The organism is Erwinia sp., assembly GCF_049696395.1.
Lineage (GTDB): Bacteria > Pseudomonadota > Gammaproteobacteria > Enterobacterales > Enterobacteriaceae > Erwinia.
Genome location: NZ_JBAVTT010000150.1, coordinates 1 through 56,176 on the forward strand (window position 1 = coordinate 1; position 56,176 = coordinate 56,176).

At 55.0% G+C, this 56,176-nt stretch carries 57 protein-coding genes (1 of these 57 cut by a window edge); 42 read left to right on the forward strand and 15 right to left on the reverse strand.

Annotated features, from left to right (window positions below; all coding sequences use genetic code 11):
• Positions 1-842 (reverse strand): formate/nitrite transporter family protein (locus tag WCC56_RS18020; RefSeq protein ID WP_424693699.1); only part of this gene is annotated, 842 nt, incomplete at its 3' end.
• Positions 843-1,082: 240 nt separating this feature from the next.
• Between WCC56_RS18020 and ccmA the strand changes: the two genes are divergently transcribed.
• The 10 genes from ccmA to mlaA are packed head-to-tail and all read left to right on the forward strand — an operon-like array spanning position 1,083 to position 8,840.
• Entirely contained in the window at positions 1,083-1,700 is a 618-nt protein-coding gene (ccmA, locus tag WCC56_RS18025; RefSeq protein WP_424693700.1) for a cytochrome c biogenesis heme-transporting ATPase CcmA, read from the forward strand.
• Positions 1,700-2,359: a heme exporter protein CcmB gene (gene ccmB, locus WCC56_RS18030; RefSeq protein WP_013203166.1), complete on the forward strand. Its 660-nt coding sequence runs from the start codon at positions 1,700-1,702 to the stop codon at positions 2,357-2,359. The genes ccmA and ccmB overlap by 1 nt, the downstream gene beginning before the upstream one ends.
• Positions 2,360-2,416: 57 nt before the next feature.
• The gene (locus WCC56_RS18035) at positions 2,417-3,160 is read left to right on the forward strand and encodes a heme ABC transporter permease (protein ID WP_424693701.1); all 744 of its coding nucleotides are present in this window, start codon (positions 2,417-2,419) and stop codon (positions 3,158-3,160) included.
• Complete coding sequence (ccmD, locus tag WCC56_RS18040) at positions 3,157-3,390, forward strand: heme exporter protein CcmD (RefSeq protein WP_424693702.1); 234 nt, start codon at positions 3,157-3,159, stop codon at positions 3,388-3,390. Before WCC56_RS18035 ends, ccmD begins: the two co-directional genes overlap by 4 nt.
• Positions 3,387-3,878, forward strand: coding sequence for a cytochrome c maturation protein CcmE (gene ccmE / locus WCC56_RS18045; protein WP_424693703.1), 492 nt, complete (start codon positions 3,387-3,389; stop codon positions 3,876-3,878). Before ccmD ends, ccmE begins: the two co-directional genes overlap by 4 nt.
• Positions 3,875-5,830, forward strand: a complete 1,956-nt coding sequence (locus tag WCC56_RS18050; protein WP_424693704.1) for a heme lyase CcmF/NrfE family subunit — start codon at positions 3,875-3,877, stop codon at positions 5,828-5,830. Before ccmE ends, WCC56_RS18050 begins: the two co-directional genes overlap by 4 nt.
• Positions 5,827-6,384, forward strand: coding sequence for a DsbE family thiol:disulfide interchange protein (locus tag WCC56_RS18055; RefSeq protein ID WP_424693705.1), 558 nt, complete (start codon positions 5,827-5,829; stop codon positions 6,382-6,384). The genes WCC56_RS18050 and WCC56_RS18055 overlap by 4 nt, the downstream gene beginning before the upstream one ends.
• Positions 6,381-6,836 carry a cytochrome c-type biogenesis protein gene (locus tag WCC56_RS18060; protein ID WP_424693706.1) on the forward strand — a complete coding sequence of 152 codons (456 nt, stop codon included), beginning with the start codon at positions 6,381-6,383 and terminating at the stop codon, positions 6,834-6,836. Before WCC56_RS18055 ends, WCC56_RS18060 begins: the two co-directional genes overlap by 4 nt.
• Positions 6,836-8,047, forward strand: a complete 1,212-nt coding sequence (gene ccmI, locus WCC56_RS18065; protein WP_424693707.1) for a c-type cytochrome biogenesis protein CcmI — start codon at positions 6,836-6,838, stop codon at positions 8,045-8,047. The genes WCC56_RS18060 and ccmI overlap by 1 nt, the downstream gene beginning before the upstream one ends.
• 31 nt (positions 8,048-8,078) lie before the next feature.
• On the forward strand, positions 8,079-8,840 hold the full coding sequence (gene mlaA, locus WCC56_RS18070; RefSeq protein ID WP_424693708.1) for a phospholipid-binding lipoprotein MlaA: 762 nt from the start codon (positions 8,079-8,081) through the stop codon (positions 8,838-8,840).
• A 63-nt stretch (positions 8,841-8,903) separates the two neighbouring features.
• Here the strand turns inward: mlaA and fadL are convergent, their stop codons facing one another.
• A complete protein-coding gene (gene fadL / locus WCC56_RS18075; protein WP_424693709.1) occupies positions 8,904-10,187 on the reverse strand; it encodes a long-chain fatty acid transporter FadL in 1,284 nt (427 codons plus the stop codon).
• A 379-nt stretch (positions 10,188-10,566) separates the two neighbouring features.
• Here fadL and WCC56_RS18080 point away from each other — a divergent pair, with 379 nt between their 5' ends.
• The 4 genes from WCC56_RS18080 (at position 10,567) to sixA (ending at position 15,173) form a co-directional block, all read left to right on the forward strand.
• On the forward strand, positions 10,567-10,863 hold the full coding sequence (locus tag WCC56_RS18080) for a YfcZ/YiiS family protein (RefSeq protein ID WP_424693710.1): 297 nt from the start codon (positions 10,567-10,569) through the stop codon (positions 10,861-10,863).
• 166 nt (positions 10,864-11,029) lie between these two features.
• Entirely contained in the window at positions 11,030-12,340 is a 1,311-nt protein-coding gene (fadI, locus tag WCC56_RS18085; protein WP_424693711.1) for an acetyl-CoA C-acyltransferase FadI, read from the forward strand.
• The gene (gene fadJ / locus WCC56_RS18090) at positions 12,340-14,520 is read left to right on the forward strand and encodes a fatty acid oxidation complex subunit alpha FadJ (protein WP_424693712.1); all 2,181 of its coding nucleotides are present in this window, start codon (positions 12,340-12,342) and stop codon (positions 14,518-14,520) included. Before fadI ends, fadJ begins: the two co-directional genes overlap by 1 nt.
• Positions 14,521-14,690: 170 nt before the next feature.
• Entirely contained in the window at positions 14,691-15,173 is a 483-nt protein-coding gene (gene sixA / locus WCC56_RS18095) for a phosphohistidine phosphatase SixA (protein WP_424693713.1), read from the forward strand.
• Positions 15,174-15,209: 36 nt separating this feature from the next.
• On the opposite strand, the gene smrB is transcribed toward sixA, so the two are convergent.
• A complete protein-coding gene (gene smrB, locus WCC56_RS18100; protein WP_424693714.1) occupies positions 15,210-15,761 on the reverse strand; it encodes an endonuclease SmrB in 552 nt (183 codons plus the stop codon).
• A 188-nt stretch (positions 15,762-15,949) separates the two neighbouring features.
• On the opposite strand from smrB, the gene prmB reads away from it, so the two are divergent.
• From prmB to WCC56_RS18130, 6 genes are read left to right on the forward strand one after another with little or no spacing between them, the layout of a single operon-like run.
• Positions 15,950-16,882: a 50S ribosomal protein L3 N(5)-glutamine methyltransferase gene (prmB, locus tag WCC56_RS18105; protein ID WP_424693715.1), complete on the forward strand. Its 933-nt coding sequence runs from the start codon at positions 15,950-15,952 to the stop codon at positions 16,880-16,882.
• Positions 16,883-16,906: 24 nt separating this feature from the next.
• On the forward strand, positions 16,907-17,992 hold the full coding sequence (gene aroC, locus WCC56_RS18110; protein WP_424693716.1) for a chorismate synthase: 1,086 nt from the start codon (positions 16,907-16,909) through the stop codon (positions 17,990-17,992).
• A 4-nt stretch (positions 17,993-17,996) separates the two neighbouring features.
• On the forward strand, positions 17,997-18,821 hold the full coding sequence (gene mepA, locus WCC56_RS18115; RefSeq protein WP_424693717.1) for a penicillin-insensitive murein endopeptidase: 825 nt from the start codon (positions 17,997-17,999) through the stop codon (positions 18,819-18,821).
• 9 nt (positions 18,822-18,830) lie between these two features.
• Complete coding sequence (locus WCC56_RS18120; protein WP_424693718.1) at positions 18,831-19,634, forward strand: sulfite exporter TauE/SafE family protein; 804 nt, start codon at positions 18,831-18,833, stop codon at positions 19,632-19,634.
• Between the two features lie 7 nt (positions 19,635-19,641).
• On the forward strand, positions 19,642-20,187 hold the full coding sequence (locus WCC56_RS18125) for an elongation factor P hydroxylase (RefSeq protein WP_424693719.1): 546 nt from the start codon (positions 19,642-19,644) through the stop codon (positions 20,185-20,187).
• A gap of 30 nt (positions 20,188-20,217) precedes the next feature.
• Positions 20,218-20,499, forward strand: a complete 282-nt coding sequence (locus tag WCC56_RS18130; protein ID WP_013203145.1) for a YfcL family protein — start codon at positions 20,218-20,220, stop codon at positions 20,497-20,499.
• A gap of 47 nt (positions 20,500-20,546) precedes the next feature.
• Here WCC56_RS18130 and mnmC read toward each other — a convergent pair whose 3' ends face one another.
• Positions 20,547-22,556, reverse strand: a complete 2,010-nt coding sequence (gene mnmC / locus WCC56_RS18135; RefSeq protein WP_424693720.1) for a bifunctional tRNA (5-methylaminomethyl-2-thiouridine)(34)-methyltransferase MnmD/FAD-dependent 5-carboxymethylaminomethyl-2-thiouridine(34) oxidoreductase MnmC — start codon at positions 22,554-22,556, stop codon at positions 20,547-20,549.
• Between the two features lie 157 nt (positions 22,557-22,713).
• On the opposite strand from mnmC, the gene fabB reads away from it, so the two are divergent.
• The gene (gene fabB, locus WCC56_RS18140; protein WP_424693721.1) at positions 22,714-23,937 is read left to right on the forward strand and encodes a beta-ketoacyl-ACP synthase I; all 1,224 of its coding nucleotides are present in this window, start codon (positions 22,714-22,716) and stop codon (positions 23,935-23,937) included.
• A gap of 44 nt (positions 23,938-23,981) precedes the next feature.
• On the opposite strand, the gene WCC56_RS18145 is transcribed toward fabB, so the two are convergent.
• Positions 23,982-24,353: an MmcQ/YjbR family DNA-binding protein gene (locus WCC56_RS18145; RefSeq protein WP_424693722.1), complete on the reverse strand. Its 372-nt coding sequence runs from the start codon at positions 24,351-24,353 to the stop codon at positions 23,982-23,984.
• Between the two features lie 275 nt (positions 24,354-24,628).
• Between WCC56_RS18145 and WCC56_RS18150 the strand changes: the two genes are divergently transcribed.
• On the forward strand, positions 24,629-25,804 hold the full coding sequence (locus tag WCC56_RS18150; RefSeq protein ID WP_424693723.1) for an MFS transporter: 1,176 nt from the start codon (positions 24,629-24,631) through the stop codon (positions 25,802-25,804).
• Here WCC56_RS18150 and WCC56_RS18155 read toward each other — a convergent pair.
• Positions 25,798-27,231 carry a PLP-dependent aminotransferase family protein gene (locus WCC56_RS18155; RefSeq protein ID WP_424693724.1) on the reverse strand — a complete coding sequence of 478 codons (1,434 nt, stop codon included), beginning with the start codon at positions 27,229-27,231 and terminating at the stop codon, positions 25,798-25,800. The genes WCC56_RS18150 and WCC56_RS18155 overlap by 7 nt on opposite strands.
• 88 nt (positions 27,232-27,319) lie before the next feature.
• Here WCC56_RS18155 and WCC56_RS18160 point away from each other — a divergent pair, with 88 nt between their 5' ends.
• Entirely contained in the window at positions 27,320-27,769 is a 450-nt protein-coding gene (locus WCC56_RS18160) for a rhodanese-like domain-containing protein (protein ID WP_424693725.1), read from the forward strand.
• 3 nt (positions 27,770-27,772) lie between these two features.
• Here WCC56_RS18160 and flk read toward each other — a convergent pair whose 3' ends face one another.
• From flk to WCC56_RS18180, 4 genes are all read right to left on the reverse strand, one after another.
• The gene (gene flk / locus WCC56_RS18165) at positions 27,773-28,810 is read right to left on the reverse strand and encodes a flagella biosynthesis regulator Flk (RefSeq protein ID WP_424693726.1); all 1,038 of its coding nucleotides are present in this window, start codon (positions 28,808-28,810) and stop codon (positions 27,773-27,775) included.
• Between the two features lie 166 nt (positions 28,811-28,976).
• A complete protein-coding gene (locus tag WCC56_RS18170) occupies positions 28,977-30,482 on the reverse strand; it encodes a tripartite tricarboxylate transporter permease (protein WP_206403888.1) in 1,506 nt (501 codons plus the stop codon).
• Positions 30,483-30,492: 10 nt separating this feature from the next.
• Positions 30,493-30,924, reverse strand: coding sequence for a tripartite tricarboxylate transporter TctB family protein (locus WCC56_RS18175; protein ID WP_424693727.1), 432 nt, complete (start codon positions 30,922-30,924; stop codon positions 30,493-30,495).
• A gap of 12 nt (positions 30,925-30,936) precedes the next feature.
• Entirely contained in the window at positions 30,937-31,920 is a 984-nt protein-coding gene (locus WCC56_RS18180; RefSeq protein ID WP_424693728.1) for a Bug family tripartite tricarboxylate transporter substrate binding protein, read from the reverse strand.
• 118 nt (positions 31,921-32,038) lie between these two features.
• On the opposite strand from WCC56_RS18180, the gene tctD reads away from it, so the two are divergent.
• Both tctD and WCC56_RS18190 read left to right on the forward strand, forming a co-directional pair.
• Entirely contained in the window at positions 32,039-32,704 is a 666-nt protein-coding gene (gene tctD / locus WCC56_RS18185) for a transcriptional regulator TctD (protein ID WP_206403891.1), read from the forward strand.
• On the forward strand, positions 32,701-34,170 hold the full coding sequence (locus WCC56_RS18190; RefSeq protein ID WP_424693729.1) for a sensor histidine kinase N-terminal domain-containing protein: 1,470 nt from the start codon (positions 32,701-32,703) through the stop codon (positions 34,168-34,170). Before tctD ends, WCC56_RS18190 begins: the two co-directional genes overlap by 4 nt.
• Here WCC56_RS18190 and WCC56_RS18195 read toward each other — a convergent pair.
• The gene (locus WCC56_RS18195) at positions 34,058-34,972 is read right to left on the reverse strand and encodes a DMT family transporter (protein ID WP_424693730.1); all 915 of its coding nucleotides are present in this window, start codon (positions 34,970-34,972) and stop codon (positions 34,058-34,060) included. The genes WCC56_RS18190 and WCC56_RS18195 overlap by 113 nt on opposite strands.
• A gap of 99 nt (positions 34,973-35,071) precedes the next feature.
• Here WCC56_RS18195 and WCC56_RS18200 point away from each other — a divergent pair, with 99 nt between their 5' ends.
• The 15 genes from WCC56_RS18200 (at position 35,072) to hisP (ending at position 49,166) form a co-directional block, all read left to right on the forward strand.
• Positions 35,072-35,875, forward strand: coding sequence for an AraC family transcriptional regulator (locus WCC56_RS18200; RefSeq protein ID WP_424693731.1), 804 nt, complete (start codon positions 35,072-35,074; stop codon positions 35,873-35,875).
• A 78-nt stretch (positions 35,876-35,953) separates the two neighbouring features.
• Positions 35,954-37,090: a 4-phosphoerythronate dehydrogenase PdxB gene (gene pdxB, locus WCC56_RS18205; RefSeq protein ID WP_424693732.1), complete on the forward strand. Its 1,137-nt coding sequence runs from the start codon at positions 35,954-35,956 to the stop codon at positions 37,088-37,090.
• An 89-nt stretch (positions 37,091-37,179) separates the two neighbouring features.
• Positions 37,180-38,190, forward strand: coding sequence for an aspartate-semialdehyde dehydrogenase (locus WCC56_RS18210; RefSeq protein ID WP_424693733.1), 1,011 nt, complete (start codon positions 37,180-37,182; stop codon positions 38,188-38,190).
• Positions 38,190-39,005, forward strand: coding sequence for a tRNA pseudouridine(38-40) synthase TruA (truA, locus tag WCC56_RS18215; RefSeq protein ID WP_424693734.1), 816 nt, complete (start codon positions 38,190-38,192; stop codon positions 39,003-39,005). The genes WCC56_RS18210 and truA overlap by 1 nt, the downstream gene beginning before the upstream one ends.
• 30 nt (positions 39,006-39,035) lie before the next feature.
• The gene (locus tag WCC56_RS18220; protein WP_424693735.1) at positions 39,036-39,698 is read left to right on the forward strand and encodes a DedA family protein; all 663 of its coding nucleotides are present in this window, start codon (positions 39,036-39,038) and stop codon (positions 39,696-39,698) included.
• A gap of 146 nt (positions 39,699-39,844) precedes the next feature.
• A complete protein-coding gene (accD, locus tag WCC56_RS18225; protein ID WP_424693736.1) occupies positions 39,845-40,759 on the forward strand; it encodes an acetyl-CoA carboxylase, carboxyltransferase subunit beta in 915 nt (304 codons plus the stop codon).
• A 64-nt stretch (positions 40,760-40,823) separates the two neighbouring features.
• Entirely contained in the window at positions 40,824-42,086 is a 1,263-nt protein-coding gene (gene folC, locus WCC56_RS18230; protein ID WP_424693737.1) for a bifunctional tetrahydrofolate synthase/dihydrofolate synthase, read from the forward strand.
• Positions 42,076-42,804: a cell division protein DedD gene (gene dedD, locus WCC56_RS18235; RefSeq protein WP_424693738.1), complete on the forward strand. Its 729-nt coding sequence runs from the start codon at positions 42,076-42,078 to the stop codon at positions 42,802-42,804. The genes folC and dedD overlap by 11 nt, the downstream gene beginning before the upstream one ends.
• Positions 42,805-43,097: 293 nt before the next feature.
• Positions 43,098-43,583 carry a colicin V production protein gene (gene cvpA / locus WCC56_RS18240; protein ID WP_424693739.1) on the forward strand — a complete coding sequence of 162 codons (486 nt, stop codon included), beginning with the start codon at positions 43,098-43,100 and terminating at the stop codon, positions 43,581-43,583.
• 36 nt (positions 43,584-43,619) lie between these two features.
• Entirely contained in the window at positions 43,620-45,137 is a 1,518-nt protein-coding gene (purF, locus tag WCC56_RS18245) for an amidophosphoribosyltransferase (RefSeq protein ID WP_424693740.1), read from the forward strand.
• Positions 45,138-45,244: 107 nt separating this feature from the next.
• On the forward strand, positions 45,245-45,814 hold the full coding sequence (locus WCC56_RS18250) for a UbiX family flavin prenyltransferase (protein WP_424693741.1): 570 nt from the start codon (positions 45,245-45,247) through the stop codon (positions 45,812-45,814).
• A 285-nt stretch (positions 45,815-46,099) separates the two neighbouring features.
• On the forward strand, positions 46,100-46,882 hold the full coding sequence (gene argT / locus WCC56_RS18255) for a lysine/arginine/ornithine ABC transporter substrate-binding protein ArgT (protein ID WP_424693742.1): 783 nt from the start codon (positions 46,100-46,102) through the stop codon (positions 46,880-46,882).
• Positions 46,883-46,984: 102 nt separating this feature from the next.
• Entirely contained in the window at positions 46,985-47,671 is a 687-nt protein-coding gene (locus WCC56_RS18260; RefSeq protein WP_424693743.1) for a histidine ABC transporter permease HisQ, read from the forward strand.
• The gene (locus WCC56_RS18265; RefSeq protein WP_424693744.1) at positions 47,668-48,384 is read left to right on the forward strand and encodes an ABC transporter permease; all 717 of its coding nucleotides are present in this window, start codon (positions 47,668-47,670) and stop codon (positions 48,382-48,384) included. Before WCC56_RS18260 ends, WCC56_RS18265 begins: the two co-directional genes overlap by 4 nt.
• Positions 48,385-48,392: 8 nt before the next feature.
• Positions 48,393-49,166: a histidine ABC transporter ATP-binding protein HisP gene (gene hisP / locus WCC56_RS18270; RefSeq protein ID WP_424693745.1), complete on the forward strand. Its 774-nt coding sequence runs from the start codon at positions 48,393-48,395 to the stop codon at positions 49,164-49,166.
• An 89-nt stretch (positions 49,167-49,255) separates the two neighbouring features.
• Here the strand turns inward: hisP and WCC56_RS18275 are convergent, their stop codons facing one another.
• Entirely contained in the window at positions 49,256-50,149 is an 894-nt protein-coding gene (locus WCC56_RS18275; RefSeq protein WP_424693746.1) for a TIGR01777 family oxidoreductase, read from the reverse strand.
• Between the two features lie 130 nt (positions 50,150-50,279).
• Between WCC56_RS18275 and yfcF the strand changes: the two genes are divergently transcribed.
• A complete protein-coding gene (gene yfcF, locus WCC56_RS18280; RefSeq protein WP_424693747.1) occupies positions 50,280-50,924 on the forward strand; it encodes a glutathione transferase in 645 nt (214 codons plus the stop codon).
• Between the two features lie 96 nt (positions 50,925-51,020).
• Complete coding sequence (yfcD, locus tag WCC56_RS18285; RefSeq protein ID WP_424693748.1) at positions 51,021-51,566, forward strand: NUDIX hydrolase YfcD; 546 nt, start codon at positions 51,021-51,023, stop codon at positions 51,564-51,566.
• A gap of 143 nt (positions 51,567-51,709) precedes the next feature.
• Here yfcD and WCC56_RS18290 read toward each other — a convergent pair whose 3' ends face one another.
• The 3 genes from WCC56_RS18290 to ackA all read right to left on the reverse strand — a co-directional run.
• Positions 51,710-52,702 (reverse strand): TIGR04086 family membrane protein, encoded by a 993-nt coding sequence (locus tag WCC56_RS18290; protein WP_424693749.1) that lies wholly within the window; start codon positions 52,700-52,702, stop codon positions 51,710-51,712.
• Positions 52,703-53,050: 348 nt separating this feature from the next.
• Positions 53,051-55,195 (reverse strand): phosphate acetyltransferase, encoded by a 2,145-nt coding sequence (pta, locus tag WCC56_RS18295; protein ID WP_424693750.1) that lies wholly within the window; start codon positions 55,193-55,195, stop codon positions 53,051-53,053.
• Between the two features lie 108 nt (positions 55,196-55,303).
• Positions 55,304-56,176, reverse strand: the 3' portion of a protein-coding gene (gene ackA / locus WCC56_RS18300; RefSeq protein ID WP_424693751.1) for an acetate kinase. It continues 330 nt past the right edge of the window; only the last 873 of its 1,203 coding nucleotides appear in the window; its start codon lies off the right edge, out of view — the gene reads right to left on this strand; its stop codon occupies positions 55,304-55,306.

Consider the following 56,176-nt stretch of genomic DNA (forward strand, 5'->3'; position numbering starts at 1 on the left):
GTACTCATATCATTGCGGATCTGCGCATGACTGATCACCGCGAAGATAAAGGTGCCGCCGATGATATTGCCTGCAAGGGTCGGCAGGGCAAACGGCCAGAGGAATTCATGCCAGCTGATCACACCGTTGAACACCAGATAGAGCACTTCTACCGAGCCGACAACGATATGCGCAAGGTCGCCCAGCGCGACCAGCCAGGTCATCAGGATAATCACCCAGATTTTAGCCGCACCAGCCGAAGGGAACATCCAGACCATCGTGGCGATAATCCAGCCCGACACTACCGCATTGGAAAACATCTCTAACGGCGTGTTCTCCATCACTTTTTGACTGATGGCAACAAAAGCGCCTCGCGTTGCATCATCAAAGATGGGCATATGCGTAAACGCCAGTGCCGCCGATCCCGTTCCTATCAGGTTGCCGCCAAGCACAATGCCCCACAGGCGTAACAGCAACAACAAATTGCTGCCAGTGGGTTTGTGCATTATCGGCAATACAGCTGTGACCGTATTTTCGGTAAACAGCTGCTGTCGCGCCATGATCACAATGATAAAGCCAAAGGTGTACCCCAGATTCTCGAGGATAAAAGCACCGGGCACGCCTTCCAGATTGACCTGGAAGATCCCTTTAGCCATCAACGAGGCACCCATCGAAAGTCCCGCCGCAATGGCAGAAAACAGCAGGGCCAGCCCATCACGCTCTAACTCTTTTTCCCCCTCCTGACGGATCTGCTCATGAACCGCCGCAGCGCGAGAGGGCAAAGCTTCTTCATCTACTTCGATCTCTTCGCCTTGTTCACTTTCCTGGCTTTCTACTTCGCCATCATCCTGTTTCTTATTCATTATTATGTTTCCCAGTGGTTATTACTCTGTAAGCGTAGCGGGTTTACCGGGAAGAGGAAATGTAACTTAACCTCAGAAGAAGCGTAACAAACCTTTAACCGCAAGCCTTTTTTAGGCGATTTGTGACGCGTAACAGGCATAATGCCTTACCCGGTGAAATGCAGGGCTACTACAGGCTGCGATGAACTGATTGCCTGTGGTACTATTTCGCCCAATTCTATTAAGCGCGAACTTTTTTTGATGCTGGAAGCCAACAATCTGACCTGCGTACGCGACGAACGCACGCTGTTTAGCGACCTCAGTTTTACCGTTTCAGCGGGCGATATTGTCCAGATTGAAGGGGCCAATGGGGCAGGGAAAACCTCTCTGCTGCGCATTCTGGCCGGACTCAGTCGGGCAGAGCAGGGCGATGTGCTGTGGCAGCAGCACCCAATACGCCAACAGCGTGAAATCTGGCATGCCGCGCTGCTTTATCTCGGGCATCAGCCAGGAGTGAAAGCCGTATTGACCGCGCGTGAGAATTTGCATTTTTACCATGCCAGCCAGTCTGAAGCCTCGCTGATGGCGGCACTGGAAGAAGTGGAGTTAACCGGATTTGAAGACGTTGCCGTTGCTCAGCTTTCCGCCGGCCAGCAGCGTCGTGTTGCGCTAGCCAGACTTTGGTTAAGCCGTTCTCCATTATGGATCCTGGATGAGCCGCTAACCGCCATTGATAAATCTGGCGTGGCAAAGCTGATGGCGCTGTTCAACCATCACGCAGAAAACGGCGGGGCGGTGATTTTGACCACTCACCAGGATTTACCCACGGCATATCGCACAGTTCGCAAAATTCGCCTTACCTCTTCGGAGGTAGTCTGATGTTTTGGCGTGTCCTTAAGCGGGAACTGCGTATTGCGTTTCGCAGTGGCTCGGAAATCATTAATCCGCTGTGGTTCTTCCTGATTGTCATTACCCTGTTCCCGCTGGGAATTGGGCCAGAACCTAAATTGCTGGCGCGTATCGCTCCAGGCATCGTTTGGGTGGCAGCGTTACTTTCCTCGCTGCTGGCGCTGGAGCGCCTGTTTCGTGACGACTTTCTCGATGGGTCGCTGGAACAACTGCTGTTGTTACCTACGCCACTGCCGATAACGGTTCTGGGGAAAGTGGCCGCTCACTGGGTAGTGACCGGATTGCCGTTGCTGTTGCTCTCCCCTCTGGCTGCTTTGCTGCTTTCACTGGATTTTGCCAGCTGGCGAGCTATTGCGTTGACCTTGCTGTTAGGCACGCCAACGTTGAGTTTCCTTGGCGCCATCGGCGTGGGACTGACGGTTGGGCTGCGCCGCGGCGGCGTTTTACTGAGTTTACTGGTCTTGCCGTTGGCAGTACCGGTGTTGATTTTTGCCAGTGCAGCCATAGACGCTGCCGGCATGGGATTACCGATTGACGGCTACCTGGCCATTTTAGGAGCCCTGTTGGTGGGCAGTGCCACGCTGGCACCGTTCGCTACCGCCGCAGCATTGCGGGTCAGCGTGCACTAACTGACTTCTTATAATAAACACCAGAACGCTTTTTCTTTTTATGTGAGCAAAATAATAATGTGGAAATGGTTACATCAACTCGGTAAGCCCGACCGGCTATACCGGTTATGCGGTCGTTTGGTGCCCTGGTTTGCGGTGCTGGGCGTTGCCGCTCTGTTACTGGGCTGGATTTGGGGATTTGGTTTCGCCCCGGCCGATTATCAGCAGGGAAACAGCTACCGCATCATGTATATCCATGTCCCGGCCGCTATGTGGTCAATGGGCATCTATGCATCGATGGCAATTGCCGCCTTTACAGGTCTGGTCTGGCAATGGAAAGCCGCCGATCTGGCCGCTGCCGCCATGGCACCGGTTGGTGCGGTGTTTACCTTTATTGCACTGATTACGGGTGCCGCCTGGGGTAAGCCAATGTGGGGCACCTGGTGGATTTGGGATGCCCGCCTCACGTCTGAACTGGTTCTGTTGTTCCTCTATATGGGCGTTATTGCCCTGTATAACGCCTTTGAAGACCGCCGCATGGCGGGACGAGCAGCCGGGATCCTGATCCTGGTGGGCGTGGTTAACCTGCCCATTATTCACTACTCGGTGCAGTGGTGGAACACCCTGCATCAGGGTTCATCCGGTATGCTCCAGCAGTCCATTGACCCAAGCATGCGTTCGCCGCTGCGCTGGTCAATCCTCGGCTATCTGTTGCTGTTCATTTCACTGACGCTGATGCGCTTGCGTAATCTGCTGCTGTTTACCGAACGTCACCGTCCGTGGGTGGCCGAAGTGGCAGCGAAAGGAGGGCGCAAAGCATGACCCCAGCTTTCACCACCTGGCAGGACTTCTTTGCCATGGGCGGCTACGCCTTCTTCGTCTGGCTGGCGGTTGCCTGCACGCTGATAGCCCTTGCCGGGCTGGTGCTGCACACCGTTTTCCAGCGTCATCGTCTGCTGAAGGAAATTCGTCAGCGTCAGTCCAGAGAAAGTCGCATTCGCGCCGCTAAAAGCAAAAAACTCGCCAGTGAAGCCGCAGGAGAACAACAGTGAATCCGCGCCGTAAAAGTCGCCTGATCATGGTAACAGCAATTCTGGTGGGCCTGGGCCTGGCCACCTCGTTGGTGATGTACGCGTTGCGTTCAAACATCGACCTTTTCTACACCCCCGGCGAAATTCTTAATGGCAAAGGGGAAGCCCACGTCAAGCCCGAACCAGGCCAGCGCCTGCGTGTTGGTGGCATGGTTATGCCGGGCAGCGTGAAGCGCGATCCTCAAACGCTGCAGGTCTCTTTCAAATTGTACGATGCCCGAGGCGTGATCAGCGTCAGCTATCTTGGCATTCTGCCTGACCTGTTCCGTGAAGGGCAGGGTGTGGTAGCGCAAGGCGTGCTCCAGGACGGCAACCTGGTGGAAGCCAAAGAAGTGCTGGCGAAACACGATGAAAAATATACGCCGCCAGAAATTGAGGACGCGATGAAAACCAACCCTAAAGGGCCGCAGTCGGCTTATCAACCTCCTGCACAAGGTGGCCAGTCATGATGCCGGAAATAGGCAGTTTTCTGCTTTGTCTGGCACTGGCCATTTCACTGCTGTTAAGTATCTACCCCCTTTGGGGAGCCGCCCGCCAGGATCGTCGTTTAATGGGGTTGGCTCGTCCGCTTAGCTTTGCGCTGTTTGCCTGTATCCTTGGTGCCTTTGTGGTGCTGGTTCACGCCTTTATCGTCAACGATTTCAGCGTGGCTTACGTAGCAACCAATTCCAATACCCTGCTGCCGGTTTATTACCGCATAGCGGCAACCTGGGGTGCGCATGAAGGCTCGCTGTTGCTCTGGTTGCTGTTGCTCAGCACCTGGACGCTGGCAGTGGCGCTGTTCAGCCGTGGCATGCCGATGGATTCCATCGCCCGTGTGCTGGCCGTGATGGGGATGATTAACCTCGGCTTCCTGCTCTTTATTACGCTGACCTCGAACCCGTTTACGCGAACATTGCCAGACTTCCCGATCGACGGCAGCGATTTGAACCCGATGCTGCAGGATATCGGCCTGATCTTCCACCCGCCGATCCTCTATATGGGTTACGTTGGGTTCTCCGTTGCCTTCGCTTTTGCCATCGCCTCGTTGATGGCTGGCAGGCTGGACACCGCCTGGGCGCGCTGGTCACGTCCATGGACCACGGCGGCCTGGGTATTCCTGACGGTCGGCATCGTGCTGGGCTCGGCCTGGGCATATTACGAGCTTGGCTGGGGCGGCTGGTGGTTCTGGGATCCGGTTGAGAACGCTTCCTTTATGCCCTGGCTGGCAGGCACAGCGCTTATCCACTCGTTAGCGGTGACTGAAAAGCGCGGCACCTTTAAAGCCTGGACGGTTTTACTGGCGATCACCGCTTTCTCATTAAGCCTGCTCGGCACCTTCCTGGTGCGCTCTGGCGTGCTGGTATCTGTGCACTCCTTTGCTTCCGATCCATCTCGTGGAATGTTCATCCTCGCTTTCCTGGTGATCGTTATTGGCAGCTCGTTACTGCTGTATGCGGTGAAGGGCAGCAAGGTACGCAGCCGTGTGCAGAATGAAGTCTGGTCGCGCGAATCATTCCTGCTCGGTAACAATGTGCTGCTGATTGCCGCGATGCTGGTGGTGTTGCTGGGAACCTTGCTGCCGCTGGTGCATAAGCAGCTCGGCCTTGGCAGTATCTCGATTGGCGAGCCCTTCTTTAATACCCTGTTTACCTGGCTGATGGCCCCGTTGGCCCTGATGCTGGGCATTGGTCCGCTGGTCCGCTGGCGCCGTGATGAACCACAGAAACTGTGGAAGCGTCTGGGCGTGGCTTTAGTTGGCACGCTGGTGCTGTCGATTCTCCTGCCGTGGCTGATGCAGGATCGCATCGAAGCGATGGCGGTTGTTGGCCTGCTGATGTCGATCTGGGTCATTTTCCTGACGCTGATGGAGCTGCATGAACGTGCCACGCACCGTCACAGCTTCTTCAAAGGCTTAACCCATCTTTCCCGCAGCCACTGGGGAATGGTGCTGGGTCACCTTGGCGTGGCGGTTACCGTTATCGGCATTGCCTTCAGTCAGAACTACAGCGTGGAGCGCGATGTGCGTATGCGCGCGGGCGACACGGTAGATATTCAAAACTACCACTTCACGTTCCGTGATGTGCATACCCTGCAAGGCCCGAACTATACCGGCGGCGTAGGCATCATCGACGTCACCCGTAACGGCAAGCACGAAGCGACGCTGCACGCGGAAAAACGCTACTACAGCGTGGCGCACACCATGATGACGGAAGCGGCGATCAATGGTGGCTTCACCCGTGACCTTTACGCCGCGTTGGGTGAAGAGTTGGGCGATAACTCGTGGGCCGTGCGCATTTACTACAAACCTTTCGTTCGCTGGATCTGGTTCGGCGGTCTGTTTATGGCCGTTGGCGGCATCTTCTGCCTGTGTGACCCGCGTTACCGTTCACGCAAGAAAGCAGAGAAGGAACTGGCATGAGCAAGAAGATTCTGTATATCCCGCTAGTGCTGTTTCTGCTGCTGGCGGCGGCCTTGATGTGGCAGCTCAACCGCAATGCGAACGGGGATGACCCTACGTTGCTGGAGTCGGCATTAGTGGGCAAGCCGGTGCCGGTATTTACACTGGAATCTCTGGATCAACCGGGAAAAACCTACGATCAGTCGGTGCTAACTGACGGCAAACCAATTCTGCTGAACGTTTGGGCAACCTGGTGTCCGACCTGTCGGGCTGAGCACCAGTACCTCAATAAACTGGCGTCAACAGGCGTGCGCGTGGTCGGGTTGAATTATAAGGACAATCGCAGCAAGGCAATCAACTGGCTGAACACGCTGGGCAATCCTTATGCGCTGAGCCTGTATGACGGTGACGGTATGCTGGGATTGGATCTGGGCGTGTATGGCGCGCCAGAAACCTTCCTGATCGATGGCAAAGGGATCATTCGCTATCGCCACGCCGGGGATCTGAACGATGACGTCTGGAACCGCGAAGTGAAGCCCTTATGGGATAAATACAGCAAGGAGGCAGGCGCATGAGAGGGATAGTCCTGTTTCTGGCGCTGTTGCTCAGTGGCAACGTGCTGGCAGATAACATTGATACGTATAAATTCTCCTCGGTCGATCAGGAGCAGCAGTATCGCCACCTGACCGAATCCCTGCGCTGTCCAAAATGTCAGAACAACAGCATTGCCGATTCCAACGCGATGATCGCCAGCGACATGCGGCTGAAAGTCTATGAACTGCTGCAGAAGGGTCAGACGCCAGATCAGGTTAAGCATTACATGGTGGCGCGCTACGGCAATTTCGTCACCTATGAGCCACCGGTGATGCCTTCCACGATCATTCTGTGGGCCGGCCCGGCGCTGTTTGTGATTATCGGCGCGTTGGTGATCGTGCTGCGCAGCAAGAAACGCAGGCTTGATGACGATATGGATGCGGAACAGCAACAGCGCCTGAATGCGCTCTTAAAGAATAACAGGAAGCAATAATGGGTGGATTCTGGTTAACCATTCTGGCGCTGTTAATAGCGTCCTGTGCGCTTTTGCTGATTGCTGGCGGGCGTAAACATCGTCCGGTATCAATTGAACGCGATGCGCTGAACAAAGCTTTTTATCATCAGCGTCTGAAAGAGCTGGAAGAGGATGAAGATCAGGGCGTAGTAGCTGAGCGGCCAGAAATGGTGCGTGAGTTGCAACAAACTCTGCTGCACGACATTCCGCAAGACGAAGAGATCGTGGAACGCAGCGTGGGACGTTGGGTGCTGTTGCCGGGCGTGCTGGTGCTGATCCTGGTCAGCCTTGGCTTCTATTTCAAAACCGGGGGCTTTGCGCAGGTCATGTCCTGGCAGCAGGTGAAGAGCGATCTGCCTGCCTTACGTGCTCAGGTGATGGATCCCAATGCCAAACCACTGACTATGGAGGAGCTGGCACGGTTAGGGCTTGGCGTGCGCAGCTCACTGCAAGACGATCCGCAGAACGTCAATGACTGGCTGATGTTGGGACGCATTGGCATGGTGCTGAACAATGCCGATACCGCCACCAAAGCGTTCCAGCGTGCTATGCAGCTGGCACCAAATAATCCTGAGGTGAAGCTCAGCTATGCTGATGTGCTGACGCGTTCACCGGATCCTGAGGATAATCGTCAGGCTGGTGTGATGTTAAATGAGATGATCAAAGCAGACGGCCGCAACCTGCGTGTGCTGAGCCTGTTGGCATTTAATGCTTTTAGTCAGCAGCACTACCCTGACGCCATTGCAGCTTGGGAAAAGATGTTACAATTGTTACCAGCCGACGATAAGCGCGGGGTAATGATCCAGCGCAGCATCGAGCAGGCAAAAACGGAATCCGGTAAGCAAAACAGCCATCTGGCACTTTCCATCACCCTGGCTCCGGGAGCAGAAAAAATGTTACCGAGCGACGGAGTGTTGTATATTTCCGTTGCTGATGGTGTTTCTCCCGTCCCGGTGGCGGTGAAAAAATTACCGTTAAGCCATTTTCCTTTATCGCTGACGTTGGATGACAGCAACGCCATGATGCCGGAGCGACTACTTTCTGCTCAGCATCAGGTTCAGGTGCGCGTGCGCATCTCGCGTGATGGCAGTGCCAACCCGCAGGCTGGGGACTGGTTCGGCACCAGCGCTGTCACGGCATTTGATGGTCATCAGCAACTGTCTGTTGAGATTAATCAGCAGCAGCCGTAGGCGGTATTACACAGAAGACAGGGAGTAAGAGATGAGCTACCGCGTGACGGGTGTAGCACTGGCCAGCGTATTGTTGATTGGCTGTGCCAGTTCGAATACGGCAGATCAGCCTCAAGGACGGTCCGATCCGTTCGAGGGCTTTAACCGCTCGATGTTCAACTTCAACTACAACGTGCTGGACCCGTACGTCGTTCGTCCTGTGGCGGTGGCCTGGCGTGACTATCTGCCGGTGCCAGCGCGCACCGGGCTGAGTAACTTCCTAAGCAACCTTGATGAACCTTCGACGATGGTGAACTACTTTATTGAGGGCAAACCTTATAAAGCGATGATCCACTTTAACCGTTTCTTCCTGAACACGATTCTGGGAATGGGCGGGTTTATCGACGTAGCGAGCATGGCCAATCCTAAGCTGGCGAAAGAAGAGGCTCGCGGGTTTGGCAGCACGTTGGGGAATTACGGTGTGGGTTACGGCCCTTACGTTGAAGTGCCTGGCTACGGCGGCTTCACCCCTCGTGAAGATGTGGGTGGGTTGGTTGACGATCTCTATGCGCCATTAAGCTGGCTGACCTGGTGGATGTCGGCAGGGAAGTGGGCGCTGGAAGGGGTTGAAACCCGTGCGCAGCTGCTGGATTCAGATTCGATGCTGCGTAATTCGCAGGATCCTTACGCCTTTGTTCGTGCGGCGTATTTCCAGCATCATGATTTCCTGGCCAGTGATGGCAAACTTATCCCACAGGAAAACCCGAACGCTTCGGCGATTCAGGGCGACTTGAACGATATCGATTCTAACTGACGTCTTTGACGTAATAAAAAAAGGCCTGTCTTGCGACAGGCCTTTTTTGTGTCTGGTGTGGGATTAGAACTTGTAGTTAAAGCTAGCGCCGTACAGCCAGGCTTTACCGGTAGAGTTGAAGGTGTAAGGGCCTTCTTCTACGGTGACATGCTGGCCGTGCATATAGGAAATACCTGCGTCAACAGAGGCATCTTCGTTAAAGGCGTAGGAAGCACCTGCGCTTAACCACAGACGATCCTGATCCGGGATGGAGATGGAACGGTTATCAGCCGGGACCGGGCTGTCATCAAAGGCAATACCGGTACGGAAGGTCCAGTTTTCATCATAGAAATAAGACGTTCCCAGTGCGATGCGGTAAGCATCTTTAAAGTTCTCTTCTTTATAGAACAGCTCCTGGCCATTGCTGCCAGTGGCTTTCAGCTCCTGGAACTGGCTCCAGCTGGTATACGTCAGGCTATAATGCACTGCCCATTGTGGGGCCACTTTGTGGTAACCAGACAGCTCCCACATTTCAGGCAGATTCAGGGTCAAAGCACCTGGAATCGTTTCACCGCCGGTGCCGTAAGGCAGACCGAAGTTACCAGCCTGATTAATTGGGTTGATATAGGTTGGGATACTGCTCTTATAATCGCCGTCGAAGTCGATTTTTACTTCAGAGCGATACGTGAAGCCGAAGCGGTTATTATCATCCACTTCATAGAGAATACCGGCGTTCCAGCCATAACCCCATTCATCCCCTTTCAGATGGGCAATCTGAGTGTCTGCCGGCAGACCCAGTGCTGCTCCGGATTCACCAGCATAGCGTTCAATCTTCGCTCGGGCATAAACGGCATCAAAACCAATACCAAAACTGAAGTTCTGATTAAGACGGTAAGCCGTACTTAAATTAAAGTTAACGGTTTGCAGATCGGTTTTACCGCCGTAACCGCCAGCGGTGTAGTCGTCATTAAATTCGGTAGCCAGACCATAATTGGAGGTAGCAGAAGCGCCTAACCACCACTGATCGTTAATTGGCTGGACGTAATGAATATTGGGAACCCATTGAGTAGGGGCAATATTATTGGCATCCAGGCTTTGACCGGACTGGCTTTGGCCACTGATATCCACATCCGGGTCAATATATACGGCACCGATAGAAAACATCGGGCGATCCATAAGCGCCATGGTAGCTGGGTTACGGCTGGCTGATGCAGCAGTATCCCCCATTGCGCCTTCGCCTGAATAAGCGCGGCCTAAACCAATGGCCGAAAATTCATTCAATTGAAAGCCGGCTGCGTAAACGTTCGAAGATACAATTGCCACTGCAGCTGCGAGAGCAGACTTCGCAAACAGGTTTTTATGGTTCATGACCACAACCTCATTTATCTGATTTTTATTGAACTTTGCTACCGGTGGTAACAAAGGTTCACGAATTGTAGGGACTGACATACATCTAACAAATCAGACCAGTGGCACCAGTATAGGTCCGACCTGTGTCGATGTTGCAATATTGTTTTATAGATATTTCTAAAATGATCTAAAAAAAGCGATCTGCTTAACAAAAAACTGCGTGTCGCAAATGACAACATCGAGTCTAGCTTGTTTCAGATCAAAATTGCCCCGGATATTCGCCCGTTATTGCTGCCATACCCTCCAATAGCCAGACAGCGCCCTTATCTCAGGGGTAACATAGCGGCCAGTTAATAAACGTTCTGCCGCAGTGAGCGCGGTTAACAGGAGATCACCCATGTCCCATGCCATAAATAAATGCAGCGCGAATGAAACGGCTGCCTGCTGTTGTGTAGATGTTGGAACCATCATGGACAACACGGACTGCACCGCGAGCTGGAGCCAGCTGTATGAAACTCGCCAACAGGCGGAAGCCATGCTCAACCAGCTAACGGAAAAAGCCCGCCAGGTTGAATCCGATCCTTGCGTGATTGAGGCCCGTTTCAATGAACAGCCAGACGGCGTGCTGCTGGAAGCCGATTTCACTTTCTGCTGCCAGGCTGAAACACTGATTTTCCAGCTCGGCCTGCGTTAATCCTCCTTGTTCAACAATGAGTGGGATTTTCCCACTCATTGTTTTCTAAAGCGTGTTTGCTCTCGCAATTTTCTCTCAATCCGCGTGCACATTGTTAAAATCTGGTTAACCTTAGAGGTCAGACCTGTTAGGCAATGATGCCGTTTGACTGTTAAGGGTGATCAGAATGAGCAAAGCGCTTCCTTTGCTGACGCGTCAGGGCGATCGCATCGCCATTACTCACGGACTCCGCACCCCGTTTGCCCGCCAGGCTACGGCATTGCATGGCATTCCCGCTATTGAGCTGGGGCGCATGGTGGTGAGCGAGATACTGGCGCGCAGCGAACTGCCGCCGGAGGTTATTGAACAGCTGGTGTTTGGTCAGGTGGTGCAGATGCCTGAAGCACCGAACATCGCCCGTGAAATTGTGTTGAGCAGCGGCCTGAATGTGCAGACCGATGCTTACAGCGTCAGCCGTGCCTGCGCCACCAGTTTTCAGGCGGTAGCGAACGTGGCAGAAAGTCTGCTGGCTGGCACCATTCAGGCTGGGATTGCGGGCGGCGCTGACTCCTCCTCTGTCCTGCCCATTGGCGTCAGCAAAAAGCTGGGCCGCATCCTTGTCGATCTGAATAAAGCCAAAACCTTCTCACAAAAAATGAAGCTGTTCAGCCAGTTGCGCCCGCGTGATTTGCTGCCTGTGCCGCCCGCCGTGGCGGAATACTCAACCGGGCTAAGAATGGGTGACACCGCGGAGCAAATGGCAAAGAGCCATGGCATCACCCGTGAACAGCAAGACGCCATGGCCCATCGCTCGCATCAGCGGGCGGCCAGAGCCTGGGAAGAGGGCCGTCTGGCAGGAGAGGTGATGACCGCTTTTGTTCCGCCGTGGCACAAAGCCTTTGAGCAGGACAACAACGTGCGGATGGCCTCGACCCTTGAAGACTACGCGCGCCTTCGTCCAGCTTTCGACCGTCAGCACGGGACGGTCACCGCCGCCAACAGCACGCCGTTAACGGATGGGGCAGCGGCTGTGGTGCTAATGACAGAGTCGCGCGCTAAAGAGCTCGGAATTGTTCCTCTGGGCTATTTACGGAGTTACGCCTTCACCGCCATCGATGTCTGGAAGGATATGCTGTTAGGCCCTTCTTATGCCTCGCCGCTGGCGCTGGACAGAGCAGGGATCACCCTCAACGATCTGACGTTGATCGATATGCATGAAGCCTTTGCCGCGCAGACGCTGGCTAACCTGAAAATGTTTGCCGACGAGCGCTTTGCCCGTGAAGTGTTAAAACGCCCACATGCGCTTGGCGAGGTAAACGAAGAGACATTCAACGTGCTGGGCGGCTCCATCGCGTACGGCCATCCTTTTGCGGCGACTGGCGCAAGAATGATTACCCAGACGCTGAATGAACTGCGTCGTCGCGGCGGGGGGCTTGGGCTGGTCACGGCTTGTGCCGCTGGCGGCTTAGGTGCTGCAATGGTTCTGGAGGCCGAATAATGACCACGACGATCGACAACACGCAAAAAGCCTCAGCCTTCAGCCTGGTCATGCGGCTGGATAACGTTGGGGTGATCACTATTGATGTGCCGGGCGAGAAGATGAACACGCTCAAGGCGGAATTCGCCGGGCAGATCCGCGAAGTGATTGCCCAAGCGCGCAGTAATAAGCATCTGGCCGGGCTGGTGCTGATTTCCGGTAAACCAGACTCTTTTATTGCCGGTGCCGATATTTCGATGATCGATCGCTGCAGCACGGCACAGGAAGCCGAAGCGTTGGCGCATGAAGGGCAAAAAGTGATGGCTGAGATTGCCTCGCTGTCCGTTCCGGTCATTGCGGCTATCCACGGTGCCTGTCTGGGCGGTGGCCTTGAATTAGCCCTGGCCTGCAATCAACGCGTTTGCAGTTTAGAGGACAAAACCCGGTTGGGACTTCCTGAGGTCCAGCTGGGGTTGCTGCCGGGGTCTGGCGGCACGCAAAGGCTGCCACGCTTAATTGGCGCTTCCAGGGCGCTGGATCTGATCCTTACCGGTAAAACGCTGCGGGCTAAGCAGGCGCTGAAAATGGGGTTGGTGGAGGAAGCTGTTCCGCACTCGATTCTGCTGGAAACCGCGGTGAAAATGGCGTTGAACGGCCGCAAACCCCGCAAAACATTGCCTCTGCGTGAAAGGTTGCTGAATGCACCGGCCGGTCGCGCATTGCTGTTTGCCATGGCAACTAAACAGACTGAAGCCAAAACGAAAGGCAACTATCCGGCAACCCGGAAAATTTTATCAGTGGTCAAGACCGGTCTGCTTAAGGGCAGCATCATCGGCTATTCCGAGGAAGCTAAAGCCTTTGGCGAGCTGGCAATGACGCCGGAATCAAAAGCCTTACGCGCTCTTTTCTTCGCGACCACTGAGATGAAAAAGGATCGCGGTGCAGATGCCCAGCCGCGTGAACTGAAGACGATTGGTGTGCTTGGCGGAGGCTTGATGGGCGGCGGGATTGCTTATGTCACTGCCACTCGTGGCAAGTTGCCCGTGCGCATAAAAGACATCAAACCTGAAGGCATTAATCATGCGATGAAATACAGCTGGGATTTGCTGAGCAAAAGCGTGCAACGTCGCCACCTTCGCCCGGCAGAACGCCAGCAACAGATGGCCCTGATTGGCGGCGGCACCGATTATCAGGGTTTCCACCATCGTGACGTGATCATTGAAGCGGTGTTCGAAGACCTGACGCTGAAGCAAATTATGGTCGCAGAGGTTGAGGCCAATACGTCTGCACAGGCGATTTTTGCCTCCAACACTTCCTCACTGCCGATTGCGGCTATCGCAGCGAATGCCCAACGGCCAGAAAACGTCATTGGGCTGCACTATTTCAGTCCGGTAGACAAAATGCCGCTGGTCGAAGTCATCCCGCATTCGACTACTGCCGCAGAAACTATTGCCACCGTGGTTGCGCTGGCGAAAAAACAGGGTAAAACGCCGATTGTGGTGGCTGACAGGGCCGGTTTTTATGTGAATCGCATCCTGGCACCTTACATTATTGAAGCCATGCGTTGCCTGCTGGAAGGGGAACCCATTGACAGCATTGACCGGGCATTGGTGAAATTTGGCTTCCCGGTCGGGCCAATACAGCTGCTGGATGAAGTGGGTATTGATGTAGGCACTCACATCATGCCGGTGCTGGAACAAGCCTGGGGCGAACGTTTTAAAACGCCGGAGGCCTTTGCCGCCGTGTTGAATGACAATCGCAAAGGGCGTAAGAATGGCCGGGGTTTCTATCTCTATAACCGCAAAACCTTTAGCAGTAAAAAGTCGGTGGATGAGAGTATTTATAAAGTCCTGAACCTGACGCCCAAATCCCATCTAAGTGCCGGGAGTGTGGCTGAGCGTTGTGTGATGATGATGCTGAACGAAGCAGCCAGAACGCTGGAGGAAGGGGTGATTCATTCAGCCAGAGACGGGGACATAGGTGCGGTGTTTGGCATCGGTTTCCCTCCGTTCCTTGGCGGGCCGTTCCGCTATATGGACCGTTTAGGCGCCGCTGAGGTGGTGAACACATTAGAGCGGCTGATGCAGGCACACGGCGAACGTTTTACCCCTTGTGAAGCGCTGAAGAGACGAGCTGGCGAAGGGGCGCTTTTTTACAAAACGGCGGTAAAAACGAATAGCCACGCGGATTCAGGGGGTTAGATTTTTCGGTAAAAAAGGCGCACTTTGGCACTCTTCTGTAAAGCGCTCATTTAATAAACAATCGGTTGACTATACTCAAGGCATTAGGGTACAACACAGCGTTCATTCACTGAATGAAGAGTCGGGAAGCTGTGTTTTCCGGCGTTTACGTTTAACAACAGCGGTGCATTATGCAAGTTTTCATTATGCGTCACGGCGATGCGGCATTAGATGCGGCTAGTGATTCTGTACGACCTCTGACTCATTGCGGATGTGATGAATCACGCCAGATGGCGAAATGGCTTAATGGCCAGACAGTAGATATTGAACGTGTGCTGGTCAGCCCGTATTTGCGTGCAGAACAGACGCTTTCTACGGTGCGTGAAGCACTGACACTGCCGGAAGGGCAGGAAGTCTTGCCTGAACTGACACCTGGCGGCGATCCCGCGCTGGTGGCCAGTTACCTGCAAGTGCTGGCAAAAGAAGGGGTGAACTCGGTACTGGTGATTTCTCACCTGCCTTTGGTGGGTTACCTGGTGTCTGAACTCTGCCCGCAGGAATCGCCGCCGATGTTTGCCACCTCGGCCATTGCCCGTATCGACTTTGATGCAGACAGCGGCACCGGCAAGCTGGAGTGGCAGGTCAGTCCTTCCAAGCTCGCTAAAGCGATGTGACGCTGCAGGGCCAGTTTCTCTGGCCCTGAAGCCGTCTTAAGGAAGTTCAGGCGGCAGCCACTCCTCTACTTCAATCAGCACCAGCAGCGCGGCATCTCCGCCGAACAGTTTGGGCGCCTGATGAAAGGCCATCACCATCGGATGCTGTGCCAGCCACAGCGGCGATTGCTGTTTCAACACATGCTTGCCGTGGCCGTGCATCACGCTGGCGCAAAAAATGTGCTCACGTCGGCACGCCGCAATCAATGCCCCCAGCTCCTCCTTCGCCTGTCTTTGCGTTAGCCCATGTAAATCCAGAAAAATTTCCGGCGTATAGTCACCTCGTCTCAGCTTTTTCAGCTCGTAATGGCTGACATCACTGCGCACGTAACGCGTAGGGCCTTCGTCTGCCAGCAATGGCTGAAATTCATCGGAAAAATAGTGACTGGCATCCATCTGCTCAGAAATCAGCTTTTTCTGCGGAACAACGCCAGGGGTCTTTTTCGGCGGTTTATGGACAATAGTGTCCTGCGCCAGCTTTCTGGTGCCGGTCATCAATCCGCGAAACAGCGCCTGATCTTCGGCGCTGAGGGGCTGTTTTTTACTCATCAGGTTCTCATTGTCCGGCTTTATAAGGCAAAACGCCGCGGAACGTTGTCTTCAGGAAATGCCCACAGTCTACCCTGAGTTGTGGCGGCAAAAAACAAATGTCAGCTTTTTCACACCGCCGCGCTGAATTATGGCCCGCTTCATGGCAAACTAGCTGCCGAGTTTTAGTGAGGCCTGTGGAGGGCACTTTGGACAAAATTTTCGTCGATGAGGCAGTCAGTGAGCTGCACACCATTCAGGATATGCTGCGCTGGACGGTCAGCCGTTTTTCAGCTGCCGAGCTCTGGTATGGTCACGGCACCGATAATCCCTGGGACGAAGCTGTTCAGCTGGTGATGCCCACTCTGTATCTGCCGCTGGATATCCCGGAAGATATGCGCACCGCACGGCTGACATCCAGCGAGCGTCATCGTATTGTCGAGCGCGTTATTCGCCGCATCAACGAACGTATTCCAGTCTCCTACCTGACCAACAAAGCCTGGTTCTGCGGACACGAGTTCTATGTTGATGAACGTGTGCTGGTTCCCCGTTCGCCGATTGGTGAGCTGATCAACGAGCGCTTTGCTGCGCTGATCCCGCATGAGCCGAAATATATTCTGGATATGTGTACCGGCAGCGGCTGCATCGCCATCGCCTGTGCTTATGCCTTCCCGGAAGCCGAAGTGGACGCGGTAGACATCTCCACTGACGCACTGGCGGTAACCGAGCAGAATATTGCAGCGCATGGACTGGAGCACAACGTCACGCCAATCCGCGCTGACCTGTTCCGCGAACTGCCAAAAACCCCTTATGACCTGATCGTCACCAATCCCCCGTATGTGGATGAAGACGACATGGACGATTTGCCAAACGAGTACCGCCATGAGCCAGAACTGGGCCTGGCCGCGGGACGAGATGGTCTGAAGCTGGCCCGCCGCATCCTTGCCAACGCGCCAGATTACCTGAGCGAGCAGGGCGTGCTGATTTGCGAAGTGGGCAACAGCATGGTGCACATGATTGACCAGTACCCTGATGTGCCGTTCACCTGGCTGGAATTTGCCAACGGCGGCGATGGCGTCTTTATGCTGACGCGTCAGCAGATCGTTGATGCGCAGCACCACTTTGGTATTTTCAAAGATTAATAAAGAACATTAAAAGAGGGCATCATGGCTGGTAACACTATTGGACAACTGTTTCGCGTCACCACCTTCGGTGAGTCTCACGGACTGGCGCTTGGCTGTATTGTTGACGGCGTGCCTCCGGGCATTCCGCTAACCGAAGCCGATCTGCAGCACGATCTTGATCGCCGTCGCCCAGGAACATCGCGTTACACCACCCAGCGTCGGGAACCGGATCAGGTCAAAATCCTCTCTGGCGTGTTCGAAGGGGTCACCACCGGCACCAGCATTGGCCTGTTGATTGAGAACACCGACCAGCGTTCTCAGGACTACAGCGAGATCAAAGACGTGTTCCGTCCTGGCCATGCTGATTACACCTACGAGCAGAAATATGGCCTGCGCGACTACCGTGGCGGTGGCCGTTCTTCTGCGCGTGAAACCGCAATGCGGGTAGCCGCTGGCGCCATCGCCAAAAAGTATCTGGAGCTGAAGCACGGCATTAAAGTTCGTGGCTTCCTGGCGCAGATCGGCGACGTGGCCTGTGAGCTGAAGGACTGGGATCAGGTTGAACAGAACCCGTTCTTCTGCCCGGATCCTTCCAAGCTGGAAGCGCTGGACGAGCTGATGCGCGCACTGAAAAAAGAGGGCGACTCGATCGGTGCGAAAGTGTCGGTGATGGCAGAAAACGTGCCGGTTGGCCTGGGTGAACCTGTATTCGATCGTCTGGACGCGGACCTTGCGCATGCGCTGATGAGCATTAACGCGGTGAAAGGCGTTGAGATTGGTGATGGCTTTGCGGTTGTCAACCAGCGCGGCAGCCAGCACCGTGATGAAATCCGTGCGGATGGCTTCCAGAGCAACCACGCGGGCGGCATTTTGGGCGGCATCAGCAGCGGTCAGGCGATTCTGGCTAACATCGCCATGAAGCCAACCTCCAGCATTACCGTACCGGGCAAAACCATCAACCGCTTTGGTGAAGAAGTAGAGATGATCACTAAAGGCCGTCACGATCCTTGCGTAGGGATCCGCGCGGTGCCGATCGCTGAAGCGATGATGGCGATCGTGCTGATGGATCACTTACTGCGTCAGCGTGCTCAGAACGCTGATGTACACACGGACATTCCTCGCTGGTAACCGAATGAAAAAGACGCTGATGGCGCTTGGTGCGCTGCTGATAAGTGCTTCCACGCTGGCGGCAACGCCCTGGCAGTCTATCCGTCAACCGATTAGCGGCACGCCGCAGTCGATTGGCCAGTTTGCTAACGGCTGCATCGTTGGCGCTGAAGAGCTGCCGCTGAATGCCCCTGACTATCAGGTGATGCGCCAGGACCAGCGTCGCTATTTCGGCCACCCGGACTTGATTCTCTTTATTCAGCGTCTGAGTACGCAAGTGCATAACCTGCAGCTTGGCGAAGTGCTGATTGGCGATATGGGCATGGCGGCCGGTGGGCGCTTCAGCAGCGGTCACGCCAGCCACCAGTCCGGTCTGGATGTGGATATCTGGTTACAGCTCCCTAAATCGCGCTGGTCTTCACAGATGCTGTTGAAGCCTCAGCCGCTGGATTTAGTGGCTGCGGACGGCAAAAACGTGGTAGCGCGTCACTGGCAGCCAGAGATCGACAGCCTGATTAAACTGGCGGCTAAAGATAACGATGTGACGCGTATCTTCGTCAATCCTGCGATTAAAAAGCAGCTTTGTGCTGATGCCGGTGCGGATCGTGACTGGTTGCGTAAAGTGCGACCGTGGTTTGGTCACCGTGCGCATATGCACGTGCGCTTGCGTTGTCCGACGGGCAGCCTGCAATGTCAGGATCAGCCTGCGCCGCCAGCCGGAGATGGGTGTGGGGCCGAGCTGCAAAGCTGGTTCCTGCCGCCAAAACCGGGCACAGGTATACCGGTGAAGCGTGAGCCACCGCCGTTACCGCCTTCTTGCCAGGCATTACTGGATAAACATCTGCTTTAGGGAACGAAGATGGATTGGTTTGTCGTCAGCCCACTGTTGGTTGGGCTGCTGTTCTGTGTGGCCATGCTAGCCGGGTTTATCGATTCCATTGCTGGTGGGGGCGGGCTGCTAACGGTTCCTGCTCTGATGTCTGTTGGCCTTTCTCCGGCCCAGGCAATTGCTACCAATAAATTGCAGTCGGTGGGCGGTTCGTTCTCTGCAAGCCTCTATTTTGTCCGCCGTGGTGCGGTCAATCTGCGTGAGCAAAGGCTGAATATCTGCATGACCTTTATTGGTGCGGTCACCGGTGCCATTCTGATCCAGCATTTGCAGGCCGAGCTGTTGCGGCAGGTTTTGCCAATTTTGCTGATTGCCATCGGGCTCTATTTCCTGCTGCTGCCAAAAATTGGGGAGGAAGATCGTCAGCGCCGTCTGCACGGTTTGCCTTTCGCGCTGGTGGCTGGCGGCTGCGTAGGCTTTTATGACGGTTTCTTTGGTCCTGGCGCGGGCTCATTTTATGCGCTGGCCTTTGTCACCTTGTGCGGCTTTAACCTCGCCAAATCCACGGCTCATGCCAAAGTCCTGAACTTCACCTCCAACTTTGGCGGCCTGCTGTTCTTTATGTTTGGTGGCAAAGTGGTGTGGGGAACCGGACTGGTGATGTTGGTGGGGGCCATTTGCGGTGCCCGGTTAGGGGCACGCATGGTGCTGAGCCGTGGGCAAACGTTGATCCGTCCGATGGTGGTGATCGTGTCTGCGGTGATGAGTGCAAAACTGCTTTATGACAGCCACGGCGCGGCGATAGCGGCCTGGTGTCATCATCTGTTTGGTTGAGAAAAGAATGAACGAGACCCATCACTATTCGCAACTGGTTGAGATCTTTGACCGCTGCTTTTTCCAGGATTTTCAGACGCGCCTGATTAAAGGCGATGACGAACCGATCTATCTTCCTGCTGATGACGAAGTGGATTACCACCGCGTGGTATTTGCTCACGGGTATTATGCCAGCGCGCTGCATGAAATTTCGCACTGGTGCATTGCCGGGGCTGAGCGCCGCAAGCAGGTGGATTTTGGTTACTGGTATTGCCCGGATGGGCGAGATGAGATGACGCAGAACCAGTTCGAAGCCGTTGAAGTGAAGCCGCAATCGCTGGAGTGGATGTTTTGTGTTGCAGCGGGGTTTCCCTTCAATGTAAGTTGTGACAATCTCAATGGAGATTGTGAGCCGGATCGCATCGCGTTTCAGCGCAAAGTCCATGCACAGGTCATGACGCATCTGGAACAGGGCCTTCCTGCTCGTCCAGCCCGTTTGATTGCTGAACTCTGCTCGTATTACTCAACACCCCCGCTGACGGCGGCACAGTTTCCCTGGCCGGAAGACCTGTGATCGCGGCGAAAGTAACGAATAAGGAATTTTATGATCGATGAATTTGAGGCGCGTATTCTGGCCCTGATCGACGACATGGTGGAAAGCGCCAGTGACGACGAGCTGTTTGCCAGTGGTTATCTGCGTGGACACCTGACGCTGGCCGTGGCGGAGATTGAACTGTCCGGTGAGCATACGCCTGAAGCATTACAGATTCAGGTGCAGAGAAGTCTGCAGAACGCCATCCAGGCGGGTGAACTTTCACCGCGCGATCAGGCGCTGGTGATTGGCATGTGGGACAACCTGTTCCTGCAGGCACGCAAACCTTCCTGAAAACCGGGCGGCCATTGTGCCGCCTGGCTTCTTGCTGAGTGATCCCTTCAGAACGCCGTTTTTATCGCTTTCCCTTTCAGTAGTTTCCTTACCCAGTAGCGATTCGGGTGCATAGCTGCCAGCGTATCGGCATCCAATGGGATAGGTTCGCCACAAAGTTCTGCCGCCAGCACTTCTGCGCCCAACGGGCCGCTGCACAACCCGCGTGAGCCTAAAGCTCCCAGCACAAACAAGCCTTTATGTACCGGTGCTGCCTGCGCAGTCTCTTTGTTCTTAGACAGTTCGGCGTACTGCTCCAGCGTTTGCTGATAGTCGGGCAGGGGACCAAACATCGGCAGATGGTCACGAGAGGCACAACGCACGCCGCTGCGTGATTCACCGGCGCTGACATCCACTTCTTTTGGCCAGTCCGCTTCCGGCAGGCAGCGGATCAGCCGCTCACGGTTTTCCAGCTGATCCTCTTCACGGTAGGCCGTTGAGGTATCCGCGCGGTGATAGCTGGCACCAATACAGTGATGCTGATTCTGCGGGTTAGCTGGCGTCAGGTAGCCGTCATAACACAGCACCTGCTTAAGCTGACTTAAGCCGCTGGTGGTGGGAATATGGCTGACCTGCCCGCTGACGGCATAAGCGGGCAGCATTTCGCTTTGCGCAAATGAGGCCAGCGTGTGGCCGGAAGCCAGCACCACGTTGCTGTGCTTCTGCGCAGGCTGCTCACTGAACTGTAATTGCCATTCTCCAGCCTCTTGGGTCATTTCCGTCAGCTGGTGCTGCCAGTGAATCTGCAATCCCTGCTGCGTTGCCAGGTCGAGCAGCGCAAGCGTTAACTGTCCAGGTGAAAGCCAGCCGCCCAGCGGATAGGTTATTCCGCCGCAGCCTGTTTCTACCCCACACAGCGCTTCAGCTTCGGCTTGCGACACTTCGCGTGCAATCTCTTCAGGCAGGCCCATGCCCAGCAGTTTGGTGATTTTTTCACTGCTCTTTTCATCCCACCCCAGCTGAGTGACGCCGCACCAGTCATGATCAAAGGCTACAGGCAAGCTGTCGTAGAGCCTGCGGGCGAAGGTGAAAGCCAGAGGGAAGAAGGTGGCTAAAGCCGGATCGTGTTGATTAAGCAGAGGATAGAGCGCGCCCTGACGATTACCTGAAGCCCCTTCTGCTGCCTGCGCATCCGCGCAATATAAGGTGACTTTTTTACCGCGACGTAGCAGCGCCAGAGCGAGCAGGGCACTGGCAATCCCGCCGCCAATAATGGCGATATCTTCACCTTCCGCTGCCGGACGCGAATACCAGGGCATCAGCGCCGGGGCTTCGGTTAACTCATCCATCGACCCGCACAGCATCTCGCGTTTTGGGCCAAAGCCGGTGCTGCGAATAACGTTAAATCCAGCCTCTTTTAATCCCCTGCGCACAAACCCTGCGGCGGTAAATGTGGCGAACGTGCCACCTTTGCGCGCCAGTTTCGCCATGCAGGCAAACAGTTCAGGCGTCCACATATCGGGATTTTTCGAGGGAGCAAACCCGTCCAGGAACCAGGCATCTACCTGATGCTGCAAGCTGTCATCAAAAGTGTGGATCAGCTGGTTAATATCGCCAAACCACAGATCCAGCGTGATGCGACCGCCGTCCAGCAGCAGTCGATGACAGCCAGGTAATGCCAGCGGCCACTGTTCACGAAGCTCAGCCGCATAGTCAGCCAGCTCCGGCCAGCTGGCCTGGGCGCTGGCTAAATCTGTCACGTTTAACGGATATTTCTCACTGCTGATGAAGTGTAAACGCTGTAATTTAGCCTGTGGATCGCCTTCCCGGAAGCGATCAAACGCCTGCCAAAGGGTCAAAAAGTTCAGACCAGTCCCAAAACCTGTCTCAGCAACAATAAATAATTCGCGCGAATGTTGAGCAAAACGACCCGGTATTTGGTTGCCACCAAGGAATACGTGGCGGGTCTCTTCCAGGCCATTTTCATTGGAGAAGTAGACATCGCCAAACGCTCGGGATACAGGTGTACCCTGTTCATTCCAGCTTAATTCAGCATACTCGATCGGGGTCGTTTTCAAGGGGGAAGCTCAGTTATCAGGCGGTCCCGCGATTGTAACGGTGTGAGCTGGCCCACGCAAATTTACAAAAGTTAAGCGCTGATCGGACTTGTTCGGCGTACAACTGTAAGCTAAAGTGCCTGTCGAATCCTAATATAAGCAGTGAATGAGGTATTGAATGAAACGTGCAGTGATTACTGGCTTGGGTATCGTTTCCAGCATTGGTAATAACCAAGAGGAAGTCCTGGCATCTCTTCGTGAGGGTCGCTCAGGCATCACCTTCGCTCAGGAGCTGAAAGATTCCGGCATGCGTAGTCACGTCTGGGGTAACGTCAAACTGTCCAAAGACGAAATCTCAGCACTCATCGATCGCAAAGTTTTGCGCTTCATGAGCGATGCGTCCATTTATGCTTACATCTCTATGCTGGAAGCGGTAAAAGACTCTGGTCTGACCGTTGAGCAGTACCAGAACAACCCGCGTGTGGGTCTGGTTGCCGGTTCCGGCGGTGGTTCCCCTTACAACCAGGCTGCCAGCGTTGATGGCATGCGTGCGAAAGGCCTGCGCGGCGTAGGTCCTTATATGGTGACCAAAGCTATGGCGTCTGGCGTTTCTGCCTGCCTGGCAACCCCGTTCAAAATTCACGGAGTGAACTACTCCATCAGCTCCGCTTGTGCGACTTCCGCTCACTGTATCGGTAACGCAGTAGAGCAGATCCAGCTGGGCAAACAGGATGTGGTGTTTGCTGGCGGTGGCGAAGAGCTGTGCTGGGAAATGTCCTGTGAGTTTGACGCGATGGGCGCACTGTCCACCAAGTACAACGAAACGCCAGAAAAAGCGTCCCGTACTTACGATACCAGCCGTGACGGCTTTGTTATCGCTGGCGGCGGCGGCATGGTTGTAGTTGAAGAACTGGAACACGCGCTGGCACGTGGTGCACACATCTATGCTGAAGTGGTTGGCTACGGCGCAACTTCTGATGGCGCAGACATGGTTGCACCATCAGGCGAAGGCGCAATGCGCTGTATGCGTCTGGCGATGGCCGGTGTTGATACCCCAATCGACTACCTGAACACCCACGGCACTTCCACGCCAGTAGGCGATGTGAAAGAGCTGGGCGCTATCTGTGAAGTGTTTAGCGAAAACATGCCTGCCATGTCTGCTACCAAAGCGATGACTGGTCACTCTCTGGGTGCCGCAGGCGTGCAGGAAGCTATCTACTCTCTGCTGATGCTGGAGCACGGTTTTATCGCGCCAAGCATTAACATCGATGAGCTGGATCCAGCGGCCAAAGGTCTGAACATCGTGACCAAGCCAACTGAGCAGAAACTGAAGACCGTGATGTCTAACAGCTTCGGCTTCGGCGGCACCAACGCCACGCTGGTGATGCGCAAGCTCGACTAAGCTGGTTCAGAAGGGGGCGATATTTCGCCCCCTTTCTTCTCCCCTCAGCGCGCTCTTTTCTCCATTGGCCGCAACCGCTTCGGCAAGCCGGCAACCACCAAATCGTAAGACTCTTCTACCAGCTGCTGCACCAATCCTTCGCTAATTTGCTCGCCCGGATAAATCGAAATCCAGTGACGTTTATTCATATGGTAAGCCGCATGAATGCTGTCGTAGATCGCCCGTTGTAATAACGAGTTTTCAGGATCGCACTTCAGGTTAACAATCCGTTCACCCCGAACCTGCGCCAGTAAGGCAAACATCTTCCCCCTGACTTTAAACACCTCATACTCCGGGCCGAACGGGTAGCAAAGCTCAGCTAAAGGCTGTTTCTGAGCGATGTCAGCCGCCACTTGCTGTATCTGTTTTCCGTCCATTGCGAGTGCTCCTTAGCGGGATTGAATGTCCAGCAGGCTAGCACATCAAAGGCTTAAGGCTCACGCCGATTTCACTCTTCGTCCCGCAGCACTTTGCAAAGATTGACGGTTGCCGGACTTTCCTCCACACTTTCTTCAGAAAATTTCTCCCCTCAACGTCGCCACGATGTTGCATAAGCGTCTAACGTCAACCAACGCGCCCCTGACATTGCTCCGGCAATGGCACTTTTGGGCGCGTCTGAACCGACGAGCTCTTACGTAAAACAAGGACAAGCATGTCGACAACACTCTCTGAACGTTCAGCCAATCCGACCACCTCGTTGGCGAGCATCTCCTTTGCCGTATTTTTAACTTATCTGACCGCCGGTCTGGCTTTACCCGTTATTCCGCTTTTTGTGCATCAGGAGCTTGGGCTGAATAACGTGATGGTTGGGGTTGCGGTAGGCATCCAGTTTTTTGCCACCTTGCTGACTCGCGGCTACGCCGGAAGGCTGGCGGACCAACGCGGTGCCAGGCGCTCCGTTTTACAGGGGATGCTGGCCTGTACCCTGGTTGGGCTGGCCTATGTGCTGGCTGCGGTGCTGCCGTTGCCGGTTATGGGCAAATTTGCGCTTCTGGTGGTGGGGCGCTTGCTGCTCGGCTTTGGCGAAAGCCAGCTACTGACCGGCAACCTGACCTGGGGAATGGGGCTGGTTGGCCCTAAACGGTCCGGTCAGGTGATGTCGTGGAATGGCATGGCCATTTATGGTGCGCTGGCCGCGGGTGCACCGCTAGGATTGATGCTGCATGACAAAGGGGGCTTTATGGCGATGGGTATTGCCACCATGATCTTGCCTGTTGTCGCGTTGCTCTTTAACTTTTGGGTGAAGCCGGTTCCTACGCACGGTGGCGAGCGTCCTTCGCTGTGGACGGTGGTCGGGCAGATCCTTTCTCCTGGTTTTGGCCTGGCGCTGCAGGGCGTGGGTTTTGCGGTGATCGGCACCTTTACATCGCTTTATTTCGCCGGCCAGCAGTGGGGCAACGCAGGCTTTGCGCTTACCGCCTTTGGTCTCTCTTTCGTGTTGGTACGCATAGTATTTGGCTGGATGCCGGATCGCCTTGGCGGGTTGAAAGTGGCGCTGGTTTCACTGACTGTAGAAGCCATTGGCCTGTTGGTGCTTGGCTTCTCAACCTCGGCGTGGATGGCGCTGGTTGGTGCGGCGCTGACCGGTTGCGGTTGCTCGCTGGTGTTCCCTTCACTGGGCGTTGAAGTGGTGAAGCGTGTCGCTCCGCAGGTTCGTGGAACGGCCCTTGGCGGATTCTCCGCTTTCCAGGATATCGCCTACGGTGCCAGCGGCCCGCTAACCGGTATTCTCGCTACCACGATGGGCTATGGATCGGTCTATGTGGCCGGAGCCGTCTGCGCCGTGCTGGGCATTGCCGTGACGTTTAACTTTGCCCGCAATCAATAGCGCAGCTTCGCCAGCTTCTCTACAGCCTGAATAATCTCTGCCCGCTGCAGGGCAGAGAAGCCGAGTACCCAACCTTCCTGCTGCGCTTTCCCTAGATATAACGGAGACAAGCGCGGCAGAATTATCCCCAGTTGCAACGCTTCCTGAGTCAATCGTTCTTCTCCCCCGTTTGGCAGCGTTACCGCCAGTTGAAGCCCGCTGCTGTGGCTAAGCGGCAAAAGTTTATCTCCCAGCTTGCTGGCTAATTGTTCCAGCAACAGCGCTCTGCGGCTGGCGTAGAGCTTGCGCATCAACCGAAGATGTGCCTGAAAATGGCCGTTGTTAATAAAGTCGGCGGTCACGGCCTGCATCAGTTGAGCGCTGTGGCCGTCCATTACGCTGCGCAATTTACACAGCGGATCTACCAGCGAAGGCGGCACGACCAGATAAGCTAACCGCAGCGAAGGGAACAGCACTTTAGAGAAGGTGCCCAGATAGAGCACGCGGTTACTGTCATCCAGTCCCTGAAGGGCTGGCATCGGTTGATCCTGATAATAAAATTCGCTGTCGTAATCGTCTTCCAGCAACCAACAGTTTTCCCGACGGGCAAAAGCCAGCCATTGCAGACGACGTTGCAGGCTCATCGCCACGCCAGTCGGGTACTGATGCGAAGGTGTCAGGTAGACCAGTGTGGCTGATTTCCTGTCAGGGATCATCGCGCCTTCCTCATCAAGCGACATCGCCTTGACAGCCGCTCCGGCACTGATAAAAGCATTACGCGCCCCGCTATAGCCTGGCTCTTCCAGCCAGACCTCATCGCCAGCATCACACAACAGCAAGGCGATCATTTGCAGCGCCTGCTGGGAGCTGGTGAGGATCATCACCTGCTCCGGCTCGCAACGAACGCTTCGGGATTGCGCAAGATATCTGGCTACAGCTTCCTGCAGGATAGCCATGCCTTGCGGGCGACCGTAACGCATCATCTCTTCTGGTGAGTGCCGCAGACGCTGACCGACCAATCTTCTCCAGATAGTCTGTGGAAAGGCTTGCAGATCTGGAGAACCAGCAGCGAAAGCCTGAGGAAAGAGCGGATCCTGGCAGCCGCCGGTCGCGACGATGGTCTTCCCGCGGGTGGACAGCGTTGCGGAGGAAAGCTCAGGCATTTTCTTTGCCAGCGATGGCTCGGCCAGGATGACCGCCACGAAAGTCCCTTTCCCTGTCTGGCGTTGAAGATAACCTTCGCTTTCCAGCTGCGCGTAGGCCGCCTCTACCGTCACTCTGGAAAGGGACAAATCACTGGCGAGCAGACGTGAGGAGGGTAGGCGCTCTCCGTTTTTCACCGTTCCGCCGCTAATCAACTGGCGCAATGTCGTGCAGAGCTTTTCCCGCTTGTTCTGCGCGGTTAGCGAGTCGAACAGTTGGACAATGGCAACCAGGGCTTGCGGCATAATGGTCTTATCAACCCCTTTAAATGGGTACTATAACTAAGGCCCATTCATCGTATCATCAGGCTTCACTTAACGCCCAGGAGTTACTATGTCTGCATCAGCCGTTTTACAGTTTCCCCCACCAACCGCTGCGCAAAGCGAGGCGTGGCTCAGAGATAAGCTGGCGTATTACGCTGATGCCTGGGATGTGGCGCAGGATTTATCGGGGGGCATTACCGGGATCGTTGTGCTGGATATGCGTTCTTACGAGCAATATCAGGCGGGGCATATTTGTGGTGCGTTGAGCTTCCCGCACCGGACGATGACGGCGGAAACGTTGTCACAGCTGAGTAACGAAAAAGTGTATGTCACCTATTGTGATGGCATTGGCTGTAACGGTTCGACGAAAGGGGCGTGGAAGCTGGCTGCGGCAGGCTATCGGGTGAAAGAGCTGATTGGCGGGCTGGATTTCTGGCTGCGTGACCGGCATCCGGTCACACAGGGAGAAGCGGCAGGTGAGTGGCCTGCCCAGACAACGCTTGAGGCGTGTGGCTGCTAAGACTTAAAGGAATATCCACATCAGGAAGACGATCAGCACCAGCACCGCAAAGGCGGTGAATACCGGACGATTTACCAGCGGCTGCAACACTGGCGGCACGTTGCCAAACAGCGGAGCGACAATCGGTTGAGGGCTGATTTCGCTGTCCGGCAGGAGCTGTTCGCGCAAGCGTTCGGCACGGCGGGCAAACAGCAAGTTCATCAGATCCTGCGCCTGTGAGGTAGTCAGAACCGCCTGCGGCGGCTGCTGGAAGCGCTGCTGGCTGGCATCTTCCAGCATGCGCTGCTCGGCATGATCCGGCGGCACTTTCAGCGACGCCAGCAACATCGGTAACGTGGGTGCCGGATGCTGACTTAACGTCTGGCTTGCCTGCAGATACTGCGTCAGCAACGGGTACAGTCGCGATGGGATAGGATCGCCACTGTGCAAATTCACCATCTTCATCGCCGAAGCCCACAGCTTAACCGGCTGTTCACCTGTCGCCGCAGCCAGACGGGAAATCTGCTGATTGAGCGTGTGATGTTCTGCGGGCAGAAGCGTGCGGTCTGATATGCGGCTCTGCTGCGGCTGTGGAATGGCCATCTGACCGTTCTGCAACATGGTCAGCACCTGGCGCAGCTGATCGGGATTCAGTGAGCTGAGCACCGTGTGGCCAAACTGCTGACGGATAAAGTCGCTGACGGCCTGACGGTTATTGCCCTGGGGCAGCAAATCGGTCAACTGCTGGAATAACTGGCGAGTGGCGTGGGTGTTCTGCACCTGCGACAGACGAGTATTCAGGAACTGTTCCGCCGCCGGGAAGTGGCGTGACAACAGACCCGCATCGTTTTTCACCCCAACTTCGTGACGCAATCCGGCCCACAGTTCAGGCGACTTCAGCGAACTCAGCGACATGATTTTAACGATCAGCCTTTCCAGCGTGGTGCGCTGAGCCGGTGATAAGGGTTGATCTCCCGGGCCTGGGCGGGTGGTGCCTGGTTTGGCATCGACCGTCGTCCGGTCGCCGGGGATCGGCGCACCGGGGCCGCTAAGAGGTTGCATGAAAAAATCCTTCACTGAAAGGTCAACATCCGGGGCACGCCGGAAAAAGTATGATTGGCTATGATAACAATCCCGCCGGGTGATAGGTAGTGGCGAGGGCCAGGCAGGGGGAAATATTTTCCGTAAACAGGCAAAGAAAAGGCCGGAAATCTCCGGCCTGCATTTTTTACTCAGCAATTGTCTGCAAACGCCTGCGACGCCAGCGCTTCCAGATGAACGGCACCACCAGAACGGAGACGGCCAGCACCAGCAGCACTTTACAGATCAGGCTCTCCCACAGGATAGGCAGACCGCCGTTACTGATCGACAGCGCGCGACGCAGGTTTTGCTCCAGCATCTCACCCAGCACAAAGCCAAGGATCAGCGGCGACATCGGGAAATCCAGCTTGCGCAGGATATAACCGAAGATCCCCAGCCCAACCATCAACAGCAGATCAAAGGTGGTGCTGTGTACCGCATAAACCCCCACGGCTGAGATGGCGGCGATGGTCGGTACCAGGAACCACAGCGGGATGGTTAACATGCGAGCGAAGATATTAATCATCGGGATATTCATGATTAACAGCATCACGTTACCAATCAACAGCGCGGCAATCAGACCCCAGACAATATCGGGTTGTTCAGTAAACATTGCCGGGCCTGGCGTGATGTTATACAGCGTCAGCGCGCCGACCATTACCGCCGTTGTACCCGACCCCGGGATCCCTAATGTCAGCATTGGAATGAAAGAGCCGCAGGCTGAGGCATTATTGGCTGCCTCTGGCGCTGCTACGCCGCGGATGTCCCCAGTACCGAAGGTTTCCCCGCCGCTGATTTTCTTTTCTGTCATATAGGCAATCGCACTGGCGATAGTGGCACCCGCGCCAGGTAATACGCCGACAAAGAAGCCAATGAAGGAAGACCGCAGTGTGGCACCGGTACACTGGGCGGCTTCTTTCATGTTGAACATCATGCGGCCGCTGGCACGCACCACTTTCTGTCCACCGCTGGTGGATTCCAGCATCAGCAGAATTTCACTCACCGAGAACAGGCCAATGACCACAACCACAAATTGAATGCCGTCTGAGAGGTGTACGCTACCAAAGGTGAAGCGGTACACGCCGGTATTAGCATCCACGCCAACGGTAGCCATGCCAAGCCCGATTAAGGCGGCGAGGAACGACTTCAGCGGGTTCTGGCTCATCATGCTGCCAAGGCAGGCAATGGCGAAGACCATCAGCGCAAAGTATTCCGCCGGACCGAACGCCAGTGACCAGTTCGCCAGGATCGGCGCAAACAGGATGATGCCCAGAATGGCGATAGTTGAACCGATAAAAGAACTGACCGCAGAGATAGACAGCGCTACGCCCGCTCGTCCTTGTTTAGCCATCGGGTAGCCATCCAGCGCGGTCATGATTGCGCCGGCATCCCCCGGAACGTTAAGCAAAATAGAGGAGATTCGGCCACCATACTCACAGCCGATATACACCGTCGCCAGCAGGATCAGGGCGGATTCGGCAGGCAGATGCAGAGCAAAAGCCAGCGGCATCAGAATAGCCACGCCGTTGATCGGGCCGAGGCCCGGCAGCAGGCCAACGATGGTGCCGATAAAACAGCCGACCAGGGCTATCATCAGGTTGGTTGGCGTCATGGCGACCGCAAACCCCTGCATCAGAAAGGACCAGGTTTCCATCAGGTTTCCTTTAGCTCAGCCAGCTGCCGAGCGGTAAAGTGACTTCCAGCAGGCGGTCAAACGCGAAAAACAGCGCGACGCCCATAACCAGACCAGAGATCGCCGCAGCCCACCAGCGCGCACCGAACAGCATGCCGATGCCAAAGGTCAGCAGCGTGGTCATCAGCGGAAAGCCCAGGCTTTCAAAAAACCAGCCATAGACCATCAGCATGGCCATCAGCGCCAGCAGCCGCTTAAGGGTGTTGCGATTCGGCCAGTGAATGGTGTCGGGTTTGCGGAACAGCAGACAGAGGGCGCAAATCGCCATCAGCCCAAGGATAATCATCGGGAACGGACGGGGGCCAACCGGCTCGTAACTGTATTCGCTGGTGATCCCCCAACCGACAATCAGCCCGCCGATGCACAGCAGCAGCCAGGCGCTGGCAAAAATACGATCGCTCATCGCGTGCTCCTGTTACTTCGCCAGGCCAAAGGATTTGGCCTGCTCACGGTAATCGGCAACCTGTTTCTTCACGTAGCTGTCCAGCTCCTGGCCAAACATATTGAACTCAAACAGGCCACGCATGTCTCGCTGCTTTTTGAACTCATCGGTGGCGACCATTTTCTTGAACGCATCGGACCACCACTGATATTCGGCATCGGTCACTTTCGGGCCAAGGTAGAAGCCACGGATCACCGGCCACACGATATCGAAGCCCTGTTCTTTGGCGGTTGGGACATCAGCCAGCTGGCCTGGTAAACGCTCAGGTGCCATCACTGCCAGCACGCGGAGTTTTCCTCCCTGCAAATGCGGCACCATCTCGCTCATGTCGCCAGAAACCACCTGAATATGATTACCCAGCAAGGCTGTTACCGGCTCGCCGCCGCCTTCGAACGCCACATAACGCATTTTGCGCGGATCGATTCCGGCATCGCGGGCCAGCAGGGCGGTTTTCATCCAGTCCTGGCTACCAATCGAAGCCCCTGCACCAACCACCACTTTGTTCGGATCGGTTTTCATGGCGTCCATCAGCTCTTTCAGGTTTTTGTACGGCGAGTCTGCCCGCACCGCTACCATGCCGTAATCGGTGCCAACGGCTGCCAGCCACTTCACGTCATCCACGGAGTAGCGACCAAATTTCCCTTGAGAAAGGTTCAGCAAAGACCCGCCGGAAAACGCCACCACGGTGCCAGCTTCGGCAGGGCGCTGAGCAACGATGGCGTTATAAGCCACCGCCCCCACGCCGCCAGGCATGTAGGTCACACGCATTGGCGACTCAATCTGTTTGGTTTCCTGCAGCGAGACCTGCAGCAGCTTACAGGTCAGGTCAAAACCCCCGCCGGGTTTAGCCGGGGCAATACATTCGGTTCGGGATGGGGCTTCAGCGGCAAAAGTGGCTTGAGAGGCCAGGGCCAGTAAAGCACCGGCCAGGGCGGTGCGGGTGAACTTTTTCATCATATGCTCCGTTCTTTTCTTCCAGAGTGTGAGCCTCGCCGAAAATCGAGGGTTATAGAATTGTTAAAACATTAACCTTTCATTTACCTTTCAATGGACGGAAAAACTGACAGGATGTGATATGCGTCTCTTACTGGTAGAAGACACGGCCGATTTGGCTTGCTGGTTACAAAAAGCCTTAACGCAGGCTGGCTTCGCCGTAGACTGGCTGGCCGATGGGCTGGCGGCAGATCAAGTGCTGCAAACGGAACAGTACTCGCTGGTGGTGCTGGATATTTCGCTGCCCAGGCTGGATGGCCTGGCGCTGCTGGGGCGAATGCGTAAACGAGGGCAGAGCACGCCGGTTCTGCTACTGACAGCAAGAACAGGCGTTGCTGACCGCGTGCGCGGCCTGAATCAGGGCGCGGATGATTACCTGAGTAAGCCCTTTGAGCTGGAAGAACTGGAAGCCCGCATCCGTGCTCTGCTCCGGCGCAGTAATGGCCAGAGCCAGCAGGCCCAAACCTTTGGCGAACTGGTTTTTCACGATGAAGGGTATTTCGAGCTGCAGGCGAAACCGCTGGCGCTGACTCCACGCGAATCCAGCGTGCTTACCACGCTGATGCAGCGTCGGGGGCGACCGGTTTCACGTCAGCAGCTTTACGAGCAAACCTTCACCCTGGCGGACGAGGCCAGCCCGGAAAGCATCGAGCTTTATGTCCACCGTGTCAGGAAAAAACTCTCTGGCAGTAACGTCTCGATCGTTACCCTGCGGGGCTTAGGCTATAGCCTGGAATGCCAGTTATGAGGCCAGTTTCACTGCGCCGTCAGCTGTTGTTATGGCTGGGATTGCCACTGATCCTGCTGTGGGGATTGTCGGTCTATACCCACTATGCCAGCGCCATTCAGGCGGCGACTCAGGCCTACGATCGCTCCTTACTGGCTTCGGCCCGCACCGTGGCAGAACGCCTGCGGGTCAAAAACGATCATCTGGAAGTGGATGTGCCCTGGGTGGTGCTGGACAGTTTTGAACGCAATATGAACGACCAGCTGTTCTACCAGGTGATTTCACCAGAGGGAAAAACACTCTCTGGTTATGACGATATTCCCCCTTTGCCTGCCGGTACGCCGCGATCGGTTAACTATCCTGCACTGGTCCATTTTTATGACGCGACCTACCGTAACCAGCCGATCCGTGTGGCGGCGCTGTGGCAACCGGTTAGCGATGCGCGATTACAGGGAATGGCTTTGATTCTGGTGGCAGAAACCCTGACCTCGCGGGAGGAATTTGCTGGAAAACTGCTGAAAACGGCGCTGCTTAGCCAGGGCGCGCTGGTGCTGATGACGCTGCTGCTGGCGGCATGGATGCTGAAAAAAGTTCTCCGTCCGCTAAGACGCCTTTCCAGCCTGATGCTGAGACGCGATCCCGGTGATTTAACGCCGCTTCCAGCCGTGCTTCCGTGGGCTGAAATGCAGCCGCTGATCCTGTCCGTTAATCGCTATATTGAGCGACTCCGCCAGATGATGGCTCGCCAGCAGCGCTTCAGTGCCGATGCGTCTCACCAGCTGCGAACACCCCTGACTATCCTGAAAACGCAGGTTGCGGTGGCGTTGAAAAGCGATCGACCGGAAAGCTGGAAAGAGAGTCTGGAAGGGATGCGCGTGACGCTGGATGAGACGATCCTGCTCACTGACCGGTTGCTTCAGCTGTCCCGTTTGCGGGCGCATCAAACGTCAGAACTGCCTTCCAAATCGGTCGATCTGGCTGAACTGGCGAAGGAGGCTTGCCTGTCGCATTACGCTCAGGCAAGGGCAAAACAGATCGATTTGGGGTATGAAGGGCAGGAGAGTTGCCTGGTGCGCGGCGATGCGCTGCTGCTGAGTGAGCTGTGCGCTAATCTGATCGACAACGCGATTAAATACACGCCTGTTGCTGGCACCGTCACGGTAAGCGTACGCGGGGGAGAACTGCAGATTGAGGACAGTGGCAAAGGGATTGCCGTGGACGAGCGTCAACAGGCGATGCAGCCCTTTAACCGCCTTGAAGGCGCGGCATCGGTTGGCGGAGCGGGGCTTGGGCTGGCGTTGGTGAAAGACATTGCCGACTGGCATGGCACCCACGCCGAACTGCGGGACAGTCCGGCGCTGGGGGGGTTGCAGGTTAGTCTGCTTTTTTCAGTGCAGGATCGGCCGCTGGGACTTTCTTCAAACGCAGAGGGGTTCGAAGACGCTGTGCCAGGATCACTCCAAGCAAGGTTACGCCACCGCCGATAAAATGATAGCTGTGCAGCTCTTCATGCAGGAAAAGCACGGCGATCGCCGCGGTGAAAATCGGGGCCAGATTCATAAAAATGGTCGCGGTATTGGCGCCCATCCGCAGCACACCCTGGATCCACAGAAAAGGCGCCAGGATTGAGGCGAAGAGGCCGGCAAACAGCACCAGCGGAATATTATGCAGGTTCAGCGAGACGTCCTTCGCCATCAGGAAGTTTGGCAACAGCATCAGCACACCGAACAGCACCTGCACATACAAACTCTGCCAGTTTGGCAACGGAATTGCCCAGCGCTTGGTCAGCACGCCGTAAAGTGCATAGGACGTGGAGGCAGCAAACATCATCAGTTCGCCTTTGCCCATCCCGTGGGAGAGCAATTGCTGAGGGTGTCCCTGGCTGACCAGCCACACCAGGCCGCCAAACGACAGCAGACTGCCGATGACAATGCCCACTGTGGGAGCCACTCGCAGCAGCACAATGCTAATCAATACCGTCAGCAGAGGGATTAACGCATTGAGGATGCCCATAAACAGGGCGGTCACGCTATGTGCGGCGTAATAAGCCAGGCTTTGGTAAAGCACCATTCCCAGCAGGCCAAGGATCAACAGTTTCCACCACACCTTGAGGATTTGCTGGCGGTTACGCCAGACTGAGGGCAGTACGAAAGGCGTCAGCGTGATCAAAGCCAACAGCCAGCGATAGAAGGAGATCGCCGCAGGATCGATCGCGCCAGCCGACACTTTGCTGACAATGGCGTTTACTGACCAGATCAGCACGGCCAGCAGGGGAAACAGAAAATTCATTGGAAAAACCCGGTAGGGAAGCAAGAGAAAGCAGTGTACGCTTGTCACATTACAGACAGATAGTGAATATCAGACAATTGTAATCACTAAGCGGACAGAATGATTGAGCAAATTACCTACATCCCTCCAAGCGAAGCTAACAGCCTGAACTTTTTCTTTCGCTATGAGCAAGCCAACGCCAATACCGAATATTTGCCGCATGCTCACGCCTGGGGACAAGTGATTTTTGTCCAGAGCAACGTGCTGCAGATGCAGGTGGCAGGAAAACGGCTGCTCACGCCCACAGAGATCCCCATCTGGATCCCGCCGGAGGTGGAACACGCCAGCTTTAACCCGAAGCAGTCTCTGTTTTACACCTTTAATGTGGCGGCAGAATTCTGCGCAGGGCTGCCCAAAAACGCCTGCCTGCTTAACGTCAGCCCGATTGTGAAGGCGATTATGGATGACTTCGCTCAGCGGGACATCGCACTGCCTGCCACGCATGAAGACCGACGGTTGTGCAGGGTGCTGCTGGATCAGCTGAAGTTGGCTGAAGAGCAGGAGAGTTATCTGCCCACGTCAGACGATAAGTACCTTTCTCCTGTGTTGCTGGCGTTAGAGCAGGATCCGGCGGATAACACCACGCTGGCGCAGTGGGCCACGCGTGTTTACACCACCGAGCGCACGCTCTCCAGACGGTGCCAGGCACTGTTGGGAATGTCATTTAGCGAATGGCGGCAACGTCTGCGCTTTCTGCAGGCTATCTCGCTGCTTGAGCAGGGGAAAACCGTGCAGGAGACGGCGTTGGACCTTGGCTATAGCTCGGCTTCCGCATTGATTGTCATGTTTCAGCAGCAATCTGGCACCACGCCGGAGCGTTATCGCAGCCGCTCATTGCTCCCTGATAAACGGACAACATCCTAATCACCGCACCTGAGGGTTATCCGGCTCGCGGGTTTATGGCAGAATATTGCCCCACCAGTCCCAAGCAGGAACACGATAGTGAAAATCCTCGTTGATGAAAATATGCCTTATGCCCGCGAGCTGTTCAGCCGCACCGGAACCGTGGTTGCGGTGCCGGGCCGTCCTGTCCCGCAGTCTGAGCTGGAAGATGCCGATGGCCTGATGGTGCGCTCAGTCACCAAAGTGAACGCTGAGCTGCTGAGCGGCAAATCGGTGAAGTTTGTGGGCACGGCTACCGCCGGAACCGATCATATTGATGAGGCATTTCTGCAGGAGCAGGGGATTGGCTTCTCCGCGGCACCGGGCTGTAACGCGATTGCCGTGGTGGAATATGTGTTTTCGTCACTGCTGCTGTTGGCGGAACGTGACGGTTTCCTGCTGAAAGACCGCACGGTCGGCATCGTTGGCGTGGGGAACGTGGGCGGACGTTTGCAGGCGCGATTAGAAGCGCTTGGAATTAAAACCTTGCTGTGCGATCCCCCGCGTGCCGATAAGGGTGAAGCGGGTGACTTCCAGCCGCTGTCCACCCTGGTGGCTGAAGCCGATATTCTGACTTTCCACACGCCCCTGTTCAGGCAGGGTGAGTATAAAACGCTGCACCTTGCCGACGAAGCGCTGTTGAAGGCGCTGAAGCCAGGCACCATCCTGATTAACGCCTGTCGTGGTCCGGTGGTGGACAACGCCGCGTTGCTGAACGTGCTGGAGCAGCGTGATGATCTCAGCGTAATCCTGGATGTCTGGGAACCCGAGCCGGAGCTGTCGCTGCCGCTGCTGGATAAAGTGGATATCGCCACCGCTCACATTGCTGGCTATACGCTGGAAGGCAAAGCGCGCGGCACAACGCAGGTGTTTGAAGCCTGGACTGCGTTCCTCGGCAAGCCACAGCAGGTGGCGCTGGACACACTGCTGCCTGCGCCAGAATTTGGGCAGATTACGCTGCACGGCGAGCTGGATCAGCCAACGCTAAAAAGACTGGTGCATCTGGTGTATGATGTGCGCCGCGATGATGCGCCGCTGCGAGCAGTGGCAGCAATTCCTGGCGAATTTGATCGCCTGCGTAAGAATTATCTGGAACGTCGCGAATGGTCGTCACTGCGGGTGCAGTGTGACGTTGAGCCGGTCGCGGCTTTGCTGAAAAAACTCGGATTTAATGCCGTTTTTCATCCGGCAACCTAAGGTTACGATAAGCCTTAGTCCATAGTCTTATTCTTCGGGCGGTGTGAACACCGCCTTCTCTATTTTGGATCATTTCTGGAGTGACCAACATGTCTGACGGCTGGAACATTGCGCTATTAGGCGCTACAGGCGCAGTAGGGCGAGCTTTACTGGAATTGCTGGCACAACGCCAGTTCCCGGTTGGTGAACTGCATTTGCTGGCGAGTGAACGCAGCGCGGGCGAAACCCTGCGTTTTGAGGGCAAATCGGTGCTGGTCACGGATGCCAAAGACTTTGAATGGTCCCAGGTACAACTGGCGTTCTTCGTGGCCGGGCGTGAAGCCTCCGCCCGTTACGCGGAAGAAGCGGCCAACTCGGGTTGCCTGGTGATTGACAGCAGCGACCTGTTCGCGCTGGAGCCAGATGTGCCGTTAGTGGTGCCAGACGTAAACCCGCAAGTGCTGGGTGACTACCGTAACCGCAACATCATCAGCGTGGCGGACAGCGTAACCAGCCAGTTGCTGTGCGCGATCAAACCCCTGGTCGATCAGGCTGGATTGAGCCGCATTCAGGTCACCAGTCTGATTGCTGCTTCCGCTCACGGCAAAGCCGCCGTCGATTCTCTGGCCAGCGAAAGTGCCCGTCTGCTGAACGGTTTACCGGTGGAAGCGGGCTTCTTCGATCGCCAGCTGGCGTTCAACATGCTGCCCCTGCTGCCAGATGCGGAAGGCAGCGTCGTGCAGGAACGTCGCCTGGTCGATCAGGTGCGCAAAGTGCTGCAGGACGAAGGATTACCTGTCTCAGTGTCTACCGTTCAGGCACCCGTTTTCTACGGCAATGCGCAGATCGTGCATCTGGAAAACCTGCGTCCAATGTCGGCTGAAGAAGCCCGCGAAGTGCTGCTTCAGTCTGAAGATATTGCCTTGTCTGACGAAACGGATTACCCGACTCAGGTTGGCGATGCTTCCGGCAACGATCACCTGAGCATCGGCTGCGTGCGGAACGATTACGGCGTAGCGGAAATGCTGCAGTTCTGGTCAGTGTCTGACAACGTCCGTTTCGGTGGCGCGTTGATGGCGGTGAAAACGGCCGAGAAACTGGTTCAGGAGTATATGTACTGATGTCAGAAGCAGCCTTGCCGGAGCAAAAGCACAAGCTGGCGCTCGGCATTGAATACGACGGCAGCCACTATTATGGCTGGCAGAAGCAGCAGGAAGTCCGCAGCGTGCAGGAAAAGCTGGAAAAGGCGCTGTCTAAAGTGGCAGACCAGCCAATCAGCGTGTTCTGCGCAGGCAGAACCGATGCTGGCGTGCACGGCACGGGTCAGGTGGTGCATTTCGAAACCACCTCGGTGCGTAAAGATGCCGCATGGACGCTGGGCGTGAATGCTAATCTGCCCGAGGATATCGCCGTACGTTGGGTGAAACCGGTCAGCGAAGAGTTCCATGCGCGCTTCAGCGCCACCGCTCGCCGCTACCGTTATGTTATCTATAACCGCCGTCTGCGCCCTGCCATTTTACACGGCGGCGTGACGCACTTTTACCATCCTCTGGATGTGGAAAAGATGCAGCGGGCAGGGCAGAGCCTGCTAGGCGAAAACGATTTTACCTCATTCCGCGCCGTGCAATGTCAGTCCCGCACGCCGTGGCGAAGAGTGTTCCACCTTAACGTCAGCCGCTTTGGCGCTTACGTGATTGTGGACATCAAAGCCAACGCCTTTGTCCACCATATGGTGCGCAATATTGTAGGAAGCCTGATGGAAGTAGGCTGTGGTAATCAGCAGGAAAGCTGGATAGCAGAGCTGTTGGCGGCAAAAGATCGCACGCTGGCCGCCGCAACTGCACGGGCTGAGGGGCTGTATCTGGTCTCAGTCGATTATCCTGATCATTTTGAATTACCACGTCCGCCGATGGGACCATTGTTCCTCGAGGATTAATTTTAAGCCTGGAGAATTAAGGAAACGTGTATGGAACTGATTCGTTTTGTAGTCGACTTTATCCTGCATATTGATGTCCATCTGGCGGAGCTGGTGGCGCAGTATGGCATGTGGGTGTATGCCATTCTGTTTTTGATCCTGTTTTGCGAAACCGGCCTGGTTGTTACTCCGTTCCTGCCAGGGGATTCCCTGCTGTTTGTGGCTGGTGCATTGGCTGCATTGCCAACCAACGATCTCAACATCCATGTGATGGTGGCGCTGATGTCCGTGGCGGCCATCGTCGGGGATGCGGTGAACTACACCATCGGTCGGCTGTTTGGCGACAAATTGTTCAGTAACCCGAACTCAAAAATCTTCCGTCGCAGCCACCTCGATAAAACCCATCAATTTTACGAGCGTCACGGCGGGAAAACGATTATTCTTGCGCGCTTCGTGCCGATCGTCCGGACATTTGCGCCGTTTGTCGCCGGTATGGGAAAAATGTCCTATCGCCACTTCGCCCTGTATAACATCTCGGGTGGGTTGCTTTGGGTGCTGCTATTCTCCTACGCGGGTTACCTGTTTGGTGACTTGCCAGTCGTTCAGGAGAATCTGAAGCTGCTGATCGTAGCGATTATCTTACTGTCGATTCTGCCGGGCGTGATTGAAGTCTGGCGTCATCGTCGGGCAGCTAAGCAGCAAAAATCGCAGTAATACCTCGCTAAACTGCCGCCCGATCACCAGATTTTTATCCACAGCATCGGGCGGTTATGGTTTAATGAGCGACATTATGGTCTGCGCTGCCTGCGGCGTGGAAAAAAGAAAACTGGTTTCACCAGGTTCAAACAGAAAGGTCATCAATGAGCTGGATTGAACGAATTCTCAATAAAAGCACCACCACTCCATCGCGCAAAGCCAGTATTCCTGAAGGGGTCTGGACCAAATGCGACAGCTGCGGCCAGGTCCTGTATCGCGCCGAGCTGGAACGTAATCTGGAAGTTTGCCCTAAATGCGATCACCACATGCGTATGCATGGTCGCGACCGTCTGCACAGCGTGCTGGACGAAGGCTCAATGACTGAGCTGGGCAGCGAACTGGAGCCGAAAGATCTGCTCAAGTTCAAAGACTCCAAGAAATACAAAGATCGTCTGGTTGCGGCTCAGAAAGAGACCAACGAAAAAGACGCGCTGATTGTGATGAAAGGTACGCTGCACGGTATGCCAGTAGTGGCTGCTGCGTTTGAGTTCTCCTTTATGGGTGGCTCAATGGGCTCTGTGGTTGGCGCGCGCTTTGTGCGTGCGGTTGAACAGGCTCTGGAAGATAACTGCCCAATGATCTGCTTCTCCGCTTCTGGCGGTGCCCGTATGCAGGAAGCGCTGATGTCGCTGATGCAGATGGCAAAAACCAGTGCAGCGCTGGCGAAAATGCAGGAACGCGGTCTGCCGTATATTTCGGTGCTGACTGACCCAACCATGGGCGGCGTCTCTGCCAGCTTCGCAATGCTGGGCGATCTGAACATTGCTGAACCTAAAGCGTTGATCGGTTTTGCCGGCCCACGCGTTATCGAACAGACGGTGCGTGAGAAACTGCCACCGGGCTTCCAGCGGAGTGAGTTCCTGATCGAGAAGGGCGCTATCGATATGATCGTGCGCCGTCCGGTGATGCGCTTCAAGCTCGCCAGCATTCTGGCGAAGATGATGAATATCCCTGCGCCAGTCGAGGACACCTTCAAAGAGGTCCAGGACGAAGACGCGTCGCAGAGCCATGAGGCCTGATCAATGATCGAAAGGGGCGCACAGCCCCTTTCACCAATGAACCGTAACGTTGTGAACGGGACAAATGGATAATCTTCCTCAAGCCACGTCACCTCTGGTCACGTGGCTTCATTATCTTGAGAATCTCCACTCTCAAGCTATCGAACTCGGGCTGACTCGCGTCCATCGCGTGGCTACGTCGCTCGACCTGCTAACGCCTGCTCCCGTAGTTTTCACCGTCGCCGGGACCAACGGTAAAGGCACCACCTGTCGAACCCTTGAAACGCTGCTGATCGCTGCGGGCTATCGCGTGGGTGTTTTCAGTTCCCCGCATCTGCTGCGCTACACCGAACGGGTACGCATTCAGGGTGAAGAGCTGCCTGAAGTGGATCACACGGCTTCGTTTGCTGAGATTGAAGCCGGGCGTGGCGAAACGTCGCTGACTTACTTCGAATACGGTACGCTTTCCGCTTTGTGGCTGTTTAAACGCGCGAAGCTGGACGTGGTGATCCTTGAGGTTGGCCTGGGCGGGCGTCTGGATGCCACGAATATTGTGGATGCCGACGTAGCCGTGGTCACCAGCATTGCGCTTGATCATACCGACTGGCTTGGGCCGGATCGGGAAAGTATTGGCCGCGAGAAAGCCGGTGTCTTCCGGGGCGGTAAACCAGCCGTAGTCGGCGAGCCGGATATGCCGCACACCATCGGAGAAGTTGCCGATGCTCTTGGCGCGCACCTTCTGAAACGCGGGCGTGACTGGTCTTACACTGTGGGTGAAGAGAGCTGGTCATTTACCGATGCGCAGGGCACGTTGCAAGGCTTGCCGATGCCGCAGGTGCCGATGCCAAATGCCGCTACCGCGCTGGCTGCGCTGCGTGCCTCTTCGTTGCAGGTAGACGAAGCAATTATTTATCAGTGGCTGGACAAGGCAATTCTGCCCGGCCGTTTTCAGACGGTTGCGGAGTCACCAAGAGTGATTCTTGATGTGGCGCACAATCCGCATGCGGCTGGCTATCTGGCCGGACGCCTGCATGAGCTGCCAAAAACCGGCAAGGTTCACGCCGTGGTCGGGATGCTGCACGACAAAGACATCGCCGGTACGCTGGCCTGTCTGCAACCTGAAGTAGATTACTGGTACTGCGCGCCGCTTGAAGGCCCGCGCGGTGCCAGCGCTGAACAGCTGAAGGCACATCTGCCGGACGCTCAGACCTTTGCCAGCGTGGCGGATGCTTATCGCCAGGCGCTGCAACAGGCGGCAGCGCAGGATATTGTGCTGGTGTGCGGATCTTTCCACACCGTGGCACATGTAATGGAAACGAGGGAAACGGAGAACGGCAGTGGCCAGTAAGTTTCAGAACCGTTTAGTCGGGACCGTCATCATAGTAGCACTGGGTGTCATCATTCTGCCGGGCCTGCTCGACGGCAAAAAGAAGCACTACAAAGAAGAGTTTGCCGCCATCCCGCTGGTGCCGAAACCTGGCGACCAGCAGGAAAACGATATGGTGCCGCCGGTGACTCAGTCATTACCTGCGCAGCCGCCGGAAGGGGCAGGCTCAGCGGTGGAAGGCAAAACACCTGGCAATACCTCGCAGGCAGAAAGTGGCTCAACCGCGCCTAAAGCTGACAATAAGCCCAGCGTGATTTCGCCGCCGCCGATGGTTGAGTCTAAGCCCGTTCAGCAGCCGAAGCCGGTAGAAAAACCGAAGCCGAAGCCGGTGGAAAAGCCTGTAGAGAAACCGGTCGAAAAACCGAAACCTCAGCCGAAGCCAGAACCTAAGCCAGAACCGGCACCTCAGCCTGCTCAGCAGGAGAGTGCGCCAACGGGCCAGGCTTACGTTGTCCAGCTGGGCGCACTGAAAAATGCCAGCAAGGTGAATCAGATTGTCGCCCAGCTGCGTCTTTCCGGTTATCGCGCCTTTACCGTGCCTTCAACGCCGGTGCAGGGCGAAATCACCCGTATTTATGTCGGGCCGGATGCCTCGAAAGCGAAGATGCAGGCCTCTGTCAGTGAACTGAAAGGGATCTCTGGCTTGGGTGGCGTAGTGAAACCTTACAGCGCCCGCTAAGCCGTTAGTCTGTCGCTATCGTTGTAAGAGTCTTAGCCTTGCCTGACGCTGTTTCAGGCAGGGCTCTGCCCTAAGGTGACCACGCCGTTCTGGCGGGTTACCCGATGGAAATCAAAAGATTGCAGTACCGGGTTGTCCAGCGCTGTCGGACAGCCGCCAGCGCGCATGATTGCTGGTTTTTTTAGCAAATTGTTTTAATTAAACTGGCAAAGGAAAACCCTACGCAAACGTTTTCTTTTTCTGTTAGAATTCGCCCCGAACTGGATGCAGGGGCACAGTCGCTGGAAGAGTTCATGGTCTGGATAGATTACGTCATTATTGCGGTTGTTAGTTTTTCGGCTCTTGTCAGCCTGATCCGAGGGTTCGTTCGGGAAGCATTATCACTCGTCACCTGGGGTTGCGCATTTTTTGTCGCCAGTCATTACTACTCCTTCCTCGCGGTCTGGTTCACCGGTTTTGAAGACGAACTGGTTCGAAATGGGATCGCCATTGCGGTGTTGTTCGTGGCCACGCTGTTAGTCGGGGCTATCGTCAATTTCGTGATTGGGTCGCTGGTTGAGAAAACCGGCCTGTCGGGTACCGACAGAGTGTTGGGAGTCTGTTTTGGGGCATTACGTGGCGTGCTTATAGTCTCAGCCATTCTGTTTTTCCTCGATACATTCACCGGCTTTTCTAAAAGTCCGGACTGGCAACAGTCTCAGCTGGTTCCCCAGTTCAGTTATATCATCGGGTGGTTTTTTGACTACCTGAAAAGCACGTCGAGTTTTTTGCCCCGGTAATAGAACCTGGGGTGCGGCTTATGAGGAAATAACCACATGTGCGGTATTGTCGGGATCGCCGGATTTATGCCGGTCAACCAGTCGATTTATGACGCGTTAACGGTGCTCCAGCACCGTGGGCAGGATGCCGCAGGCATCGTTACCATTGATGCATTGAATTGCTTCCGCCTGCGTAAAGCAAACGGTCTGGTCAGCGATGTATTTGAAGCCCGCCATATGCAGCGTATGCAAGGCAATATGGGCATCGGCCACGTCCGTTACCCCACTGCGGGAAGCTCCAGTGCTTCTGAAGCGCAGCCTTTCTACGTGAACTCACCTTACGGCATTACGCTTGCTCATAACGGTAACCTGACCAACGCTCACGAACTGCGTAAGCAGCTGTTCGAAAGCGGTCGTCGTCACGTTAACACCACATCAGATTCTGAAATCCTGCTCAATATCTTTGCCCAGGAGCTGGATCGTTTTCAGCACTTCCCGCTGGAAGCCGATAACATTTTTGCCGCTGTGGCAGCGGTTCATCAGCACGTTCGTGGCGCTTATGCCTGCGTGTCGATGATTATCGGCCACGGCATGGTTGCGTTCCGCGATCCTAACGGCATCCGTCCGTTGGTGATTGGCAAGCGTGGCATGAAAGATGGTCGCAGCGAGTATATGGTCGCCTCTGAAAGTGTGGCACTGGATACGCTGGGCTTCGAATTCCTGCGTGATGTTGCGCCGGGCGAAGCTGTCTACGTGACTGAGAAAGGTCAGCTGTTCACTCGCCAGTGTGCAGAGAACCCGAAATGCAATCCGTGCCTGTTCGAGTACGTGTATTTTGCCCGCCCGGACTCGTTCCTGGACAAAATTTCCGTCTACAGCGCTCGCGTTCGCATGGGGACCAAGCTGGGTGCGAAAATCGCCCGTGAGTGGGAAGACCTGGACATTGACGTGGTCATCCCGATCCCGGAAACCTCCTGCGATATCGCGCTGGAGATGGCCCGGATTCTGGACAAGCCTTACCGTCAGGGGTTTGTGAAGAACCGCTACGTTGGCCGTACCTTTATCATGCCTGGTCAGCACCAGCGCCGCAGCGCGGTTCGCCGCAAGCTGAACGCTAACCGTGCTGAATTCCGTGGTAAGAACGTGCTGCTGGTTGATGACTCGATTGTTCGCGGCACCACTTGTGAACAGATCATCGAAATGGCACGTGAAGCGGGCGCGAAGAAAGTGTATCTGGCTTCAGCTGCGCCGGAAATCCGTTTCCCGAACGTGTACGGCATCGATATGCCTAGCGCAACGGAGCTGATTGCTCATGGCCGCGAAGTGGAAGAGATCCGCCAGCTGATTGGTGCTGATGGCCTGATCTTCCAGGACCTGGATGACCTGATCGAAGCGGTTAAAGAAGAAAACCCGGATATCGCGCAGTTCGAATGCTCGGTGTTCAACGGGATCTACGTGACCAAAGATGTCGATCAGCAATATCTGGAGTACCTCCAGTCGCTGCGTAACGATGATGCCAAAGCGATGGCACGCGTGAACGAAGTGGAAAACCTGGAAATGCACAACGAAGGCTAATCGCTGAGGGGTGTGGCAGGTAAGATGGGCCGGAAGAGATTCCGGCCCATTTCTATTTTAGCGTGGCAAATGGCATACTTCCCTCTTTACCCACCCGCAGGAAAAGTATGAAACGACTTATTATTGGCATCTCGGGTGCCAGCGGCGTCATTTATGGCGTGCGCGCGCTGCAAATATTGCAGCAGGTCAGCGAGGTGGAAACCCATCTGGTGATGAGCGCGGCTGCCCGCCAGACGCTGGCACTGGAGAGTGATTATTCAGTGCGTGACGTGCAGGCGATGGCCGACGTGGTGCATGATGTGCGCGACATCGCTGCCAGCATCTCTTCCGGTTCCTATAAAACCGACGGCATGGCCATTATGCCCTGCTCAATGAAAACGCTCTCTGGCATCGTACACAGTTATTCCGATGGCTTACTGACCCGTGCCGCCGATGTGGTGCTGAAAGAGCGCCGTCGCCTGGTGCTTTGCGTGCGTGAAACGCCGCTGCATTTAGGCCATTTGCGTATGATGACCACCGCTGCTGAACTTGGCGCGATTATCATGCCGCCCGTTCCCGCATTTTATCATCGCCCTGAAAGCATCATGGATATCGTCGACCAGACCGTGAATCGCGTGCTCGACCAGTTCGACATTACGCTCGACAAGGATCTGTTCACGCGCTGGGAGGGTGCATAAAGCCGCCCGTAATGCACTTTTAGGGTGCGTTAATTGGTGCTGAATCGCATTTCGTGCATTGAGTGCACCAAAATGCAACATTGTTGCCACCTCGCATGACCAAACCTGCTATATATTTCCCCACAATCAAGGCGTTTGCGCCGCCAGAAGGCGAAACAAGCTGATTGCGCAGCCATGGGGCAGGGCAGCGCAAAACTGGCATGAAATCTGCAAATGACAACTGCTCCAACTGCGCTAACAACATCACGACTGGACATAATAAAAACTCATCTTCGAGGGTAATCTATGAAAAAGCAGGTCCTGGCTCTTTCTCTGCTGCTGGCTCTCTCCAGCGCAAGCAGCGCGTTTGCTGCTGCGCCGAAAACGCTGCGCATCGGCACCGATCCTACCTATGCTCCGTTTGAGTCTAAAAACGCACAAGGGCAACTGGTTGGCTTCGACATCGATCTTGCGAATGAGATCTGTAAGCGTATGGAGACCAAATGTACCTACGTGGAAAGTGATTTCGATGCTTTGATCCCCTCGCTGAAAGCGAAAAAAATTGATGCCATCATCTCTTCGCTCTCAATTACCGAAAAGCGTCAGATGGAAATCGCTTTCTCGGAAAAACTGTATGCAGCTAATGCCCGTTTGATCGCGCCGAAAGGCTCTAAAATCCTGCCGACGTTGGATTCGCTGAAAGGCAAAACCATCGGTCTGCTGCAGGGCACCACGCAGGAAACTTACGCTAACGAAAACTGGCGTCCAAAAGGCATCACCATCACGCCTTATGCGAACCAGGACCTGGTGTATCAGGACCTGACCGCGGGTCGTATTGATGCGGCCTTCCAGGATGAAGTCGCCGCCAGCGAAGGCTTCCTGAAGCAGCCAGCCGGTAAAGAGTTCGCCTTTGCTGGTCCTGCGGTAAAAGACGAGAAAATCTTCGGTGTGGGCACCGGTATGGGCATGCGTAAAGACGATGCCGATCTGAAAGCCGCTATCGATAAAGCGTTCGATTCCATGCGTAAAGATGGAACCTACGACAAGTTAGCGAAAAAATATTTCGACTTTGACGTGTACGGCGGTTAAGTAAAACCTGTCATGGGGGCCGACAGTCTGTAGACTGCGGCCCCTGTTTTGTACGCCACAGGCGGATAAAACGCGAAGTTAATCCAAAGACAGGACATCCTTATGCTGTATGGCTATTCTGAAGTGATTTTTAAAGGGGCGTTGGTCACGCTTGAGCTGGCTCTCAGCTCGGTGGTGCTCTCCGTTATCCTTGGGTTGATTGGCGCCGGGGCCAAGCTCTCCAACAATCGCGCGTTGCGCATGATTTTCGAAGGTTACACCACGCTGATCCGTGGCGTGCCCGATCTGGTTCTGATGCTGCTGATCTTCTACGGTCTGCAAATTGCGTTAAACCAGCTTACTGATGCGCTGGGCATCGATCAGTTTGATATTGATCCGATGGTTGCCGGTATCATCACCCTTGGTTTTATCTACGGCGCGTACTTCACTGAAACTTTTCGCGGTGCCTATATGGCAGTGCCGAGAGGGCAGATTGAGGCCGCGACGGCGTTCGGTTTTACCTCTTCCCAGACCTTCCGTCGGATCCTGTTCCCAGGCATGATGCGCTATGCGCTGCCGGGTATAGGTAACAACTGGCAGGTGATCCTTAAGGCAACGGCTCTGGTTTCGTTGTTGGGGTTGGAAGATGTGGTCAAAGCGACCCAGCTGGCCGGGAAAAGCACCTGGCAGCCCTTCTATTTTGCTGTAGTGGCCGGGGTGATTTATCTGGTCTTTACCACGTTGTCCAACGGCGTGCTGTTGTGGCTTGAACGCCGGTACTCGGTGGGTGTAAGAAGGGCTGACTTATGATCGAGATTATTCATGACTACTGGCAAGCCCTGCTGTGGACTGACGGATACCGTTTTTCAGGGGTAGCGATCACGCTATGGCTGCTGATTATCTCCGTAGTGCTGGGCGGCAGCATGGCGGTTTTGCTCTCTATTGCGCGTGTCTCTTCGATTACCGCCGTGCGTTTCCCGGTGTGGTTATTCACGTATATCTTCCGTGGCACGCCGTTATACGTTCAGCTGCTGATCTTCTACTCGGGCATGTACACGCTGGAGATAGTAAAGGGCAATGACCTGCTGAACGCCTTCTTCCGCAGTGGCCTTAATTGTACGCTGCTGGCGTTAACGCTGAATACCTGTGCCTACACTACCGAAATCTTTGCTGGGGCGATCCGCTCGGTGCCGCACGGTGAAATTGAAGCGGCGCGGGCTTACGGTTTCTCTACCTTTAAATTGTATCGCTGCATCATCATGCCTTCGGCACTGCGTACCGCGCTGCCTGCTTACAGCAATGAAGTGATCCTGATGCTGCACTCCACGGCGCTGGCGTTTACCGCCACGGTGCCTGACCTGTTGAAGGTCGCCCGCGATATTAACTCCGCAACTTACCAGCCGTTTGTGGCCTTTGGCATTGCTGCGGTGCTTTATCTTATGATCTCGTATGTGTTGATTAGTCTGTTCCGCAAGGCGGAAAAACGCTGGCTGAAGCACGTTAAACCTTCATCAACTCATTGAGCAGAACTATGGCCGACAATAAATTAAGCGTAACTGAACTGCATAAACGTTATGGCGAGCATGAGGTGCTGAAGGGCGTATCACTGCAGGCAAATGCCGGTGATGTCATCAGTATTATCGGCTCTTCAGGTTCAGGTAAAAGTACCTTCCTGCGCTGCATCAACTTCCTTGAGAAGCCAAGCGAGGGCACCATTTCGGTTAACAACCAGATGATCAACCTGGTGCGTGATACTGACGGTCAGCTGAAGGTGTCTAACAAGGAGCAACTGCGCGAACTGCGTACCAGCCTGACTATGGTGTTCCAGCACTTTAATCTGTGGAGCCATATGACGGTGCTGCAGAACGTGATGGAAGCGCCGATCCAGGTGCTGGGCCTGAGCAAAGCGGAAGCGCAGACGCGGGCCATCAAGTACCTCGATAAAGTGGGTATTGATGAGCGTGCGCGGGGTAAGTATCCGGTGAACCTGTCAGGCGGTCAGCAGCAGCGTGTGTCAATCGCCCGTGCGCTGGCGATGGAGCCGGAAGTGCTGCTGTTTGATGAGCCTACTTCCGCACTCGACCCGGAACTGGTGGGTGAAGTGCTGAAGATTATGCAGAAGCTGGCAGAAGAGGGGAAAACCATGGTGGTAGTCACGCACGAAATGGAGTTTGCCCGCCACGTCTCCAGCCATGTGATCTTCCTGCATCAGGGGAAAATTGAGGAAGAAGGGCCGCCGCAGGAGCTGTTCAATAATCCGAAAAGCACCCGTTTGCAGCAGTTCCTTTCCGGCGCGCTGAAGTAATCTCTTCAGGTGTACTGGTGACCTTCATGACCCCCGGTCGCTTCTAAAGACCGGGGGTCATGCTGTTACGGTCTGACTCAATCAGTGCCTTACACCACGTCCGCTAATGCCTCATCCAGCTGATACCAGCGGAAGGTAAATCCAGACTCCTCCAGCCGCTTAGGCAGCACGTGTTGCCCTCCCAGCACCAGAATCGCAGACTCCCCCATCATCAGCTTTATGGCTGCAGCAGGCGTACGCATAAAGGCTGGACGGTGCATCGCGTGGCCAAGCGTAGCCGCGAACTGTTCATTGCGCACCGCATAAGGCGCGACCATATTGAACGGGCCGCTCAGGCCAGGGCTATCCAGTAACCACAGGATAGCGTTCAGCATGTCTTCAAGATGTATCCACGGCATATACTGCTTGCCGCTGCCTAACGGGCCGCCGATGCCCATTTTGAAGGGCAATTTCATTTTGCTCAGTGCGCCGCCTTCTTTCGCCAGCACCACACCGGTTCGCATCAGGCAAACTCTGGTCTGTTCGCTGCTCGCGGCTTGCGCCAGGGTTTCCCAGTGAGCACAAAGCTGATGGGTAAATTCATCCTGACCGGGATCTTCTTCGGTCAGCACTAAATCGCCCGTATCGCCATAGAAGCCAGTCGCTGAGCCAGAAATCAGGACCGAAGGTGGCGTGGTGCTGGCATTAATTAGTGACACCAGCCGTTCAGTAATTTGCCAGCGGCTTTCGCAGAGATGCCGTTTCTGCTGCTCCGTCCAGCGCTTATCGGCAATGGGTTCACCGGCGAGATTGATCACGGCATCAACCTCATTCAGGTCCAGTTGTTGCTCGAGTCCGGACCAGAGATGAACTTCCGGGCCCAGCTTCGCTCGTGCTGCAGCTACGTCACGCGTGACCACGCTGACGGTATCACCCCGGTGCAGCAGACGGGGAATCAGGTGGCTGCCAATCAGGCCTGTGCCGCCTGTCAGTAAAATGTGCATGCTGTCTGTCCTTAATCTGAGAAGTGAAAATCCAACAGCCTGCTTTCAGCTTAGGTGAAGTTTGGGGGATTGCCTTTATGTGAAAAAATGGGTAAACAGGTTGCAGACGCCGCCTTGTAAGGATATCAGGATGAATTACCCAAACGTAACGCTGTGGTCCGATGCCTGTTTTTTTAGTCCCTATGTGATGTCTGTCTTTGTTGCGCTCAGCGAGAAGGGCGTGCCGTTTTCGCTGCAGCATGTTGACCTCTCCAGTCAGCAGCATCTGACAAAAGACTATGGTGAGATCTCTCTGACTCGCCGAGTGCCCGCCTTACAGATCGATGATTTTCTGCTTTCCGAATCTTCGGCGATTACTGAATATCTGGAAGAGCGTTTTCCTGCGCCGCAATTCGAACGCCTTTATCCTAAAGACCGTGAAAAACGCGCCAGGGCGCGTGAAATTCAAGCCTGGTTGCGCAGCGACTTTATGCCGATCCGTCAGGAGCGCCCAACAGATGTGCTGTTCGCCGGTGAAAAATTCCCTCCTTTGACTGAGGAAGCTCAGGCTTCTGCCCGCAAGCTGTTCGAGGCGGTTGAGCAAAGGTTACAGCCAGACCAGCACAACCTGTTTGGCGAGTGGTCGATTGCCGATACCGACCTGGCTGTGATGATCAATCGTCTGGCGCTGCATGGCGATCCGGTGCCTGAACGGCTGGCTGATTATGCCCATTTCCAGTGGCAACGAGCGTCAGTGCAACTTTGGCTCTCAGAATCCTCCAAGACCGCCTGTTAATCACACTAGCGGGTTATAATTTTCTTACAGTCCGTGGCACACTGTGCGGGCAAGAGTCAACGTGCGCTGATGCGCCAGAACAATTAAGGGTTACGGATGGTGGAGCAAGAGAGCGGCACGGAGTGGGTAGACATCGTTAATGAAGAGAACGAGGTCGTTGCACAGTCCAGCCGTGCGCATATGCGGGCACAATGTTTGCGCCATCGCGCGACCTACATCGTGGTTCACGATGGGATGGGTAAAATTCTGGTACAGCGCCGTACAGAAACCAAAGACTTCATGCCTGGTATGCTGGATGCTACCGCAGGTGGCGTGGTGCAAAGTGGTGAAGATATGCTGGAATCAGCGCGCCGTGAGGCAGAAGAGGAGCTGGGCATTGCAGCCGTTCCTTTTGCTGAACATGGTCTGTTCTACTTTGAAGATCAGCACTGCCGCGTGTGGGGCGGATTGTTCAGCTGTGTGTCACACGGCCCGTTTGCCATGCAGGAAGAAGAAGTGGATGAGGTGTTCTGGATGACGCCAGAAGAGATCACCGCACGTTGCGATGAATTCACCGATGACTCACTGAAAGCCCTCTCTTTGTGGCTCAGCCGTAATAACGAATCCGGACGTTCCAGCTCTGGCAAGAGCGTGAGTTTATGAGCCAAAGCTGGTACTGAGGGATGAGCCGTTGGGCGCGGTGGATAAATAGCAACCGGCGACGCTGGATGTGATGATCCAGTAACCGGATTTAGCCGACAAAAAAGGCCGCATTGGCGGCCTTTTCCGATCGTTGGAGTGAAGGATTAACGGATAACAACCTGGTGAGGCTGAGTTTTGCGGCCCATCATGCCCAGTACTCCGGCAACCACGGCTTCAATCAGCAGGACGATTAACGTTATCCAACTGGCTTTAGCGGTGGCGGCAGCAGCCTGTTGCGCCGCTTCTCGCGCTTTCTGCTCAGCCTGAGCTTTCAATTCCTGATATTTCTGACGCGCCTGCTCGTAGCTTTTCTGGGTTTGAGCGACGATCTGATCGACTTCCTGATCGCTTTTTCCGGTCCGCGCTTTAATGATATTTTTCAATGCATCCAGATCGGCTGCCTGCAGCGTATCCTGATTACGTTGAAGCACGCCTTTAAACCAGTTGGCCAAATCAGTATCCGCATTTTGAGGATTATTCGCCGTATTTTGAGCCTGATTTTGGGCGGTGTCAGCTTCCTTATTAGCGTCATTTTTTAACGCCTGCGGCTGAAGTTCAGGTTTGCCCGTTTGCTGCAGCGTTTTTTCCAGTTCACTCTGAACATTGCCCAAATCGAAATTATTTTCCTTCAAGGTTTCTTTCGCTTTATTAGCAAGGGAAGGGGCAATGGCCGAAATACCGTTACCCACCATACTAAAACCAGAACCAATTACGCTGGCGGTGCCGCTTACCGCGCTGCTTAATAGCGTGATGGCTAACCAGACGACAAAGAGCGTATTGACTGCCCACATTAACAGACCGTGTAAAGCGCCTTCACGTTGTGCCAGACGGCCGGTTATAAATGCACCTGCACCGATGGAAATCAGCATACTTAAACCTGTCCAGATAGCGGCACCTTTGCCGATGCCATCCAGAGGGTTTTGCTCTTTTAAAGGGTCAATGGTGGTTGCGCCAATTGCGGTTCCCAGAATGGTCAGCAATAAGTAAATGACCACAGAAAGAATCACGCCTGCAAAAATGGCACTCCACGAGATGCGCTTAAGCGGGATGCCAGTATTAACATCACTGTAAACCGGATGGACACTACGATCGCTCATAACTGTTCTCTCTTTATCTGATTATAAGTAGGGATGCTCGAAATCTATTATTATTAAGGAATTTCCTCTGGCGATGACTGTCCTGATTAAGACTAGTCCTGGATTGAAGATTGTTCCATAAAATAATGGCCTTGCGAAATTACATCGAGGTTTCAATGAATTAAATCACTCTTATTTATTGCCGAATGTAAAAAATAAGCGCGATCAAAAAAAAGGCCGGGGAAATAAAATCAGGAAGCATAAGAAAGGGAAGTCGGGGGATATTTTTTAAAAAATGTGAAGTCAGTTAAGGTCGTAAAAAAGGCGGATCCTGAGATCCACCTTTTTGTCAGCCAGGACCGTTAAGTCTTAGCCTTCAGCCTGTTTTGACTGAATGGCCGTCAGGGCGATGGTATAAACGATATCGTCAACCAGTGCACCGCGTGACAGGTCATTGACCGGCTTACGCATCCCTTGCAGCATCGGCCCGATGGAGATCAGGTCCGCAGAACGCTGTACGGCTTTGTAGGTGGTGTTACCGGTGTTCAGGTCAGGGAAGATGAACACGGTAGCGCGACCCGCTACAGGTGAGTTTGGTGCCTTGGATTTGGCTACGTCAGCCATGATCGCGGCGTCGTACTGCAGCGGACCATCGATAACCAGGTCAGGACGTTTTTCCTGCGCGATTCGGGTAGCTTCACGCACTTTCTCAACATCACTACCGGCACCGGAGGTTCCGGTTGAGTAGGAGATCATCGCTACGCGAGGTTCGATGCCGAAGGCCAGTGCAGAATCCGCTGACTGAATGGCGATTTCTGCCAGCTGTTCCGGATTTGGATCAGGGTTGATGGCGCAGTCGCCATACACCAGAACCTGCTCAGGCAGCAGCATAAAGAACACGGATGAGACCAGCGAGCTGTTAGGCGCGGTTTTGATCAGCTGTAACGGCGGACGAATGGTGTTGGCCGTGGTGTGAATCGCACCAGAAACCAGACCGTCAACTTCGCCACGCTCCAGCATCAGGGTGCCGAGCATCACGTTGTCTTCCAGCTGCTCTTTAGCAACCACTTCGGTCATGCCTTTGCTCTTACGCAGCTCAACCAGACGCGCTACATAGTTTTCGCGTGCGACTTCCGGATCGATAATCTCGATGCCTTTGCCCAGCTCAACGCCCTGAACGGCAGCAATGCGATGGATCTCTTCCGGATTACCCAGCAGCACACAGGAAGCGATGCCACGTTCGGCGCAAATCGCCGCCGCTTTAATGGTACGTGGCTCTTCACCTTCTGGCAGCACAATGCGTTTGCCCGCTTTACGCGCCAACTCGGTCAGCTGGTAACGGAAGGCTGGTGGAGAAAGACGACGGCTGCGCTCGGAAGCGGCTGTCAGCGATTCCACCCAGTCAGAGTCGATATGGCTGGCCACATACTCCTGCACGCGCTCAATGCGCTGGATATCGTCGCTTGGCACTTCCAGATTGAAGCTCTGCAGGCTCAGCGAGGTCTGCCAGGTATTGGTTTTCACCATAAAGACCGGCAGGCCAGTCGCGAAGGCGCGCTCACACAGCTTGCGGATTGGCTCATCAATCTTGTAACCACCGGTCAGCAGGATGGCACCAATTTCCACGCCATTCATCGCGGCCAGACAGGCCGACACGATCACATCCGGACGGTCTGCTGAAGTCACCAGCAGGGAACCAGGACGGAAGTGCTCAAGCATATGAGGAATGCTGCGCGCGCAGAAGGTTACCGACTTCACACGGCGAGTCTGAATGTCGCCTTCGTTAATGATTTCTGCATTCAGATGGCGGCACATATCAATGGCGCGGGTAGCAATCAGTTCAAAGCTCCACGGCACGCAGCCCAGCACCGGCAGCGGGCTGTTGGCAAACAGCTGCTTGGGATCGATATTGGCGACGCTGGCTTTGTTGGAGTCATCAAAGATTTCTGACAGATCCGGGCGAGTACGGCCTTGCTCGTCAACCGGCGCGTTCAGTTTGTTAATGATCACGCCAGTGATGTTTTTGTTTTTACTGCCGCCGAAGCTGCTCTGCGTCAGTTCAATACGCTCTTTCAGCTGGGCCGGAGAATCATTACCCAGTGACATCACGAAGACGATTTCCGCATTCAGCGTTTTGGCAATTTCATAGTTCAGTGCAGAAGCGAACTGGTGTTTACGGGTAGGCACCAGGCCTTCAACCAGCACCACTTCAGCATCTTTGGTGTTTTCGTGGTAACGGGCGATGATCTCTTCCATCAGCACGTCTTGCTGGTTTGATCCCAGCAACGATTCCACACGGCTCATCTGCAGCGGTTCGGCAGCGGGAATGGAGGAGCTTTTACGGATAATGGTGGTGGTCTGGTCCGGCGAGTCGCCGCCTGCACGAGGCTGTGCGATAGGTTTGAAGACGCTGAGACGCACGCCTTTACGTTCCATGGCGCGGATCACACCGAGGCTGATACTGGTCAAACCGACGCTGGTGCCGGTAGGGATTAGCATAATAGTACGAGACACAATGAACCTCTCGAATTAGCTCAGGATCCCTGCAGCAAAGGCTTGCGCGATCCTGAGTCGCTGGTGTCAAAAACAACTCCGTCAGCCTGAGCTGACGGAGGAAAGGACTTATGCAGTCAGACGGCTGGCGTCCTGGGCAATCACCAACTCTTCATTGGTTGGGATGACCAGAGCCGGGCGAGTGCCTTCTTTATTGATGAAGCCTGATTTGCCGAAGCGGGCAGCCAGGTTACGTTCGTGATCCACTTCAAAGCCAAGCAGAGCAAGGCGACCCAGTGACAGTTCACGCACCATCGCGGCATTTTCACCGATGCCGCCAGTGAAGATCACTGCGTCCAGACGGCCATCCATCAGCGCGGTATAAGAGCCGATGTATTTCGCCAGGCGGTGGCAGTAAACGTCCATCGCGCGCTTAGCATCTTCTTTAGTGGCGTAGTTATCTTCTACATAACGGCAGTCGCTGGTGACTTCAGTCAGACCCAGCAGGCCAGACTCTTTGGTCAGCATGCGGTTGATCGCGTCAACGCTCATGCCCAGCGTATCGTGCAGGAAGAACATCACAGCAGGATCGATATCGCCTGAACGGGTGCCCATGACCAGACCTTCCAGCGGCGTCAGCCCCATGGAAGTGTCCACGCATACGCCATTACGGATAGCAGCAACAGAGCCGCCGTTGCCCAGATGGCAGGTGATGATGTTCAGCTCTTCTACCGGCTTGTTCAGGACTTTGGCCGCTTCCTGAGTAACATAGAAGTGGCTGGTGCCGTGTGCGCCATAGCGACGAACGCCATGCTCGCGGTACAGTTTGTACGGCAGGGCGTAAAGATAAGACTCTTCAGGCATAGTCTGATGGAAAGCCGTGTCGAAAACCGCCACATTCTTATCAGACAAGTGCGGGAAGTTCTTCATCGCTTCGTCGATGCCAATCAGGTGCGCCGGGTTGTGCAGCGGGGCGAAGGACGAGGCATCTTTAATGCCTTG

What these genes read in the sequence shown, in the direction of transcription:
- WCC56_RS18190 (WP_424693729.1), top strand. Translation starts at nt 32,701, where the DNA reads ATGAGGCCAGTTTCACTGCGCCGTCAGCTGTTGTTATGGCTGGGATTG.
- WCC56_RS18145 (WP_424693722.1), bottom strand. Translation starts at nt 24,353, where the DNA reads ATGGACGGAAAACAGATACAGCAAGTGGCGGCTGACATCGCTCAGAAA.
- WCC56_RS18250 (WP_424693741.1), top strand. Translation starts at nt 45,245, where the DNA reads ATGAAACGACTTATTATTGGCATCTCGGGTGCCAGCGGCGTCATTTAT.
- WCC56_RS18195 (WP_424693730.1), bottom strand. Translation starts at nt 34,972, where the DNA reads ATGAATTTTCTGTTTCCCCTGCTGGCCGTGCTGATCTGGTCAGTAAAC.
- fadL (WP_424693709.1), bottom strand. Translation starts at nt 10,187, where the DNA reads ATGAACCATAAAAACCTGTTTGCGAAGTCTGCTCTCGCAGCTGCAGTG.
- WCC56_RS18060 (WP_424693706.1), top strand. Translation starts at nt 6,381, where the DNA reads ATGAGAGGGATAGTCCTGTTTCTGGCGCTGTTGCTCAGTGGCAACGTG.
- WCC56_RS18180 (WP_424693728.1), bottom strand. Translation starts at nt 31,920, where the DNA reads ATGATGAAAAAGTTCACCCGCACCGCCCTGGCCGGTGCTTTACTGGCC.
- WCC56_RS18125 (WP_424693719.1), top strand. Translation starts at nt 19,642, where the DNA reads ATGAACGAGACCCATCACTATTCGCAACTGGTTGAGATCTTTGACCGC.
- argT (WP_424693742.1), top strand. Translation starts at nt 46,100, where the DNA reads ATGAAAAAGCAGGTCCTGGCTCTTTCTCTGCTGCTGGCTCTCTCCAGC.
- tctD (WP_206403891.1), top strand. Translation starts at nt 32,039, where the DNA reads ATGCGTCTCTTACTGGTAGAAGACACGGCCGATTTGGCTTGCTGGTTA.
- WCC56_RS18200 (WP_424693731.1), top strand. Translation starts at nt 35,072, where the DNA reads ATGATTGAGCAAATTACCTACATCCCTCCAAGCGAAGCTAACAGCCTG.
- ccmB (WP_013203166.1), top strand. Translation starts at nt 1,700, where the DNA reads ATGTTTTGGCGTGTCCTTAAGCGGGAACTGCGTATTGCGTTTCGCAGT.
- yfcF (WP_424693747.1), top strand. Translation starts at nt 50,280, where the DNA reads ATGAATTACCCAAACGTAACGCTGTGGTCCGATGCCTGTTTTTTTAGT.
- WCC56_RS18120 (WP_424693718.1), top strand. Translation starts at nt 18,831, where the DNA reads ATGGATTGGTTTGTCGTCAGCCCACTGTTGGTTGGGCTGCTGTTCTGT.
- folC (WP_424693737.1), top strand. Translation starts at nt 40,824, where the DNA reads ATGGATAATCTTCCTCAAGCCACGTCACCTCTGGTCACGTGGCTTCAT.
- mepA (WP_424693717.1), top strand. Translation starts at nt 17,997, where the DNA reads ATGAAAAAGACGCTGATGGCGCTTGGTGCGCTGCTGATAAGTGCTTCC.
- WCC56_RS18055 (WP_424693705.1), top strand. Translation starts at nt 5,827, where the DNA reads ATGAGCAAGAAGATTCTGTATATCCCGCTAGTGCTGTTTCTGCTGCTG.
- WCC56_RS18265 (WP_424693744.1), top strand. Translation starts at nt 47,668, where the DNA reads ATGATCGAGATTATTCATGACTACTGGCAAGCCCTGCTGTGGACTGAC.
- fadJ (WP_424693712.1), top strand. Translation starts at nt 12,340, where the DNA reads ATGACCACGACGATCGACAACACGCAAAAAGCCTCAGCCTTCAGCCTG.
- hisP (WP_424693745.1), top strand. Translation starts at nt 48,393, where the DNA reads ATGGCCGACAATAAATTAAGCGTAACTGAACTGCATAAACGTTATGGC.
- truA (WP_424693734.1), top strand. Translation starts at nt 38,190, where the DNA reads ATGTCAGAAGCAGCCTTGCCGGAGCAAAAGCACAAGCTGGCGCTCGGC.
- accD (WP_424693736.1), top strand. Translation starts at nt 39,845, where the DNA reads ATGAGCTGGATTGAACGAATTCTCAATAAAAGCACCACCACTCCATCG.
- WCC56_RS18170 (WP_206403888.1), bottom strand. Translation starts at nt 30,482, where the DNA reads ATGGAAACCTGGTCCTTTCTGATGCAGGGGTTTGCGGTCGCCATGACG.
- WCC56_RS18150 (WP_424693723.1), top strand. Translation starts at nt 24,629, where the DNA reads ATGTCGACAACACTCTCTGAACGTTCAGCCAATCCGACCACCTCGTTG.
- ccmD (WP_424693702.1), top strand. Translation starts at nt 3,157, where the DNA reads ATGACCCCAGCTTTCACCACCTGGCAGGACTTCTTTGCCATGGGCGGC.
- mlaA (WP_424693708.1), top strand. Translation starts at nt 8,079, where the DNA reads ATGAGCTACCGCGTGACGGGTGTAGCACTGGCCAGCGTATTGTTGATT.
- sixA (WP_424693713.1), top strand. Translation starts at nt 14,691, where the DNA reads ATGCAAGTTTTCATTATGCGTCACGGCGATGCGGCATTAGATGCGGCT.
- yfcD (WP_424693748.1), top strand. Translation starts at nt 51,021, where the DNA reads ATGGTGGAGCAAGAGAGCGGCACGGAGTGGGTAGACATCGTTAATGAA.
- flk (WP_424693726.1), bottom strand. Translation starts at nt 28,810, where the DNA reads ATGCAACCTCTTAGCGGCCCCGGTGCGCCGATCCCCGGCGACCGGACG.
- fabB (WP_424693721.1), top strand. Translation starts at nt 22,714, where the DNA reads ATGAAACGTGCAGTGATTACTGGCTTGGGTATCGTTTCCAGCATTGGT.
- WCC56_RS18290 (WP_424693749.1), bottom strand. Translation starts at nt 52,702, where the DNA reads ATGAGCGATCGTAGTGTCCATCCGGTTTACAGTGATGTTAATACTGGC.
- WCC56_RS18035 (WP_424693701.1), top strand. Translation starts at nt 2,417, where the DNA reads ATGTGGAAATGGTTACATCAACTCGGTAAGCCCGACCGGCTATACCGG.
- smrB (WP_424693714.1), bottom strand. Translation starts at nt 15,761, where the DNA reads ATGAGTAAAAAACAGCCCCTCAGCGCCGAAGATCAGGCGCTGTTTCGC.
- ccmA (WP_424693700.1), top strand. Translation starts at nt 1,083, where the DNA reads ATGCTGGAAGCCAACAATCTGACCTGCGTACGCGACGAACGCACGCTG.
- WCC56_RS18175 (WP_424693727.1), bottom strand. Translation starts at nt 30,924, where the DNA reads ATGAGCGATCGTATTTTTGCCAGCGCCTGGCTGCTGCTGTGCATCGGC.
- WCC56_RS18160 (WP_424693725.1), top strand. Translation starts at nt 27,320, where the DNA reads ATGTCTGCATCAGCCGTTTTACAGTTTCCCCCACCAACCGCTGCGCAA.
- WCC56_RS18220 (WP_424693735.1), top strand. Translation starts at nt 39,036, where the DNA reads ATGGAACTGATTCGTTTTGTAGTCGACTTTATCCTGCATATTGATGTC.
- WCC56_RS18210 (WP_424693733.1), top strand. Translation starts at nt 37,180, where the DNA reads ATGTCTGACGGCTGGAACATTGCGCTATTAGGCGCTACAGGCGCAGTA.
- WCC56_RS18260 (WP_424693743.1), top strand. Translation starts at nt 46,985, where the DNA reads ATGCTGTATGGCTATTCTGAAGTGATTTTTAAAGGGGCGTTGGTCACG.
- WCC56_RS18275 (WP_424693746.1), bottom strand. Translation starts at nt 50,149, where the DNA reads ATGCACATTTTACTGACAGGCGGCACAGGCCTGATTGGCAGCCACCTG.
- WCC56_RS18050 (WP_424693704.1), top strand. Translation starts at nt 3,875, where the DNA reads ATGATGCCGGAAATAGGCAGTTTTCTGCTTTGTCTGGCACTGGCCATT.
- fadI (WP_424693711.1), top strand. Translation starts at nt 11,030, where the DNA reads ATGAGCAAAGCGCTTCCTTTGCTGACGCGTCAGGGCGATCGCATCGCC.
- purF (WP_424693740.1), top strand. Translation starts at nt 43,620, where the DNA reads ATGTGCGGTATTGTCGGGATCGCCGGATTTATGCCGGTCAACCAGTCG.
- WCC56_RS18155 (WP_424693724.1), bottom strand. Translation starts at nt 27,231, where the DNA reads ATGCCGCAAGCCCTGGTTGCCATTGTCCAACTGTTCGACTCGCTAACC.
- WCC56_RS18130 (WP_013203145.1), top strand. Translation starts at nt 20,218, where the DNA reads ATGATCGATGAATTTGAGGCGCGTATTCTGGCCCTGATCGACGACATG.
- ccmI (WP_424693707.1), top strand. Translation starts at nt 6,836, where the DNA reads ATGGGTGGATTCTGGTTAACCATTCTGGCGCTGTTAATAGCGTCCTGT.
- aroC (WP_424693716.1), top strand. Translation starts at nt 16,907, where the DNA reads ATGGCTGGTAACACTATTGGACAACTGTTTCGCGTCACCACCTTCGGT.
- WCC56_RS18080 (WP_424693710.1), top strand. Translation starts at nt 10,567, where the DNA reads ATGTCCCATGCCATAAATAAATGCAGCGCGAATGAAACGGCTGCCTGC.
- cvpA (WP_424693739.1), top strand. Translation starts at nt 43,098, where the DNA reads ATGGTCTGGATAGATTACGTCATTATTGCGGTTGTTAGTTTTTCGGCT.